General features: G+C 31.9%; 48 protein-coding genes and 2 pseudogenes (1 of these 50 running past the window's edge). 29 read left to right on the forward strand and 21 right to left on the reverse strand.

Annotated elements, in window-relative coordinates:
* Window positions 1-126 precede the first annotated feature (126 nt).
* Window positions 127-426 (forward strand): hypothetical protein, encoded by a 300-nt coding sequence (locus NYQ10_RS11740; protein ID WP_223705319.1) that lies wholly within the window; start codon window positions 127-129, stop codon window positions 424-426.
* Window positions 427-512: 86 nt separating this feature from the next.
* Here the strand turns inward: NYQ10_RS11740 and uvrA are convergent, their stop codons facing one another.
* Complete coding sequence (uvrA, locus tag NYQ10_RS11745) at window positions 513-3308, reverse strand: excinuclease ABC subunit UvrA (RefSeq protein WP_289876516.1); 2796 nt, start codon at window positions 3306-3308, stop codon at window positions 513-515.
* Window positions 3309-3732: 424 nt separating this feature from the next.
* On the opposite strand from uvrA, the gene NYQ10_RS11750 reads away from it, so the two are divergent.
* The 3 genes from NYQ10_RS11750 (at window position 3733) to NYQ10_RS11760 (ending at window position 6151) form a co-directional block, all read left to right on the forward strand.
* The gene (locus NYQ10_RS11750) at window positions 3733-4317 is read left to right on the forward strand and encodes an RNA polymerase sigma factor (protein WP_289876518.1); all 585 of its coding nucleotides are present in this window, start codon (window positions 3733-3735) and stop codon (window positions 4315-4317) included.
* Window positions 4318-4367: 50 nt separating this feature from the next.
* Window positions 4368-4511 (forward strand): hypothetical protein, encoded by a 144-nt coding sequence (locus tag NYQ10_RS11755; RefSeq protein ID WP_289876519.1) that lies wholly within the window; start codon window positions 4368-4370, stop codon window positions 4509-4511.
* A 575-nt stretch (window positions 4512-5086) separates the two neighbouring features.
* Window positions 5087-6151: a tetratricopeptide repeat protein gene (locus NYQ10_RS11760; RefSeq protein ID WP_289876520.1), complete on the forward strand. Its 1065-nt coding sequence runs from the start codon at window positions 5087-5089 to the stop codon at window positions 6149-6151.
* Between the two features lie 36 nt (window positions 6152-6187).
* On the opposite strand, the gene NYQ10_RS11765 is transcribed toward NYQ10_RS11760, so the two are convergent.
* On the reverse strand, window positions 6188-6868 hold the full coding sequence (locus NYQ10_RS11765; protein WP_289876521.1) for an endonuclease III domain-containing protein: 681 nt from the start codon (window positions 6866-6868) through the stop codon (window positions 6188-6190).
* 180 nt (window positions 6869-7048) lie between these two features.
* Here NYQ10_RS11765 and bcp point away from each other — a divergent pair, with 180 nt between their 5' ends.
* Window positions 7049-7501, forward strand: coding sequence for a thioredoxin-dependent thiol peroxidase (bcp, locus tag NYQ10_RS11770; RefSeq protein WP_289876522.1), 453 nt, complete (start codon window positions 7049-7051; stop codon window positions 7499-7501).
* Window positions 7502-7809: 308 nt separating this feature from the next.
* On the opposite strand, the gene NYQ10_RS11775 is transcribed toward bcp, so the two are convergent.
* Window positions 7810-9270, reverse strand: coding sequence for a TonB-dependent receptor (locus tag NYQ10_RS11775; RefSeq protein ID WP_289876524.1), 1461 nt, complete (start codon window positions 9268-9270; stop codon window positions 7810-7812).
* Between the two features lie 89 nt (window positions 9271-9359).
* Between NYQ10_RS11775 and NYQ10_RS11780 the strand changes: the two genes are divergently transcribed.
* From NYQ10_RS11780 to NYQ10_RS11790, 3 genes are read left to right on the forward strand one after another with little or no spacing between them, the layout of a single operon-like run.
* A complete protein-coding gene (locus NYQ10_RS11780) occupies window positions 9360-10124 on the forward strand; it encodes an MBL fold metallo-hydrolase (protein ID WP_289876525.1) in 765 nt (254 codons plus the stop codon).
* Window positions 10125-10136: 12 nt separating this feature from the next.
* The gene (locus NYQ10_RS11785; RefSeq protein ID WP_184164321.1) at window positions 10137-10640 is read left to right on the forward strand and encodes a hypothetical protein; all 504 of its coding nucleotides are present in this window, start codon (window positions 10137-10139) and stop codon (window positions 10638-10640) included.
* A gap of 46 nt (window positions 10641-10686) precedes the next feature.
* Entirely contained in the window at window positions 10687-11112 is a 426-nt protein-coding gene (locus NYQ10_RS11790) for a hypothetical protein (RefSeq protein WP_289876526.1), read from the forward strand.
* 107 nt (window positions 11113-11219) lie between these two features.
* On the opposite strand, the gene NYQ10_RS11795 is transcribed toward NYQ10_RS11790, so the two are convergent.
* The 4 genes from NYQ10_RS11795 to NYQ10_RS11810 all read right to left on the reverse strand — a co-directional run bounded on the left by NYQ10_RS11795 (window position 11220) and on the right by NYQ10_RS11810 (window position 15611).
* A complete protein-coding gene (locus tag NYQ10_RS11795) occupies window positions 11220-11864 on the reverse strand; it encodes an alpha/beta hydrolase (RefSeq protein ID WP_289876527.1) in 645 nt (214 codons plus the stop codon).
* Window positions 11865-11944: 80 nt separating this feature from the next.
* Entirely contained in the window at window positions 11945-12271 is a 327-nt protein-coding gene (locus tag NYQ10_RS11800; protein ID WP_289876528.1) for a hypothetical protein, read from the reverse strand.
* Between the two features lie 4 nt (window positions 12272-12275).
* Window positions 12276-13526 (reverse strand): dihydroorotase, encoded by a 1251-nt coding sequence (locus NYQ10_RS11805; protein ID WP_289876529.1) that lies wholly within the window; start codon window positions 13524-13526, stop codon window positions 12276-12278.
* A 156-nt stretch (window positions 13527-13682) separates the two neighbouring features.
* Window positions 13683-15611 carry a vWA domain-containing protein gene (locus NYQ10_RS11810; RefSeq protein ID WP_289876530.1) on the reverse strand — a complete coding sequence of 643 codons (1929 nt, stop codon included), beginning with the start codon at window positions 15609-15611 and terminating at the stop codon, window positions 13683-13685.
* Between the two features lie 232 nt (window positions 15612-15843).
* On the opposite strand from NYQ10_RS11810, the gene NYQ10_RS11815 reads away from it, so the two are divergent.
* On the forward strand, window positions 15844-16956 hold the full coding sequence (locus NYQ10_RS11815) for a lactonase family protein (protein WP_289876531.1): 1113 nt from the start codon (window positions 15844-15846) through the stop codon (window positions 16954-16956).
* A gap of 120 nt (window positions 16957-17076) precedes the next feature.
* On the opposite strand, the gene NYQ10_RS11820 is transcribed toward NYQ10_RS11815, so the two are convergent.
* From NYQ10_RS11820 to NYQ10_RS11835, 4 genes and pseudogenes are all read right to left on the reverse strand, one after another.
* On the reverse strand, window positions 17077-18429 hold the full coding sequence (locus tag NYQ10_RS11820; RefSeq protein WP_289876532.1) for a DEAD/DEAH box helicase: 1353 nt from the start codon (window positions 18427-18429) through the stop codon (window positions 17077-17079).
* Between the two features lie 201 nt (window positions 18430-18630).
* Window positions 18631-19395: a TIGR02757 family protein gene (locus NYQ10_RS11825; protein WP_289876533.1), complete on the reverse strand. Its 765-nt coding sequence runs from the start codon at window positions 19393-19395 to the stop codon at window positions 18631-18633.
* Window positions 19396-19513: 118 nt separating this feature from the next.
* A pseudogene (locus tag NYQ10_RS11830) lies at window positions 19514-19963 on the reverse strand (ABC transporter ATP-binding protein); the annotation flags it as partial.
* A 210-nt stretch (window positions 19964-20173) separates the two neighbouring features.
* Window positions 20174-20392, reverse strand: a pseudogene (locus tag NYQ10_RS11835) (ATP-binding cassette domain-containing protein); the annotation flags it as partial.
* 286 nt (window positions 20393-20678) lie between these two features.
* Here NYQ10_RS11835 and NYQ10_RS11840 point away from each other — a divergent pair.
* Window positions 20679-20966, forward strand: coding sequence for a hypothetical protein (locus NYQ10_RS11840; RefSeq protein WP_276174372.1), 288 nt, complete (start codon window positions 20679-20681; stop codon window positions 20964-20966).
* A 47-nt stretch (window positions 20967-21013) separates the two neighbouring features.
* Here the strand turns inward: NYQ10_RS11840 and NYQ10_RS11845 are convergent, their stop codons facing one another.
* The 7 genes from NYQ10_RS11845 to NYQ10_RS11875 all read right to left on the reverse strand — a co-directional run bounded on the left by NYQ10_RS11845 (window position 21014) and on the right by NYQ10_RS11875 (window position 29094).
* Window positions 21014-23794 carry a T9SS type A sorting domain-containing protein gene (locus NYQ10_RS11845; protein ID WP_289876534.1) on the reverse strand — a complete coding sequence of 927 codons (2781 nt, stop codon included), beginning with the start codon at window positions 23792-23794 and terminating at the stop codon, window positions 21014-21016.
* Between the two features lie 386 nt (window positions 23795-24180).
* On the reverse strand, window positions 24181-24486 hold the full coding sequence (locus NYQ10_RS11850; RefSeq protein ID WP_289876535.1) for a DUF6787 family protein: 306 nt from the start codon (window positions 24484-24486) through the stop codon (window positions 24181-24183).
* A gap of 33 nt (window positions 24487-24519) precedes the next feature.
* On the reverse strand, window positions 24520-24960 hold the full coding sequence (locus NYQ10_RS11855) for a DUF6146 family protein (protein ID WP_289876536.1): 441 nt from the start codon (window positions 24958-24960) through the stop codon (window positions 24520-24522).
* A 181-nt stretch (window positions 24961-25141) separates the two neighbouring features.
* Window positions 25142-25705, reverse strand: coding sequence for a DUF937 domain-containing protein (locus NYQ10_RS11860; RefSeq protein WP_289876537.1), 564 nt, complete (start codon window positions 25703-25705; stop codon window positions 25142-25144).
* A gap of 102 nt (window positions 25706-25807) precedes the next feature.
* Window positions 25808-26758, reverse strand: a complete 951-nt coding sequence (locus tag NYQ10_RS11865) for a D-2-hydroxyacid dehydrogenase (protein ID WP_289876538.1) — start codon at window positions 26756-26758, stop codon at window positions 25808-25810.
* A gap of 104 nt (window positions 26759-26862) precedes the next feature.
* Window positions 26863-27933 (reverse strand): 3-phosphoserine/phosphohydroxythreonine transaminase, encoded by a 1071-nt coding sequence (serC, locus tag NYQ10_RS11870; RefSeq protein WP_289876539.1) that lies wholly within the window; start codon window positions 27931-27933, stop codon window positions 26863-26865.
* A 93-nt stretch (window positions 27934-28026) separates the two neighbouring features.
* On the reverse strand, window positions 28027-29094 hold the full coding sequence (locus tag NYQ10_RS11875) for an acyl-CoA reductase (protein WP_289876540.1): 1068 nt from the start codon (window positions 29092-29094) through the stop codon (window positions 28027-28029).
* Window positions 29095-29290: 196 nt separating this feature from the next.
* On the opposite strand from NYQ10_RS11875, the gene NYQ10_RS11880 reads away from it, so the two are divergent.
* Both NYQ10_RS11880 and NYQ10_RS11885 read left to right on the forward strand, forming a co-directional pair.
* On the forward strand, window positions 29291-29641 hold the full coding sequence (locus tag NYQ10_RS11880; protein WP_223705346.1) for a 4Fe-4S dicluster domain-containing protein: 351 nt from the start codon (window positions 29291-29293) through the stop codon (window positions 29639-29641).
* A 167-nt stretch (window positions 29642-29808) separates the two neighbouring features.
* Complete coding sequence (locus tag NYQ10_RS11885; RefSeq protein ID WP_289876541.1) at window positions 29809-30963, forward strand: hypothetical protein; 1155 nt, start codon at window positions 29809-29811, stop codon at window positions 30961-30963.
* Between the two features lie 84 nt (window positions 30964-31047).
* Here the strand turns inward: NYQ10_RS11885 and NYQ10_RS11890 are convergent, their stop codons facing one another.
* A complete protein-coding gene (locus NYQ10_RS11890; protein ID WP_289876542.1) occupies window positions 31048-33681 on the reverse strand; it encodes a TonB-dependent receptor in 2634 nt (877 codons plus the stop codon).
* 295 nt (window positions 33682-33976) lie between these two features.
* Here NYQ10_RS11890 and ychF point away from each other — a divergent pair, with 295 nt between their 5' ends.
* The 9 genes from ychF (at window position 33977) to NYQ10_RS11935 (ending at window position 45815) form a co-directional block, all read left to right on the forward strand.
* Complete coding sequence (gene ychF / locus NYQ10_RS11895) at window positions 33977-35071, forward strand: redox-regulated ATPase YchF (RefSeq protein WP_289657940.1); 1095 nt, start codon at window positions 33977-33979, stop codon at window positions 35069-35071.
* A gap of 385 nt (window positions 35072-35456) precedes the next feature.
* Complete coding sequence (locus tag NYQ10_RS11900; RefSeq protein WP_289876543.1) at window positions 35457-36134, forward strand: TIGR02117 family protein; 678 nt, start codon at window positions 35457-35459, stop codon at window positions 36132-36134.
* A gap of 104 nt (window positions 36135-36238) precedes the next feature.
* Entirely contained in the window at window positions 36239-37198 is a 960-nt protein-coding gene (locus tag NYQ10_RS11905; protein WP_289876544.1) for a YihY/virulence factor BrkB family protein, read from the forward strand.
* Window positions 37195-37719, forward strand: a complete 525-nt coding sequence (locus tag NYQ10_RS11910) for an NADPH-dependent FMN reductase (RefSeq protein WP_289876546.1) — start codon at window positions 37195-37197, stop codon at window positions 37717-37719. The genes NYQ10_RS11905 and NYQ10_RS11910 overlap by 4 nt, the downstream gene beginning before the upstream one ends.
* Entirely contained in the window at window positions 37720-38694 is a 975-nt protein-coding gene (locus NYQ10_RS11915; protein ID WP_289876547.1) for a transglutaminase domain-containing protein, read from the forward strand.
* Between the two features lie 82 nt (window positions 38695-38776).
* A complete protein-coding gene (pncB, locus tag NYQ10_RS11920) occupies window positions 38777-39952 on the forward strand; it encodes a nicotinate phosphoribosyltransferase (RefSeq protein WP_289876548.1) in 1176 nt (391 codons plus the stop codon).
* Window positions 39953-40114: 162 nt separating this feature from the next.
* A complete protein-coding gene (locus tag NYQ10_RS11925; RefSeq protein WP_289876549.1) occupies window positions 40115-41983 on the forward strand; it encodes a DNA topoisomerase IV subunit B in 1869 nt (622 codons plus the stop codon).
* Window positions 41984-42004: 21 nt separating this feature from the next.
* Window positions 42005-43072, forward strand: a complete 1068-nt coding sequence (locus NYQ10_RS11930) for a PDDEXK nuclease domain-containing protein (protein ID WP_289876550.1) — start codon at window positions 42005-42007, stop codon at window positions 43070-43072.
* A 22-nt stretch (window positions 43073-43094) separates the two neighbouring features.
* Entirely contained in the window at window positions 43095-45815 is a 2721-nt protein-coding gene (locus tag NYQ10_RS11935) for a DNA gyrase/topoisomerase IV subunit A (RefSeq protein WP_289876551.1), read from the forward strand.
* A gap of 51 nt (window positions 45816-45866) precedes the next feature.
* Here the strand turns inward: NYQ10_RS11935 and NYQ10_RS11940 are convergent, their stop codons facing one another.
* Both NYQ10_RS11940 and NYQ10_RS11945 read right to left on the reverse strand, forming a co-directional pair.
* The gene (locus NYQ10_RS11940) at window positions 45867-48332 is read right to left on the reverse strand and encodes an AAA family ATPase (protein WP_289876552.1); all 2466 of its coding nucleotides are present in this window, start codon (window positions 48330-48332) and stop codon (window positions 45867-45869) included.
* Window positions 48333-48337: 5 nt separating this feature from the next.
* Entirely contained in the window at window positions 48338-49390 is a 1053-nt protein-coding gene (locus tag NYQ10_RS11945) for a PKD domain-containing protein (protein WP_289876553.1), read from the reverse strand.
* 263 nt (window positions 49391-49653) lie between these two features.
* Between NYQ10_RS11945 and NYQ10_RS11950 the strand changes: the two genes are divergently transcribed.
* The 8 genes in view from NYQ10_RS11950 to NYQ10_RS11985 are tightly spaced (at most 52 nt apart) and all read left to right on the forward strand, a layout consistent with a single transcriptional unit that may run on beyond the window.
* Entirely contained in the window at window positions 49654-50274 is a 621-nt protein-coding gene (locus NYQ10_RS11950; protein WP_289881033.1) for a C40 family peptidase, read from the forward strand.
* Window positions 50252-51202 (forward strand): hypothetical protein, encoded by a 951-nt coding sequence (locus NYQ10_RS11955; RefSeq protein WP_289876554.1) that lies wholly within the window; start codon window positions 50252-50254, stop codon window positions 51200-51202. The genes NYQ10_RS11950 and NYQ10_RS11955 overlap by 23 nt, the downstream gene beginning before the upstream one ends.
* Window positions 51203-51204: 2 nt before the next feature.
* Entirely contained in the window at window positions 51205-52167 is a 963-nt protein-coding gene (locus NYQ10_RS11960; RefSeq protein ID WP_289876555.1) for a TssN family type VI secretion system protein, read from the forward strand.
* A gap of 28 nt (window positions 52168-52195) precedes the next feature.
* A complete protein-coding gene (locus NYQ10_RS11965; RefSeq protein WP_289876557.1) occupies window positions 52196-53275 on the forward strand; it encodes a LysM peptidoglycan-binding domain-containing protein in 1080 nt (359 codons plus the stop codon).
* A 52-nt stretch (window positions 53276-53327) separates the two neighbouring features.
* The gene (locus tag NYQ10_RS11970) at window positions 53328-53819 is read left to right on the forward strand and encodes a DUF4280 domain-containing protein (protein WP_289876558.1); all 492 of its coding nucleotides are present in this window, start codon (window positions 53328-53330) and stop codon (window positions 53817-53819) included.
* 10 nt (window positions 53820-53829) lie between these two features.
* On the forward strand, window positions 53830-56580 hold the full coding sequence (locus tag NYQ10_RS11975; RefSeq protein ID WP_289876559.1) for a hypothetical protein: 2751 nt from the start codon (window positions 53830-53832) through the stop codon (window positions 56578-56580).
* On the forward strand, window positions 56577-57500 hold the full coding sequence (locus NYQ10_RS11980) for a hypothetical protein (RefSeq protein WP_289876560.1): 924 nt from the start codon (window positions 56577-56579) through the stop codon (window positions 57498-57500). Before NYQ10_RS11975 ends, NYQ10_RS11980 begins: the two co-directional genes overlap by 4 nt.
* Window positions 57501-57671: the 5' portion of a hypothetical protein gene (locus tag NYQ10_RS11985; protein WP_289876561.1), read on the forward strand. 411 nt of this gene lie beyond the right edge of the window; only the first 171 of its 582 coding nucleotides appear in the window; it begins with the start codon at window positions 57501-57503; the stop codon falls past the right edge of the window.

The following is a 57671-nucleotide window of genomic DNA, read 5'->3' on the forward strand; positions in this document are numbered from 1 at the left end:
GTAATAGCCTGTTTTTTTCTAACAAAATCTATAATTGTAGGTATTTTTTTATTATTTAGAAATGGGTATTTTTGCAAGAAATTACAAATGAAAGTGTAATTTAGAATTAATTGTAGAGTAATAATTATGAAGGACAATCATCTTAGCCATGAACAAAGCATGCAGGTATTTTCCAATATGATCTCAAACAAAGTTCATAAGGGGTTTACGCTGGAAGAAAGAAATGATAAGTTGCTTTTTGCAGTTTTATCTAAAGGAGGGAAAGTGGTTAACCACAGTTTAAATTTCATGATTTTTTGTTTAACTCTCGGTTTGTGGTCGTTCGCATGGCTATATTTAACTTTTGAGGCTTCAAAACAGAAAAAGATTTTAGTAGCTATTGATGAAGACGGTTTTCCATTTGAAGAAAGATGTCTCGTAGCTTAAATAATGAAGAATAAAATAATAAAAGCCATAAATACAAACTAATCAATTGTATTTATGGCTTAATTATTTTTAGAAAGAAAGAAAATTTATAATTTATCCTTTAAATAAATTCCAGTTACTGAGTCTTTTACTTTTACAATATCTTCTGGAGTTCCAGAAGCCAGTAAATAACCCCCATTTTCACCACCTTCAGGTCCAAGATCCAGAATCCAATCGGCACATTTTATTAAATCAAGATTATGCTCGATAACAATAATAGAATGCCCTTTTTCGATTAAAGCGTCAAAAGAAGCTAAAAGCTTTTTAATATCATGAAAATGAAGTCCCGTTGTTGGTTCGTCGAATACAAATAAAGCTTTTTCTTTTGTTGCGCCTTTTACTAGAAAAGAAGCCAATTTAATACGTTGTGCTTCGCCTCCAGAAAGGGTAGAAGAAGATTGACCTAATTGCACATAACCAAGACCAACATCTTGAAGAGGCTGTAATTTTTGTGTAATTTTTGATTGTTTGTTTTTTTCGAAAAAAGCAATCGAATCATCAATTGTCATTGTTAGAATGTCGTTGATGTTTTTATTATCAAAAGTAACTTCTAAAATTTCTTTTTTAAATCGTTTTCCTCCACAAGTTTCACAAGGTAATGAAACATCTGCCATAAAGACCATTTCGACGTTTATAGAGCCTTCTCCTTTACAAGTTTCACATCTGCCTCCGTCGACATTAAAAGAGAAATGTTTGGCTTGATAGCCTCTTATTTTCGATAATTTTTCTTTGGCATATAAATCACGAATGTCATCGTAAGCTTTTATGTAAGTTACAGGATTCGATCTAGAACTTCTTCCAATCGGATTTTGGTCTACATACTCGATATGTTTGATTTGAGAAAACGAACCTTTTAGCTCTGTAAACTGTCCCGCTTTTTCAGAGGCACTTTCCAGCTTTTTCTGCATTGCAGGAAATAAAATTTTCTTAATTAAGGTACTTTTTCCACTTCCTGATACACCTGTAACAACGGTTAAAACATCTAAAGGAAAAGTAACATCAATATTTTTTAAGTTGTTTTCGCGTGCGCCAACAATATCAATATGATTTTTGAATTTTCTTCTTTTCTTCGGGACAGTAATTTCTAAATCACCATTTAAATATTTAGCTGTTAATGAATCAGATTTTAAAATTTCATCATAAGTTCCCTGAGCGACTAGTTTTCCTCCAAAAGTTCCAGCTTCAGGACCGATATCAATAATCATATCAGCAGCTTTCATGATGTCTTCATCGTGTTCAACTACAATAACGGTATTTCCTAAATCGCGAAGAGAAAGCAAAACTTTGATCAATCTTTCAGAATCTTTCGGATGCAAACCAATACTTGGCTCATCTAAAATGTACATAGAGCCAACCAAACTGCTTCCTAAAGAAGTTGCAAGATTAATACGCTGCGATTCTCCTCCGGAAAGTGTAGCAGAATTTCTATTCAAAGTAAGATAATCTAGGCCAACTTCGGTTAAAAATGACAAACGATTATTAATTTCAACCATTAAACGTTTTGCGATTTGCTTTTCGTAAACGTTCAATTCAATATTTTTAAAGAATGTAACTAAATGTTTAATCGGTAAATCGACTAAATCTGAAACAGTTTTTCCGTTGATTTTTACGTATGAAGCCTCTTCGCGAAGACGTTTGCCTTTACAGACGTGACATTTAGTTTTTCCGCGATAGCGCGATAACATTACACGATTTTGAATCTTATAATTTTTTTCTTCTAATTCTCTAAAGAAATCATTTAAACCCTGAAAATATTGATTTCCAGTCCAAATTAAATCTTTTTGTTCTTCAGTTAATTGAAAATATGGTTTGTGAATTGGAAAATCAAACTTATAAGCATGTTTAACAAATTCATCTTTATACCAACTCATACTCTCGCCACGCCAAGGATAAATAGCGCTTTCGAAAATAGATAATGAAGTATTCGGAACCACGAGATCTGCATCAATTCCGATTATATTTCCGTAACCTTCGCAAACAGGGCAAGCTCCGTAAGGATTATTGAAGCTGAATAAATGGACATTTGGTTCTAAAAAGGTGATTCCGTCGAGTTCAAATTTATTAGAATACGAAAATCTTTTTTCGCCATTCAGTTCTTGTAAAAAAGCAATTCCTTTTCCTTCAAAAAAAGCAGTTTGAACAGCGTCGGCAAGACGATTGTAGAATTCTTCTTCCTCTTTTACAACAATACGATCTATAATCAATAAAATATCTTTATTATCAAATTGATGTAAATCTGAAGCATTAAATTCATCTAAACGAACCATTTCGTTATCGACCAAAATACGCGCAAATCCTTGTTGCAATAGTACTTTCAGTTTGTCTTCTAGCTGTCTTCCTTCTTCTAAATGAATAGGAGCAAGCAGCAACCATTTGCTGTCTATTTCTAGAGTTTTTACATCAGAAATAACATCTGTTACCGTATTTTTTTTAACCTCTTGTCCAGAAATTGGCGAGTAAGTGCGCCCAATTCTAGCGAATAAAAGTTTAATGTAATCGTAAATTTCGGTAGAAGTTCCAACAGTTGAACGTGCATTTGTTGTATTAACTTTTTGCTCAATTGCAATTGCCGGAGCAATACCCTTTATGTATTCTACTTTTGGTTTGTCTAAACGACCTAAAAACTGACGAGCATAAGAAGACAAACTCTCTACATAACGTCGTTGCCCTTCGGCATATAAAGTATCAAAAGCTAAACTCGATTTTCCAGATCCCGAAAGACCTGTTATAACAACAAGTTTGTTTCGAGGAATAACCACATCTACATTTTTTAAATTATGTACTTGTGCTCCTTTTATTATAATATTTGATTTTGGGTCTATTTTAGAAAGATCAATTTGCATAAAAAAGTCAATTTTTACAAAAGTAATCAATTTCAAGGAGGATTTTGTTATGGATTTAGTTCCAAATAATAACTATTTTATTCTGGAAAATAATTATATAGACTTAATCAAATGCCGAAATTAAAGGAAAAAACGCCACTATTTTATGATTTAATTTTATTAGAATAAATTTAATAACAGAGTTAATTTTAAGAATTTTATGAATGTTTTTGGGGCTTTTGTATGTAAAGTTTAAGTTTATTTTAGATTATTAAATATTTTTAGCACAATTATTACTGAATTAATTTGGTTTTTAAAATAAATATTTGTTAAATTTGGCCAGAACATTATTATAACTCATAAAAAAGAAAAGCCTATTTAAGAAAACTACTTTTTAGAAAATTTACTCCAAATTTTTAAACACAAACTAAAAAAAGTAGTTATTATGGCTGATCTGCATACTCCAGACGCTCTATTGGTTAAAAATTATGTTGAAGGCAATGAGGCGGCCCTTGCAACATTAATAAAAAGGCATGAATCTAAGATATATGGTTTTATATATTCTAAGATTGCCGATAGAGATATTTCAAATGATATTTTTCAAGATACTTTTATTAAAGTAATCAAAACTTTAAAAAGCAATTCTTATAACGAAGAAGGTAAATTTTTGCCTTGGGTTATGCGTATTTCTCATAACTTAATCGTAGATCATTTTAGAAAAACTAAAAAAATGCCTATGTATAGAGAAACAGAAGAATTTTCTATTTTCTCTATAATGTCTGACGATTCACTAACAATTGAAGGCAAAATGATTGTAGATCAAGTAGAAGTTGATTTGAAAAAGTTAGTAGAAGAGCTTCCAGAAGATCAAAAAGAGGTTTTAGTAATGCGTATGTATCAAGATATGAGCTTTAAAGAAATCTCTGAAATTACAGGCGTAAGTATCAATACTGCATTGGGAAGAATGCGTTACGCTCTTATGAATTTGAGAAAAATAATTGATAAACATCAAATTATTTTAACCAACTAATACTATTTTGATAATAAGCTCGTTATACTAATATAAATCATTTTGAAAGTATGGCGAAAATTTACTCAAAAAAAGCATTAGCTTCTAAAGATCTTAAACCTAAAAAAGAAGTTGTTTCTTTTATTTTAAACTATTCTCAAGCTTTAACTGTAGTTAAGGTTGAAGATAAAAGTTTCGAGATCATAGCTAATTAAACCACTCACTATTTAAGTCGGAGGTTTATTAAAAATATAGCCAAATGGTCGTTTTGGCTGACATACTCACTATTTGTATTCGTACTAATAGTGAGTTTTTTTGTTTATAATTTTAGAATTGTCTTTTTACATTTTTCAGCTAAAAAAAATGTTTTTCTCTAGATAATTTTTTTATAAGTTTTTTATGCTATTTTTTCTAAGTTTTGTTAAAATTTAATAATTAGATTCGATTTTGTGTGTTTATTTAGTTTTTAATTTTATTTTAGTTAAAAACTAATCTATTATTCATTAAAAAAGCTATTAAATCCTTTTTTCTTTAATTAGCTATTTTTTAAAGAGTATGATTTGAATAACCAATGAATTAATAATTAAATACTTAACCAAAACCAGATTATTTATGATGAAAAATTACCCTCCGCTGTTAAGTTGATCTTTATTTGATTTTACGCAGAAAATATTTAAACCAGCAGATATTTATGTGTCTATTAATTTCAGTATAATTTAAAGTTACTATCTGGAATTGATGCCTCAAAAACAAAAAGAAATCATTTAATCAACCAAAACTTAACCGCAAAATGAAAGAGAACATTAGAATGCTATCATGCTTGTTTATGATTAGTATGGGTGCTTTTGCCCAAAAAGAACAAATCAAGGAAGCACAATCTTTGTATGATAAAGGAAAAAGCCAGGAATCTTTGGCGATTTTAAAGAAAGCAGAATATCTAATCCTTAATGCTTCCGATGAAGACAAATCAGACTATTATTTCTTAAAAGGAAATGTTTATAAAGATCTTGCTACAAAAGATATAGATGCTGTCAATAATTTTACATTAGCATCTCAGGCTTATCAAGATGTTTTTTTATATGAAAATGAGTCTGGAAAATACAAATCTACCGTAAAAGCAAATATGGCTTTAAAAGACATGAAAGGTAGTTTGGTAAACGGTGCGATGGCAGATTTTAAAGCAGGTCGATTTAAAGAAAGTGCTGAGAAAAGTTATAAAGTGTATTTATTTGACAAAAAAGACACTTTAAATTTATACAACGCTGCGTCTTCATCTATTAATGCAAAAGATTACAATTCCGCAGTTATGTATTACGAACTTTTAAAGAAAATTAATTATTCAGGAAAAGGAGTTTTATATTTCGCAAGCAACAAAAAAACTAAAGAAGAAGATAGATTTACTTCTCCAAAAGCTAGAGAATCGGCTATTCAGCAAGGACTTTATGATAAACCAAGAACAGAAACGGTTCCTTCAAAAAAGATTGAAGTTATAAGTAATTTAGCTTATTCTTATATGGAGAAAAAAGATTATCTAAAAGCAGAGTCAACTTATAATTCGGTTTTAGAGTTAAATCCTAATTACATCGATGCTTATATTAATTTAGCTTATCTTAAATTGCAGATAAAGAGAGATATAGCAGATGAAATTTCAACTTTAGGAACGACTCCTTCAGAAATGAAAAAGTACGATAAATTGAATGCTCAAAAAGACGATGTAACAAGAAGTGCGATTCCGTATCTTAAAAAAGTTTTGACACTTGAACCTAAAAACGAAGATGCAACAAAAACATTATTAGGTGTTTATAGATCTTTAGATATGACTACTGAATATAATGCGTTAAAAGCATCAAGATAATTTTCAAAATATAAATCAAAAAAAATAAGGCGCAAATTACTTTTGCGCCTTATTTTTTGAAATCACAGAAGCTTTTTCCATTTCTTCAATAATTGATTTTTTTCCAATTGTTTTGGTAATAATATCTTTTTCAAGACTCCAACCGCGAGCAGGCGAATATTCTCTTCCGTACCAAATAATCTGGAGATGCAAATCATTCCATAAATCTCTAGGAAATAATCTCTTAGCATCTTTTTCGGTTTGAGCAACATTTTTGCCATTCGATAAATTCCATCTATACATTAATCTGTGAATATGCGTGTCAACGGGAAAAGCAGGAACTCCAAAAGCTTGCGACATTACAACGCTTGCTGTTTTATGTCCAACGGCAGGTAAAGCTTCGAGCGCTTCAAAACTCTGCGGAACTTCTCCATTATATTTTTCAATCAAAATTTCAGATAAACCATAAATTCCTTTCGATTTCATTGGCGATAAACCGCAAGGACGAATAATTTCTTTAATTTCTTCCACAGACATTTTCACCATGTCGTACGGATTATCGGCTTTTGCAAACAGCAAAGGAGTGATTTGGTTCACGCGAACATCAGTACATTGAGCAGAAAGTAAAACGGCAATTAATAAAGTATAAGGATCTTTATGATCTAATGGAACAGGTATAGTAGGGTAGAGTTCTTTTAAAGTATCAATAACAAATTGTACACGAGCTTCTTTATTCATTTTTGTTTTTTTAATCCCGTAAAAATAGTATAATTTTGATGATGTGCCTAATCCAGCTTTCCGTTTTAACTCCTCATTATGCTAGTAACATTTTTAAATACAAAAAATGTAAACTATCATAATTCCGGGGTTTTCACTGCAATCTGGGGCAAAAAATAATAATTAACAATTTATAGAGATATGACAACATTAAAAGTAGGAGATAAAGCGCCAAATTTTTCAGGAACAGATCAAGACGGAAAAACACATAAACTAGCAGATTACGCAGGAAAAAAGCTAGTTGTTTTCTTTTATCCAAAAGCAAGCACGCCAGGTTGTACAGCCGAAGCATGTGATTTAAGAGATAATTTCGAACGTTTTAAAGCCAATAATTACGAACTTTTAGGAGTAAGTGCAGACAGTGCAAAAGCACAATCTAAATTTAAAGACAAATACGAATTTCCTTTTCCGTTACTTGCCGACGAAGATAAGTCAGTTATCAATGCGTTTGGAGTTTGGGGACCAAAAAAGTTTATGGGAAAAGAATACGACGGAATCCATAGAACAACTTTCGTAATCGACGAAAAAGGAATTATCGAAGAGGTAATCGAAAAAGTAAAAACAAAAGAACACGCTTCGCAGATTTTGAAATAGCTTGTTTTTGTTTCAAGTTTCCTGTTGGGACTTAGTTTTAACGCAAAGTTCGCTAAGTTTTTTCGCAAAGCTCGCAAAGTTTTACAATTTCAATTAAAGTTTTTTTAAGTTCTCAAAGTTTATAAGTATTGATTATACTACTTTGAGGACTTAAAAAAACTTTTAACAAAGCTTTATGTAATTTCTCTGCGAGCTTTGCGAAAAAACTTAGCGAACTTTGCGTTAAAAAAACACTCAGTTCAAAACCTGAAACCTGAAACTAGGAAAACTTGAAACAAAAAAAAAGTCCCAATAAAGGGACTTTTTTATTACGTATTTTGTTCTAATTCTTTCTGCGGATGATATCCAAAAAGATGATGTTCTTTTATAATTTCTGGAATTCCAGGAGGAAGCATTGGTTCCCATCCTGTTTTACCTTGATTAATCATTTTTAAAACTTCTCTAGAGAATACTTCTAGAATATTTGGATCATAGTCTTCAATATCGACTACTTTTCCGTTGAATTTAAAGAATTTGTACAATTCTTTCATTCTAGGATGAACCTTCAAATTGTTAGAATTCATCAAACTTCCATCTTCATCTAACATCGGATACAAGAAAACCTTCATGTCGCGATAGAATAATTTTCCGAAAGCTTCCAGAATTCCACCACTTAAATGACGGTAATATTTCTCGTCAAAAATATCAACAAGGTTGTTTACACCCATTGCTAATCCCATGCGGGCTTTGGTATAATTGGCGAAATATTCAACTACTTTATAATATTCTTGGAAATTAGAAATCATAACAGTTTGGCCAAGAGAACAAAGTAATTCGGCTCTGTCCATAAAATCGCGTTCATCGATTTCTCCATCAGAGCGTAAATTCGAAAGAGTGATTTCGAAAATAACTAATGTGTTGCTTTTTTCAACCTTATTTTCATTGAGAAACATTTTTAGTGATTTCTCATACATATCCATATTTACTTTTGTAACTGGGCGAAAACTTCCTCTTAATGCTAAAAGGTTCTTTTTGTATAAAATCGCAGCAGGTAAAATATTTTTTCCTTCTGGATTAAACATTACGGCATCAGTCATTCCGTTTTTAACCAATTGTAAACTCATCAAACGGTTGTCAACGTCAGCAAAACGAGGTCCCGAAAAGTTAATGGTGTCGATCTCTAATTGATCTTTGTCTAAGTGATCGTATAAATAACGAAGTAATCGTTTTGGATCGTTGTATTTGTAAAAAGCACCGTAAATTAAGTTTACACCTAAAATTCCAAGTGTTTCTTGTTGTAATCTTGCGTCGGTTTCTTTAAAACGAATGTGAAGGATAATTTCGTTGTAAGCTTCGTCTGGTTCAATTTGGTATCTAATTCCAACCCAACCGTGACCTTTAAATTGTTTTGCAAAATCTATCGTGGCGACAGTATTGGCATAACTAAAGAAAAGTTTTGTAGGGTGTTTTTCACGACTTAAACGCTCCTCGATAATTTGCCCTTCGTGGGTAAGCATTTTTTTTAATCGCTCTTCGGTAACATATCTTCCGTCATTTTCAGAACCGTAAACGGCATCGCTAAAATCTTTATCGTAAGCAGACATTGCTTTAGCTATTGTTCCCGATGAACCTCCGGATCTGAAAAAGTGTCTAACAGTCTCTTGTCCAGCACCAATTTCAGCAAATGTTCCGTAAATATTCTCGTTTAAATTAATGCGTAACGCTTTGTCTTTTATAGAAGGAATCTGTTCGATGACCTTGTCACCTTTGAGTTTTATTTCTGTACCCATTTTGTTTTAAATAGATTTGTTACAAAGTTAGTAAATTAGCAGTCTAATGAAAGAGAAATAATCTATTTTTGTAAAAAAATTAAGTTCAATTGAAGGTTTATTTTTTAGGTACAGGTACTTCACAAGGCATTCCGATAATCGGAATCGATCATCCAGTTTGTAAAAGCACTGATGCTAAGGACAAAAGGCTTCGCGTTTCGATCTGGATTACGTGGGAAGATCATTCATTTGTAATCGATTGCGGTCCCGATTTTAGGCAGCAAATGCTTTCCTGCGGATGCCGAAAATTAGATGCAATTCTGTTTACGCATGAACACGCAGATCATACAGCAGGATTAGACGATATTCGCCCTTTTAATTTTAGGCAAGGTGAAATTCCAATTTACGGACATCAACGAGTTTTAGATAATCTAAGGCGTCGTTTTGACTATGTTTTTGAAACGGTAAATAAATATCCTGGTGCACCAAGTGTTAAGACAATAGAAGTGCAAAATAATATATCTTTTGCTGTTGGAGATAAAACCGCAATTCCAATAAATGTTATGCATGGTGAATTACAGGTTTTTGGCTACCGCATAGACGATTTTGCTTATTTGACAGATGTAAAAACAATTGATCCGATTGAAACTGAGAAACTGAAAGGTTTAAAAGTTTTGGTTGTAAATGCTTTGCGCGTAGAACCACACGATACCCATTTTAATCTGCAAGAAGCACTTGATTTTATAAATCTTGTTAAACCTGAGAAAGCTTATTTAACTCATATCAGCCATGTTTTAGGTTTTCATGAAGAAGTACAAAAGCAACTTCCAGAAAATGTTTTTTTGGCTTACGATAATTTAGAAATTACCATTTAATTATACCACACAATGAAAAAATCCTTAATGCTTTATCTTTTTATTTTAGCAATTTTAATGAACGTGTTTACGTACGCATTTTATAGCGGAGAAGTAAAATTTGCTCAGAATAGATACGATAAAACAACTAAGAAGCTGAGAGATAGCATTAATCTAGTAAAAACACAATTAGCCGAAGCTGATTATTTTTCTCTAGAACATAATGAAAACGCGCAAAATTACTTTGATAATAGCGCTTCTGGAGGAAAAGTTATTTTATATGAAAAACTGATTCCGGTTGTAACAGAAAAGTTGCTAGATTTTAATTCAGATCCAAAAGGAAATCCGTACACAGGTCAAGATCAAATCGGACCGACAAAATTTGTTATTAATAAAGTGAAAATTTTAAACCATAGATGGATTATTGCAGATTACAGCAATGGAGAATTGTGGGGAGAAGTCTTGTTAAAATACTTTGTTGATAACGATGATAATATTACCTTTGAAGTAAATCAAACTTGGTTATATCAAAAATAGGATTTTTTAAATCCTATTTTTTTTGACCTTTAAATAAATTAGGATTATGAAAAAGATGTTTTTGTTGTTAATGCTTGTTAGTGTGTTTTCTTGTGCTAAAAAGGTTTCTCAGGAAAAAGTTGTTGCAAAAGAGCCACAGAAAGAAAAAGTTGTAGTAGGAGCAGATGCTGATTCTCATGGATGTAAAGCTTCTGCAGGATATACTTGGTCAATTTTAAAAAAGGAATGTATTAGAATTTTCGAAAATAGTACAAAACTAAATCATGCTGAAGACGGAAAAACATATACAACAGTCTCGTATGTTATTTTTGACGGAAATAAAGCAGAACTTTTTCTAGACACTCAAAAAGAATCCATTATTTTAGAAAGAAAATCAGAAGGCGATTCTTGGGTTAATGGCGATTGGCAATTAATTCCTTGGAAAGGTTATGTTTTGAAGAAAAACGGAAAGATTATTTATACAGGAGAATAAAGTTTTCAGTTGCGGTGACAGTTTATAGTTTAGAACTTTGTCAAAGTTTGAAACTTTGACAAAGTTTTTTTTCGTTCGAGACTGAAAACTGAAACTGTGACTGAAAACTACAAAGCTAGCCAATTCTTAAAATCAAAGAAATTCTGCGGAGCAACTCCGTGTCCAACAGGATATTCTTTGTAAGTAACTGGAATATTTAGTTTTTCTAAAATGGCAGGAGTTTTTCTAGCCCATTTAATTGGAATAACTTGATCTACAGTTCCGTGAGAAGCGAAGAATTTTAAGTTTTTAAAATCATTATTTTCAAAACCTTCTTTGATAATTTCTTCGTTGAAATAGCCGCTCATTGCCACAACTCTTTGAATTTTTTCTGGATATGAAAGTGCAGTTGCATAACTCAAAATAGATCCTTGACTGAATCCGATTAAAGTGACATTATTTGCGTCAATTGGGTATTTTGCAACTAATTCGTCAATAAAATTGGCAATCATATCTCTAGATGTTTTTGCCTGTTCGTTATCAGAAAACTTATTTTGATCTGCATCAAAATTAATCGCGTACCAAGCGTAAGCGCCATATTGCAAATCATAAGGAGCTCTTGCAGAGATGATATAATAATTATCAGGAAGTTCTGAGGCAAAAGAGAATAAATCTTCTTCATTGCTTCCGTATCCGTGCAGTAAAAGCAATAACGGATTTTTATCTAAAATTACTTTTGGTTCTCTTATTTTATATTCTAATGATAGATTCATTTTTTGATTGTTAATTGTAAGTTGTGAATTGTAAATTTTCAACTTTGTCAAAGTTATTGGGATTTCAAAATTGAATTTTCCTAACCTATAGATTTAAACCATTTCTGAAATAATTCTCCAACTAAAGGAATTGGTTTCATTTGACCTTGAATAGCATTAAAAATACCGAAAGTCCAAAGAATTGAAATACAAATCCACATTGGGAAAGTAATAAAAAAGCTGTCGAAATTGCTTATAATGGCTCCCAAAGAAATAAAAGTTAACGATAAACCTAAAGCCTGACGGATATGAAAAGAAGCAAAACTATTCTTGTTCTCCGAATTCATAGACATTGCAATCAAAACACCAATAATTAAAATGTAACTGGTTATTGCAATTGGTTTTCCTTCTTCAATTGTATTCTTCATTTTATTATTTTGTAACAAGTTGATTTTGATTGTAAATTCCGTAAACTGAACCTTTAAGATCAGTTCCTAAAAATGCAGAATTTTTAGATTTTGAAAGAATATTTTCTTTCTCAAAAGTTGATTTATGCTCAGTTGTAAAAAGTGTCAAATTAGCTTTTGCGCCTTCTTCGATTGTAGAATTTTCAAGACCGAAAATAGTTCTTGCTGCAGTTAATTTTGCTACAATAGTTTCTACTGGTAAAACCGTCATTAATGCTCCAAAAGCACTTTCTAAACCAATAGTTCCGTTTTTGGCTGTATCAAATTCCATTTTTTTGAATTCGATGTCAATCGGATTATGATCTGAAGTAATCATATCGATTGTGCCGTCAGCAACTCCGTTTAAAAGAGCTTGCCTGTCAACTTCTGTGCGTAATGGCGGCGTAACTTTAAAACGAGTATCAAATCCGTCTAGTTTTTCATCTGTTAAAACCAAATGATGAACAGATGCGCTACAAGTTACGTGTAAGCCTTTTAATTTTGCTTCTCTAATTAATTCAACTGATTTTGCTGTAGAGATTGTCGGAATATGAAGTTTTCCGCCTGTATATTCTAATAAAAACAAGTTTCTTGAAATTTGAAGTTCTTCAGCTAAATTTGGAATTCCTTTCAAACCTAATCTTGTAGAAACAATTCCTTCGTTAGCAACTCCATTTCCTTTTATGTTTGGATCTTGAGAATATGCAATTACCAAACCATCAAAATCTTGTACATATTGTAAAGCGATTTTTAAAATATTCGCGTTGTCTATGCTTTTATTATAATCTCCAAAAGCTACTGCACCAGAATTTTTCATATCAAAAAGTTCTGCCATATCTTTTCCTTCGCTGGCTTTTGTTAAAGCTCCAATTGGGAAAATTTCTGTTGCAAAACCATTGGCTTTATTTTTTACAAAGTTTACTTGAGACTGATTGTCAATAATTGGTAGTGAATTTGGTTGTAAAGCAATTGCTGTAAAACCGCTTTTTGCTGCAACATTTAATCCGTTTGCAATGGTTTCTCTGTCTTCATAACCTGGCTCTCCAAGAGAAACGCTGCTGTCAAACCAACCTTGAGAAACGTGAAGATCATCGAATCTTACAACTTCTGCATCGTCGTTTGGAAGAGAAACGCCTATTTTTTCTATTAAACCATCTGCAATTAAAAGATCAACGGTCTGATTGTGAAACGGACTTTTTGAGTCGATAATTTTGGCGCTTTTGATGATTATTTTCATATTTTGGATATTTATTTTATTAAAACATTAAATGTTTTTATTTTCTACGATTAAGAAATTAAGTTAATAAAGTGAAGAACTTAATTTTCTAAACATTAAAAAATTAAGTTCACAAAGCAAAAACTTAATAATCTTAATGTCTTAATGGTAAAAAAATCATTTCACAAATTTTATAATTGCCATTTCTAATGCTAAAAATAACAGTGCAAAGATAACAAACCATTTCCAAATTTGGCTGTCAGTTCGCTCAGTTTGTAGCGTATTAAAAATGGTCGAAATCGTATCGGCAGTTTTGAAATCTGAAACTACATTGGTGTTTACTTGACTCAAATCGCTTTCGGTTCTTTTGTAATTAAAACTGATATTTTCTACCCATTCTTTTTTATCGAAAATACCGTAATTGCCAGCCGTTTCCGGAAAATCGTTAAAGGTTAATTTGACTTTATTGTTTAAAATCTGTTGAATCGGAATAAACGAATCTTCATTTCCTTTTACTTCTAAAATTGCATCTTTTGTCAATAAAACATCTACAAAATAGGGCTGGTTATTTCCAATTGTTAATGCATTTACGCCAGTTTTTTGATTGTATTGTCCGATTTTGTAAAACAACGGAACAATTAAAGGAGATTGTTGAAAATTAGAATTTGAACTGTTTATCGGCGCCGTAAAAAGTGTAATTCCAGAAATCTGATTTTGAATCGCAGTAACAAAAGAAGTTTGATCTTCAAACGAAAGTACTGCAGGATAAGAGCTAGAAACAGCAAATGAACTATTTACTTTTGGATACTGAAAATTCGTGATTTTGTTTTCAAAAACTCCCGAAAATAGTGGATGATCGAAATTAATTTTGGTAATTAATTTACCGGTATTTTCTAGATTTCCGAATTGAATTTTTCCAAAATTGCTTAATAAAGCATTTAGGTTTGAAACGGAACTTTTTTCAGAAGGAATTACAACCAAATTTCCGCCTTTAGAAACAAAAGCTTTCAAAGTCGTTTGCAGCGCTTGCGGAATTTCAATTAATTCGTTTAAAATAATCGTGTTTTGTTTTTCTAAACTATTGTAATCTAAAGAGCTGATGGAATAATTATGATAATTAAATTCGCCAGAAGTATAAATTCGAGACAAGAAATTGCTCTTTTCGGGTTCGCCAATACTAATTACGTTAGTTTTTTTGTTTTTAGAAATACTGAAAAACAATTTGTTGTCATAAGTCAAACCATTGTCTTCAATTGTTACATATCCATGAAAAGCTTCTTTCGGAATCGTAAAATTGATTTTCTTTTTCTTCGCGTCAAAATTCACAATTGTTTTGGCAATCAGTTTGTTTTGATTGTATAAAGCTGTCGAAACTGGTTTGAAATCTTCGCTATAAGCAGATAAATTGATTCCGATTTCATAAAAATTTTCCAAAGTTTGATTGATGTAAACGCTGTCAATAGAAACGTTGTTTTTTTGTTCAGCTTCTGGAATGATGAAATATGGTTTTTCTTCAAAATCTATATTTGCAATATCTTTTTGTTTTAAACCAACAGCATCTGTAATAATTACAATATCTTTTTTATGTGCCGATTTATGCGCTTTGATTTTGGCTGAAATAGCTGAAAGATCGAATGAAGTGGCGCTGTATTTTAAATTCTGTAAAGCGCTTTTGGAAGATTTAATATCGGTATTCCAAAAATTTTCTGTGTTTGTTAATAAAGAAAATTGAGTGTTTTCTGGAGTGTTTTCAAGCAATTCCTGAACTGCTCTTTTTAATAATTCACCTTTTTTTCCTTTTGCTTGCATGCTAAACGAATTGTCTAAAACAATATACATTTCATTTGACGCATTTTTGCTGTCTTTTGCCTCAAAAAAAGGTTGCGCAAAGGCTAAAATTATAAAAGTTAGGAGTAATAAACGAGTCGCTAACAAAAGTCTTTTTTTGATTTTGGAGCTTTTACGAGTCTGAATGGCAAGTTCTTTTAAGAAACGAACATTGGTAAAATAGGAAGTTTTAAAACGTCTTAATTGAAATAAGTGAACCAAAATTGGAACGATCAATAAAAACAGAAAGTATAGAATTTCGGGATGTTTAAAATGCATTCTGGCTTCGATTTACTTCACTACGTTTTGTTTTTCGCGAAGATGCTCGTCAAAAATACGAATTTTTAGTTGAACCATATAAGTTCAACTAAGAGATTATAAGCGAAAAATCTAAAAAGAACTTATATGACTTATATATTGATAAACTCTTTTTTAAATGTAATTTTTCTTGTTTTAATTGTAATCTGCAAAAGATATTATTCCTTATTTTAGCTGATTCAAAAAACAAACTATGAAAAAAATATATGTCGTATTATTTTCAGCTTTATCATTGACCGCGGTAAAAGCTCAAAATAAATTCAATTTATTAGTCGGAACCTATACAAATACTTGTCAAAGCAACGGAATTTACGTTTACGAATTTGATGCTTCTTCGGGAGATTTTAAGTTGAAGAATTCTTCAGAAAATGTAGTTAGTCCGAGTTATTTGTCGGTTTCTGCAGATAATAAATTTGTTTATGCTGTAAATGAAAACGGAAATCAAAGTGCTGTAAGTGCTTTTGGATACGATTCGGCTTCAGGAAAATTAAAGTTTTTAAACACAAATGATGCGTTAGGAGCAGATCCTTGTCATTTAATTAATGACGATAAAAATGTAATAGTTGCTAATTATTCAGGAGGAAATATTGTCGTTTTTAAGAAAAAAGCAGACGGAAGTATTACAGAAGTTCAGCAATTAATTCAGCACGAAGGAAAAGGGCCGAATGCAGCGCGTCAGGAAAAAGCGCACGTACATATGGTTGTTTTTTCTCCAGATAAAAAATTCGTTTTGTCTAATGATTTAGGTTTGGATAAAATATTTATTTATAAATATAATCCAGATTCTAAAAATGAAATCCTGACATTAAAAGGAACTGTCGATGTGAAATCGGCGAGTGGACCAAGACATTTGACTTTTAGTAAAGATGGTAAATTTGTGTATTTAGTTCAAGAACTAGATGGAACTTTGACCACTTTAAGTTACGATAAAACAGGAAACTTAAAAGTAATTGCAGAAACAAGTATTTTACCAAAAGGTTTTACAGGCGGAACAGGCGCAGCAGCAATTAAAATTTCGCCAGACGGAAACTTTTTATACGTTTCTGACCGTGTAGATGCCAATGCAATATCAGTTTATAAAATTCTTAAAGATGGAAAAATCGAATTGGTAGAACAGCAAAGCACTTTAGGAAAAGGTCCAAGAGATTTTGCCATTGATCCAACTGGAAATTACCTTTTAGTAGGTCATCAATATACTAATGATATAGTTATTTTTAAAAGAAATAAAACAACAGGAAAAATCGAAGATACTGGAAAAAGAATCGAATTGTGTTCGCCAGTTGGATTGGTTTTTACGAAAATATAGTTTTTAAGGTTAAAAGTAACAAAGGCTCAAAGGTGCAGAGGTTTAGAATTCTGTACTTTTGAGCCTTTTTTATTCTCTGTCGCTTTGTTCCTTTGAACCTTTGTTCCTTAAAAAAAAGACCTATTTATTCCCGTCTTTTCTCTTCTTATCTCTGGTCTTCAACATATTTCTGTTAACAGAACCATGTGTTTTCTTTTTTGTTTTTGAAGGTCCACCTAAATTGACTTTCTGGTTCTTTTTAGATTTCTCATGAAAAGCTCCATCACCATCAAGTTTTACTTTTTTCATTAAAAACTTTCTTGGTAATTTGTCTTTCTCAGGTTCGATTAATTTTTCTGAAATTTCAACTTCTTCAGGGAAATCAGCAATTTTTAGTTCCTGATTCATTAAAACTTCAGTTTCGATTTTGAATTCTTCTTCACGAGGAGTCACAAAACTAATTGCAGTTCCTGTTGCATCTGCACGACCTGTACGACCAATTCTGTGCATATAAAGTTCTGGCATTTCTGGAAGTTCAAAGTTGATGACGTGAGAAATATTCGAAATATCCAAACCTCTCGCCATAACGTCTGTAGTAATCAAACCTCGAAGATTTCCTTCTTGAAATTCAGCCATCGTAGTCAAACGATAATTTTGAGATTTATTCGAGTGAATAACTCCAAACTGACCTTCAAATAATTCTTCAATACGCGTATGAAGCATATCTGAAATCTTTTTATTATTCACAAAAATCAAAACACGTTCGATGCTTTCGTCAGTTTCTAATAAATGTTTTAAAAGATTTACTTTAGTATTAAAGTTGGGAACATTATATGTAATCTGAGTGATTTTTTCTAACGGAGTTCCAGAAGCTGCCAAAGTTACTTCTTCAGGAAAATCAAAATAATCATTTAAGATAGTATCTACTTCATCAGTCATTGTTGCTGAGAATAGAATATTTTGACGTTTTGGTTTCATCATTGCCAAAAGCGCTGTCAATTGCGGTCGGAAACCTAAATTCAGCATTTCATCAAACTCGTCGATAACTAATTTTTGAGTTTCATCAAAACGAACAACAGCATCCAAAGCCAAATCCATTGTTCTTCCAGGAGTTCCAACCAAAATATCAACACCTTCGTAAACAGCTTTTTTCTGTGTATTGATGTTTACACCACCGTAAATTCCTAAAGTTTTAACCGACATATATTTAGTCAATTTTTCAACTTCGTCTACAACTTGAACAACTAATTCGCGGGTTGGAACCAGAATTACGATTTTTGGTGTATTAGTATTTGTAAATTTATATAATTTAAGAAGTGGCAATAAATAAGCAAATGTTTTACCAGTTCCTGTTTGAGCAATTCCCATCATATCACGTCCAGAAGTAATCACAGAAAATGATTTTTCCTGAATTGGAGTTGGTGTAGTAAATCCTAAATCGTCGATTGCTTTTTGTACCGATTTTGGAAGATTAAATTTTTCGAAAGTGCTCATTTGCTTTAAATTTTGTGCAAATGTACGTTAAATTCGTGGTTTTTTTGTTGATTTTATAATTTAAGATGCCCATTTGTCACTCTGAGCGATCCGAAACTTCGGGAGAAGAGCACTTGCCAATTGGGGCGTGGGCTTCTCCCGAAGTTTCGGATCGCTCAGCCTGACAGCATAAAATGCAAATAAAATCTATAATTTAAAAATTTAAAACCCTTCAAAAACACCTAATCCAAACAAAGCAAAATCATATTTTACAGGATCTTTCGGATCCATTTCTCTTAATTTTGTATCTAATTCTAGCAAAGCTTTTGCATCGTTTTGCTTTCGCGAAAGGATTTCAAGTTTTCGAGCAACATTTCCAGAATGAACATCAAGCGGACATGAAAGAACAGAAGGTGAAATGCTTTTCCAAATTCCTAAATCGACTCCTTTTGCATCTTGTCGAACCATCCATCGCAGGTACATGTTGATTCTTTTTGCCGCAGAATTATTTAAAGGATCTGAAATATGTTTTTGAGTTCTAGCTAAATGATCTGTTTCAAAAAATATTTTTTTGAATTCGCTAATGCTTTTCTGCAAACTGTCTTTTTCTTGATTTTTAGCAAAGACATTTTCTAATCCGTTGTGTTTTTGGTAGATATTTTTTAAGCCTTTAATAAAGCCTGCAAAATCATGTCCGTTGAAAGTTCTATGAACAAACGTTTCCAGTCTGGCTAAATCTTCGTCAGAATGTGACATGACAAAATCGTATGGCGCATTGCCCATTAATTCCATCATTCTGTGCGAATTCTTAATAATCATTTTACGGTTTCCCCAAGCAATAGAAGCACTTAGAAAACCAGCAATTTCGATGTCTTCTTTTTGAGTAAAAAGATGCGGAATCTGAACGGGATCACTTTCTATAAAATCCTGATTGTTATATTGAATGACTTTCTCATCTAGAAAATCTTTAAGTTCTGATTTATTCATATTACAATGAAATGTTCTTATTTATTCAACTTTCCTAGCCCTGATGGGAGCGGCATCCTTTTGTGGCGGGGTTCGCCATAAAAGATATAGCGGACAGCAGGAATAGCTCCTGATTACTCTAATTACTAATCTGTCCGTCAACCATAACCAATTTTCTGTCTGCCATGTTGGCTAATTCTTCATTGTGTGTTACAATAACAAATGTCTGTCCGAATTCGTCACGAAGCTGAAAAAATAATTGGTGCAGATTTTCCGCCGAATGCGTATCTAAATTTCCAGAAGGTTCATCTGCAAAAATAACATCCGGTTTGTTAATTAAAGCCCTTGCGACCGCTACACGCTGTTGTTCTCCACCAGAAAGTTCACTTGGTTTATGATTAATTCTATGAGAAAGTCCAAGATAAGTAAGCAATTTTATGGCTTCTTTTTCTGTTTCAGATGGTTTTTTACCCGCAATATGAGCGGGAATACAAACATTTTCTAAAGCTGTAAACTCAGGTAAAAGCTGGTGAAACTGAAAAATGAACCCTAAATTTAAATTTCTAAAATCGGATAGCACTTTGTCTTGTTTGCTTTTCTTTTTGAAATAACCATTATAGTAAAAAAGCATTGTAAGAATTGGTAAAAAAAGCGATATGCTTGCGACTAATCTAAGCGTTTCATCAAATATTTTTGTTCTAAAAAACACCAAGTAAATGGCTAGTAATATTATATAAAGAGAACCAGTCCAAGTAACAATCTTAAAGATTTTTTCTTGTTTTGAGCTGTTCTTTTGAATGTTTTGCAGTTCAAGAATATTTTTACCATTAATGGTTAAAGAAGAATCTTGATTATGATCTGGTTTGTCTAGAGTTCCTAAAATCTGTAATAAAGTTGTTTTTCCAGCACCCGAAGCACCAACGATAGAAACAATTTCGCCTTTTTTAATATGTAAATCAACTCCTTTTAAAACTTCTAGTTTATCGTAAAACTTATGTATGTTTTTTGCGTGTATCATGTAGTGAAACTGTTTTTACAAAGAAACGAAGATTATAGTCAATATCAAATTACAAAATTTAAATTCCAAATTCCAAGAGAACTTTGTCAAAGGTTTAAACTTTGACAAAGTTGTAGAAAATCTAAAATCTAAAATCTAAAATCTAAAATCTAAAATCTAAAATCTAAAATCTAAAATCAGCAATCGGCATATTTATTGGTATGGGAATTTAGAAATTAAATTGGAAAAATAAATAATTATAATTAGATGATTATTTTTAATTTCGATAAACTAAAATAAATGTAAGATGCAGGATTTGAATATTGTAGAAGATGATGATAAGCTATCAAAACTAATTATAGGATTGGTTTTGGATGGAATTGGAATGATTTCTTTTTCGATTCCGCTTCTTGGTGAGTTTTCAGATGTGATCTGGGCGCCAATTGCAGCTTTTTTAATGACGAGAATGTATAAGGGAAGAGTAGGAAAGGTGGCTAGTGCTTTAACTTTTATTGAAGAAATACTGCCTTTTACAGATATAATTCCGTCATTTACTTTGACGTGGATTTATACTTATTTCTTTCAGAAAAAATAAAATCAGAAAAAATAAAAAAGGACGGTTTTTGAGCCGCCCTTTTGTTTTTATTGTACAATTATTTTTTTGCTGTATTTTGTTTTCTTAGTCTGCGGATCAGTTACTTTAATCAGGAAAACTCCTTTAGAATGCAATTGAATTGTTTCTGCAGTATTTCCTCTAATTTTTTGTCTTAATAATTCTTTTCCAGAGATATCATATATTTTAAGATCAGAGAACTCAGTTTCTTCATTATCAATAAATACGGAAAATGCACCGTTGCTTGGAACTGGCCAAACGCTAAAAGAATTGTTTTTAATTTCTTTGCTAATTTCTGCTGTTGCTAAATTGATATTTTGTCCGCTTACGATGTTTACTTTTCTTTTCATTGTACCGCCTTCAGAATCAGTTACTGTAAATTCAAAAGAACATAATCCGTTTGAAGCTGGTGTAAAAGCTACAGTATTTGTGTTTAGTACAGCGCCACCATTTACAACATTAGAAATAGAATAAGAAACTCCGCTAGTAAATCCTTGCGATAATTTTTGAATATTAACATCTATTTTTTTTCCATCAGCCGATTCGTAATGAGGCAAAGACATCCATTGTAAATATTTGTCTAAGTTCGTGTAACCATCTTGGTCTGTATCAGCATTTGAATCTGAAAAATCGCCAATTGCAGAGTTTAAATTTGTACCAATTATAGTTTCCCACCAATTTGGCAATCCATCTAGATCGCTATCCCAATTTGTGGCCCTATTTACAATCGGATAAATTTCAAAACCGCCAACATCTGCTTCGTTGTCTGGAAATCCAGGTTTTTTAGTTATGCTTCCCACAGAAGAAGTAGTTCCATTTAGGGTTTCATTTATAATTCTTTGATCGTGATCATCAAATATTGGTTGCGTACATCCAACATCTGAAAGCACTATTTTGTAGGCATTTTTAGCAGATTGTGTAGTTACATATGAAGGGAAAAAGGGTGTGTTTACAAAATTTTCAAATGTTATGGCAACTCCAGAAGCTTTTCTTCCAGCAGTTTGGTTGCTTTCGTCGAAATATCCGGGCATTACATTTCCACTAAAATAACATTGTTGTGTTCCTGTTCCTGCACCTTCATTTTGTTGGTTAAACGCAGTAAAAATTTTAGAGCCAGCGCCTGGTTTGTAGTAATTATTTACAAAATTTACTTCTTTCGTACCGCCATCGGTTGTTCGGCCTCCCCAGTTGTAAACCACGTTATTAGTAATATCCATTCTTCCTGCATAAGCACCGCTTCCGTCTAATCCTCCTCCAAGACTCCAATTACGACCATAACAGTGTGCTAATAAATTGTGGTGAAAACTTCCGATATCTCCACCAATTGTTGCCGCATACCCGTGTTCGGTTCCTGCTGGATAATTTTGGTGATTTGCTGCATTTAATGCTTCGGAAATCAATGTTTTCTGTAATGTAATATTCTTACCAGATCTAGAACTAAAAGATTCATCGATAGTCCAGCTGATAGAACAATGATCAATAATACTGTTGTCGGCACCTGTTAATCCCATTCCGTCGAAAGTTGGGCCAGCTCCAATTCTAACTCTTAGATTTTGAACTATGGCATCATTTCCTGTAACGCCAAATGGTGCAGAACGAATGCAGATTCCTTTTCCAGGCGCAGTTTGCCCCGCAACTGTTACGTACGGCTGACTTAAAACAAGACGAGATTGTAATTGGATAATTCCAGAAGTGTTAAATACAATAGTTCTTGGTCCAATATCATTTGTAACGGCTTCGCGGAAACTTCCTGGACCGCTGTCATCTAAATTAGTTACCACAACAACTTTTCCGCCGCGTCCGCCTCTTGCGAAACGTCCGTAACCTTCAGCGTCTGGAAATGCAAGTTGTGCAGGACGAAAACGCCATACATTTCCTTTTTCAATTCCATTTGCTAAAACTTCATCAATACGCCAAAAATAAGTTGCTCCCGTGTATAATCCGTTTACTTGATAAGAAGTGTTGGCTAGAGCTTGGTTTCCTTTGTATTCAGGAGAAGATGTTGTAGCGGCATTTACCGCAGCTTGGTCTGTTCCAAAATAAATATTATGCGAAACAGCATTGGCAGCGGCTGTCCATTGCAATAATTTGCCTCCAGATGTTAATTCAACATGTTCGTCATTTTGTTTTGGATTCGGATTTGTTGCTTGATAGAAAATGTTTGGCGTATTCAATTCAAATCCATTGAACATGATATTTTTAATGTTTTCTGTACCTGAAGTTTCTGCCGCCATTAATATGACAACGTCAGTTCCTGTTGTGGCTTGAAATTTTAGATAAACAGATTTTGCATCGGCAGTTTTAAGCGCTCTAACAGTTGGAATCAAATTATCTACAACCAAATTTCCATTTATAGAAATATCAATCGGACTAAAATTATTTCCCGATGGACTATCTACAGCATTAAAAAATGCTAAAAATGTATGTTCGCCTGTGGTTAAACCGCTAATTTTAAGTTCAATTTGAGCTCCCAAATTGGCAGTTGTTCCTTTTACAGTAAGTCCATCACTTACTAATCTTGCGTAATATGGAGCTTGAATACCAGCTTTATACCAATTTGTTCCTAAAGCATCTCCATTATTTCCAACGCGTGTAACGGTAAAAGTTACTCCGTTTTCTGTATAAGTGCTCGTATTTCCAGAAGCTACAACCCAAGTGCTATAATCAGGATCGTTAACTTCTGCTTTAGGTCTTCCTGACTGGTCAAAGTCAATTTTTACAATCGGATTTTGGGCAAAAATCTTTGTTTTCGGCGCAACGAGACAAATCATTGTCGCCATTACGGAGAGTTTTAAGTAATTTTTCAGCATTTCAAATTGTGGTTTGGTTAGTAAGTAATTTTAGTTAGAAATAAAAACATTCAACTAGTTGATTTTCAATGAATATTTTATCATTAACTATTGTAAAGTTTGGTATTACTTAAAATAAAACTATCCTGCACCATCCTGTTCTGGTTGCTGTTTTATTATAAATTTTGGATTAAAAAAATGTAATATTTATTTTTATTCTAAAATATTTACGATGTCTATATTTGATAAATAAAGGAAATTATTCTAATCAAAAAAATGTAACAAAAGTTTTAAAAGTGGAAATTTCTATATTTTAATAGAATAAAATAAATCAAAAATCATGATTAAGAAATAATCTTAACCAGAACGGATTTTATAATTTTAAAAAAGAGTAGAGTTGGAAGAAATTAATCTTTAAAGAAGAAACCTAATCCCATTCTTTTTAGCATTTTCTTTTCGAAATTCCAAAAGAAACGGAATTGTCCAAAAATAGTTCCAATTGCAACTAATAAGACTTGATAAACAGGAAGAATAATCAATAAACGAATAAGGGTAAACCAAACAACGCCTAAATCTTCTTTGTGAATTCCAACCCAGTCACAGAAAGGTCTAGAAATCCATGCAGATGCCGATCCGGTGATGGCAAAAACAATTAGTATGATTATGGCTTGTAGGTTGGAAGTGATTCCCCAACGTTTTTTTAGTTTGTCCATTATTTATTTATAACCATTACAAATATACTAACATTATCGTAATGGTACATAGCCCGCGAGCTTTTGTTTGTAAGTATTTTGAAAATAAATCATGTAGTTGTAAATTAAGTAATTTACTTCGTAGCCGTAATGAATTTGAGGTTGATAATCAATCGTCATTTCGTATAAATTTGGATTATATCGGTTTGGCTGTAAAACCCTGTTATTCCATTCTGTAACGTATTGATAGTTTTTATTTTCAAGAAAAGCTAAACTGTGATAATTTCTAGGAAAAGCCATAGAGTTTAACCAGTAATTAAATCCGTTGTCAATAATAATAACTTCATATTCTAACGAATCGTTTGCAATTCTTACAGTATCATTTGTTTTTTTACTTGAAGCATTGTTATTTCCATTACTCGCAATATTTTGCGAAGCTGTTGAACAAGAAATGATTGTTGCTAATAGGATTAATATAAAAATGCACTTTTTCATAGTTTAAAGTTACGAATTTTTTTTTGATAAGGTTCAAAGGTGCATAGATGCAAAGGTGCAAAGGTGCAGAGGTTTTGCTTTTTATATAAAATAAAAAAACTGATTACAATTTTGTAATCAGTTTTTTTGACTTTTGATTAAAAGACTTTGTTCCTCTGAACCTCTGTAACTTTGAGCCTTATTATTTACTTCCAAACAGTTTACCGATAAATCCAGCTATACCGCCTTTACTTTTGGTTACAACTAAAACATCTGCAACGTCAACTTTTCCGTCGTTGTTTTGGTCTAATCCGAATTGCATTCCGTATTTAGAAATAGTATCCATAATTCCAGAAGCTTGTCCGCTGTTTCCTGAAATAGAATTGATGATATCTGAGATTTGAAAACTATTATCGTTAGGATCTTTTGCTTTATTAACCAAAGAACTTAAAATTTGAGGAATCAAATTAGAAGCAACTCCGTTTGAGTCTGCGCTGCTTAGTCCAAATTTTTGACCAAGATTACCGCTTAATTGTTGCTGAATTTGCTGCACCACTGGGTTTGAGCTGTCTATAGAAGAGTTTCCGTTAAATAATCCTGCAATTTGATCTGTTCCGCCTTCAGAAACGATTTTTTTTAATCCTTCAAAAATAGAATTGCTAGTTTCGCCAATTACGGCTTCATTATGTTCATTTGGAACAGCAGAATTGTTTGTTACTGCATCGCCTCCATATTGTTGTACTAATTGGGTTAATTGTTCAAACATGATTTTTAGGATTTAGATTAGAACTCAAATTTAAACAAAAAAAGAAAGGGATTTATTAAACTGTGTTAATAAATCCCTTCTAAGTGTTTTAATTATAGTTAATTAGCTTAACAAAGTAATAATTTGTGATGCTAATTCAGTTCCAATTCTATCTTGTGCTTCTCCAGTTGCAGCTCCAATATGTGGAGTCAATGAAATTTTAGAGTGCATTAAAATTGCCATTTCTGGTTTTGGTTCGCTTTCGAAAACGTCTAAACCTGCAAAAGCCACTTTTCCTGAATCTAAAGCTTTTACTAAAGCTACTTCATCAATAACACCACCACGAGCACAGTTTACGATTCCAACTCCGTCTTTTAAGATTTCAAATTCTTTTTCTCCGATGATATAACCATTTTGAGCCGGAACGTGTAATGTAATGAAATCTGCTTCTTTAAATAAAGATTCTAAAGATTGAGAAACAATTTTAGTTGTAATAGATTGTCCGTCAAAAAACTCAACTTTTATATCTACCTCAGGAATAAAGCTATCAGCAGCAATAACTTTCATACCCAAACCAAGCGCCATTTTTGCAGTTGCTTGTCCGATACGTCCGATACCAACAATACCAAGAGTTTTACCTCTTAATTCAGTTCCGTTTGCGTACGCTTTTTTCAAACCGTCAAAGTTTGAATCTCCTTCAAGAGGCATATTTCTGTTTGAATCATGTAAAAAACGAACACCAGAAAATAAGTGTCCAAAAACCAATTCAGCAACAGATTCTGAAGATGAAGCAGGAGTATTGATTACATGGATTCCTTTGCTTTTAGCATAATCAACATCGATATTATCCATACCAACACCACCGCGACCGATGATTTTGATTCCAGGACAAGCATCGATAATATCTTTACGAACTTTAGTTGCAGAACGAACTAAAATTACGTCAATATTATTTTCATTAATATAGTTAGCTACTTGTTCTTGAGCTACTTTTGTAGTTATAACTTCAAAACCGCCTTTTTCTAAGGCTAGAATTCCGCTTTTAGAAATTCCGTCATTTGCTAATACTTTCATTGTGTGTTTATTGTTTATTTGGTGAATCGTTTATTTGTTTAATCGATAAACCAACTATTTGATTTTTCTTTTTTTGAATTGTAAACTGAGACTGAGACGGAAAACTAAACTTTACTTTCCAATGCTTTCATTACATCAACTAAAACCTGAACGCTTTCAATTGGCATTGCGTTGTAGATAGAAGCTCTGTAACCACCAACAGAACGGTGTCCTGGCAATCCTGAGATATTAGCCTCTTTCCATAAAGCATCAAAAGTTGCTGTATGGTCAGGGTTGTTTAGTAAAAAAGTAACGTTCATGTTAGAACGATCTTCTACTGCAGCAGCACCTTTAAATAATGGGTTTCTGTCGATTTCAGCATAAAGTAATTCAGCTTTTGCGTTGTTTAATTTTTCAACAGCAGCGATTCCACCTTTTTCTTTAATCCATTGTAAAGTTAAAAGAGAAACGTAAACAGAGAAAACTGGTGGCGTATTATACATACTTTCAGCTTTAATGTGTTTAGCGTAATCTAACATACTTGGAATTGTTCTTCCGTTTTTGCCTAAGATTTCTTCTTTCACTACAACAAGAGTTGTTCCAGCAGGTCCCATATTTTTTTGAGCTCCAGCATAGATTAAGTCGAATTTAGAGAAATCTAATTCACGAGAAAAAATATCAGAACTCATATCGCAAACAACAGGAATGTTAGTTGCTGGGAATTCTTTCATTTGAGTTCCAAAAATAGTGTTGTTACTAGTGCAGTGGAAATAATCAGCATCAGCTGGAATTTCATAGCCTTTTGGAATATGAGTATAATTGTCTTCTTTTGAAGAAGCTACCACGATAGTTTCTCCGAAAAGTTTAGCTTCTTTGATTGCCGCAGTTGCCCACGTTCCTGAATCTAAATAAGCTGCTTTTCCGTTTTCTTTTAATAAATTGTATGGCGCCATTAAGAATGCTGTACTTGCACCACCTTGTAAAAATAAAGCCTGATAACCTTTTCCTTGAAGTCCTAATAATTCTAAAGCAAGGGAACGAGCTTCCTCCATAACTGCAACGAAATCTTTGCTTCGGTGCGAGATTTCAAGGATAGATAGCCCTGAATCATTAAAATTTAAAATTGCTTTTGATGCCTTCTCAAAAACTTCCTGAGGTAAAATACTTGGTCCTGCGCTGTAGTTGTGTTTTTTCATGGTTGTTGTTAATAGTCGAAAATTTTAAAGACGCAAATTTCGGCAATAAGAGCCGAAAAAGCGTTAAAATATTCGAAATAATTAAACAATTTATTACTTTGTTGTTAACAAAAACGTTATAGTATCGACATTATCTGCGTAATCCCACAATTGCGGTTTTTGCGTTTCTCCAAATGCAATGCTATTTGATGTCAAATTACTGCTTACAATGCATTGAATTTGTTCTGAATCGTTTTGCAAACGTTTTTTAAGTTCATCAAGGTTTTCGTAGTATTCATAAAAAACGCTTGAGATAGGCGAGGCGTAGCTTGAATCTTCTTTTATGGTTAAAAAACCGTTGTCTAATAATTTGAAATTACTCATCAAAAATACGGCTTTATTATAGTCATAATTGTTAGCGTATTTTTCATAATGAATGACATCCTGATATTTGAACATTGCTTGAAAAAAAGCATCAAAAGAGTAGTCTTTAGGAACAAAAAGTTTAGAAACGTTACGACATCCTAAACCAAAATATCTAAAAATATCTTCGCCTAAATTTTCTAATTCTTCAGTAGTTTCTTTTCCCGTTAAAACCGCAGCTGAATTTCTGTTTTTTCGAATAATGGAAGATTTGTCTTTAAAATAATATTCAAAATAACGAGCTGTATTATTACTTCCTGTTGCAATTACGGCATCGAAATTTTCCAATTTTCCTTCCACGAAAGTGATTTTATCTTTAAAATTTTCATCAACAGCAATTAAGTATTTTGCTAAAAAAGGCAATAAATGCTGGTCGTTTGATGAAGTTTTAATTAAAGCTTTATAACCGGTTATTAAAACGGATAAAAAATCATGGAAGCCAACTAGCGGAATATTTCCTGCTAAAATTAAAGCAACAGTCTTTGAATTATCGTTATTTTCATCAATTTTATAAGCCGAGAGCCACTTGTCAATATTTTCTTTTGTTAAAGCTTCAGCCCAAGATTGTACTGAAAAATATACTTGTTCGGGCGTATACCAACCGTTATGTGATTGCGATAAATGTATCAGATTTTCGAAATCATCAAAAAAGATATCATTATATAAGACGTCAGATTTTCTCGCAGAAGCGCCTTCTGAAAACTGACTTAAAAATTTTCCTAATTCAACAAAAACACTTTTTTTTGTTTCTAATGTCATAATGTTTGTTTATGAATTGTTTTGATTGTAATTTTGCACAAAAATAAGCATAATTAAGTCGAAAGACAAAAGTCGAAAGTCGAAAGTCGAAAGTCGAAAGTCCAAAGTTGAAAATACTTTAAATACTTTTACTTTAATACTTTTAAACTTTATGACTTTTAAACTTTATGACTTTTAAACTTTAAGACTAAAAACGATGGCAATTATTATAACTGACGAATGCATCAACTGTGGGGCTTGCGAACCAGAGTGCCCAAATACAGCAATATATGAAGGAGCAGATGATTGGAGATATAAAGACGGAACAAGTCTTTCTGGAAAAATAGTTTTACCTGACGGAACTGAAGTGGATGCAGATGATGCACAAACTCCAATTTCTGATGAAATCTATTATATTGTACCAGGAAAATGTACCGAATGTAAAGGTTTCCACGATGAACCACAATGTGCTGCCGTTTGTCCAGTTGACTGCTGTGTGCCAGACGATAATCACGTTGAAGACGAAGAAACATTATTAGAAAGACAATCTTTCCTACACGGAGAGTAAGTATTTCTTGTATTTTAAATATAATCCTGAGTGTGAACTCAGGATTTTTTTTTTGCATTAAATAAAAAAATAATCAAAGTTAGTTTGTTGATATCTAATGAATTATTATTTTAGTGTTAGTTTATTGATAAAAAAGTAATACTTTAGTTGAAAAATTGACAACGCCTATGAGGAAATTGCTACTTTTATTTGTCGTATTATCTGGAATGAACGTTTTTTCTCAAGAAACGGAGTATTCTATTTTGGTAAAAGATATCGAAACTTTGCAACCGATCGAAAATGCAACAGTAGTTATTTTAAAAACCAAACAAGTTTTATTGACTAATGAAGATGGTAAAGTCACTTTTGTTTTAACCGGAGGATCAAATGTAGAAGTTTCTGAAATGGATTATGAAGAACTGACAGTTCGATGGAATACTTTAAAAGAGAACGAATTTGTAGTTTATATTAAAAACAAAAAAGAAAATCTAGACGAAGTTGTTGTTTCGAAACAGAATTCTCAAAAAATACTTCAAAAATTAGTTTCAAATTCTAAACAAAAACTAAGTTTCTCTTATCGGTTAAAAGTTTACGTTCGTGAGTTTTTTATGCTCGATAATCAATATTCATATTATAATGACGGATTGGTTAATTTTCAATTCAATAAAAACAATACAACTACTTTGCTGGTAGAACAAAATCGTTCTTACGGATTACTAGAAACTGATATCAGTTCAGATTTAAGAGGTTATAATTTGAATAATATTATGGAGAATTATTCGAATTTTAAATACTTTGAACCTTTATTAGATACAAAGGCAAAGAAACAATACGATTTTACTACAAAAGGACATCCGAGCAATAAGGAACTCTATATAATGTCTGTTACTCCGTTTGATAAAGCCAAAGAAGCGATTGATAATTTTGAAATTATTTATGATCCAGAAAAAAAGCTGATTCTGGAATTCACTGTTTCTGTAACTCCTGCAAATCTCGATAAAGTAGATGATAAGACAAAAATTGGCGACAAAAATATCACGAAGTCTTTTGTAAAAGTAACGTACCGATGCGACGGAAAAGATTATTATGTTTTGAGTTCTAATGAAGAAATTGGATATAATCTTATTTTGAAAGACAAAACGAAAAACATTCAAGTAAGAAATAGTTTTGTGACTACAGGATTTAATAGACAGAACTTTACCTATAAAGAAAGTGATGTTTTTAAAGAAAAATCGCTTTTCAATAAAAAGAATAAAATCCTGACTAATTATTGGGACACTTCTGGTTTTACTGCTACAGATGAAGAAAAAGCCATTATTGCTTCTTTAGAATATAAATTGTAATTAAATAAATAGAAAAAAAATCCTGAACTTAATTGTTCAGGATTTTTTTTGTTTTATAATTTTTGCCAGGCTGAAAGTTAAAGTCTAAAAATTAAATCCAAGTCTTGCATAGTAATAAGCTCCGCTGAATCCCATTTGTACGGCATCCCAATAACCTCCAGCTTCTGTGTTTCCTTGTTCGTCTTGTTTGGTTGGATATACATTAAATAAGTTATTACTTCCAAGCGTTAATTTTAAGCTTTTTGTAAATTGATATCCAACAGTTAAATCGGTAATCAATCTCGGATTGTAAACATCATCTTCGTCTGCGTAATCAACCAAAACCACTTTGCTGAAACGTGTAAAAGCTAATCCCGCATCAAATTTGTTTTTTGCATAAGTTAGATTTAAACCAAATTTATTGTCTGGAGCTGAAGCTAGCAGGAACGCTTTTTCTCGTTTTCCAAAGAAAATTGATTCGTCAAGGTTGCCGTTTTTTACCTTATCAATTTTCATATCGTTAATGTTTCCAACCAAAGTTGCGCCAAATTGACCAAAATCATATTTTTTCTTCCAAGAAAAAACAATATCCAAACCATGTGTACTTGTATCAACTCCGTTGGCAAAAAATTGAGCTTCAGAAACGCCAAGGTTTAATGCACTTGCATCAAAATAACCTGTTAAAACAATACGGTCTTTTACCTGAATATAATAACCATCAATTGTTGCGGTGAAATCTCCAAACGAAGCTGTAAAACCTAAAGATGCATTTACGGCTTTTTCTTCGTTTAATTTCTGAATTCCGAAAGCTCTTGTAACTGGACTATCATTTGGAGCCAATAATACTTCTGTTGCGCCGCTTGCATTAAAGTTTGTAAAGCGCAAATTATAATAAATTTGTGCTAACGAAGGAGCACGAAAACCTGTACTAATAGATCCTCTTGCGTTAATATGGTCTGTAATTTTAAGTCTCGAAGCTAATTTTCCGTTTACAGTACTTCCGAAATCACTGTAATTTTCAAAACGAACAGCACCGCTAAACATTAAAGCTTCTGTAACGTCTAATTCGGCATCAGCATAAAGAGAAAAGTTGGTACGATCTTTATTGACTTCATTGGCTCGACTATATCCTGGAAAACCTTGCGAACTTCCAGGTCTAGGTTCTCCAGAAATAGGATCAATTGGAGCGCTTTGCGTTGTTGGGTCTGTAATTGGTTGTCCGTTGGTGTCGTAAGTTGTATATGAACCTTCTTCACCAGCAAAAATTTCAAATTTTTCTACTCTAAATTCTGTACCAAAAGCAATATTTAAGCCGCTTAAAACATCTCCATAATTTTTAGAAACATCAAAATTAGTGGTGTTTTGAAGTAAACTGTGACCTCCAGCATCGAATTCATGTGGTGAATTTTCTTCAAGGGAAGCATTTATCGTTCCTTTAATGTCATATTTGAACTTATTTTTGCCAAATGTATTACTCAAGTCAAATTTCCATCCGCCAGAAGTTTCTGTTCTAATTCCCGCAGCAACCGAATTATCATTTATTTTAGAAGTAATTCTTGGTGTATAACCTCCCGGATAAACAGATTCTACAACTCTTTCACCGTCATTTCTAGTAAAAGCGTAAGCATCTGTATCTCTGAAATTACTTCCTCCAAAAGCATAAAATTCAGTTTTATCAGCAATTGGAATTGCAAGATTTGCAAACAGATTTACGCCCTGCATTTCGGCATCGCCAAAACCTTTTCTAAAATCGTAAGCAGGTCTTAAGGTTTTGTTTTTGTTTAAAAATTCTCCTGTAATGTTTACGTAACCACCTTTAGTTCCAATTTTAGTTCCGTAGTTTGCGGCAACTCTTACAGAACCTCCATCAAAATCTTGATCTTTTCCGTATGAATTTCCATTTCCGTTTTTATCTAATCTATAACCTTTTGTGTTTGGAGTTCCAGGCAGAAAATCGCCTTTTGCATGCGTATTAAAAGCACCGTAAGTAATAGAACTAGTAAGTTCGTCTACATTGTCATTTGTCACAATATTAATGACTCCCGCAATAGCATCTGAACCGTATTGAGCAGAAGCGCCATCACGTAAAATTTCAATTCTTTTAATAGATGCGGCAGGAATTGCATTTAAATCGGTTCCTGTATTTCCGCGTCCGCGCGTTCCGAATAAATTGATTAATGAAGATTGATGTCTTCTTTTTCCGTTAATTAAAACTAAAGTCTGATCTGGCCCCATACCTCTTAAAGAAGCAGGATCAACGTGATCGGCACCGTCAGAACCAGATTGTTTGTTGGCATTAAAAGATGGGGCAACATATTGTAAAAGTTGATTAATTTCTATTTTTCCACTTTGCGTTGTAACATCTTTCACATTAATAACATCGATTGGAACAGCAGAATTTACAACTGTTCTCTTAGCATTTCTGGAACCAACGACCACAACATCATTTAAAACCTGACCCTCTCCATCAGCTAAAGTAACGTCTATTTTATCTCCAGAAACTACTTTTTCTAATGTTGAAAAACCAACGTAGCTAAAAATTAATGTTGCGCCTTCTTTTACTTTTATTCTGTAACTGCCCTCAAAATCAGTAGAAACGCCATTGTTGGTTCCTTTTTCTAAAATATTAACACCAGGAAGCGGCGCACCAGTTTTGTCTTTTACAAAACCCGAAACTTCTTTCTGTGCAAAAAGAAATGCTGAATTCAGCAGAAATAGTAATAATGCAATCTTTTTCATGGTAATTGGTTTTTTTGGTTTGTTTTTTGTTGATTAGTTTTATAAAAGTAATGTTTTTTAACAAAAAATTAATAAAATGTTTAAAAATTTTCCAGAATAGCTTTAAAATTATATTAATGAACATTTTTACTTCGCTTAAGAGCTATTAAATCTTATATTTGCAAAATTTTAAAGCCAAAAAATATCATTTTGGCAGAAAGAAGAGAAACGCGTAAAATCATAATGCATTAAATTACAACATTTAATGATTTAGGTCTGAAAACAAAAGACCAATAAAATAAATAGAAACAAACAGATGAAAGCAGGAATTGTAGGATTACCAAATGTTGGAAAATCAACATTATTTAATTGTTTATCTAATGCAAAAGCGCAAAGTGCAAACTTTCCTTTTTGTACAATCGAACCAAATATTGGTGTTGTAAACGTTCCAGATCCAAGAATCAATAAATTGGAAGAATTGGTAAAACCAGAGCGCGTTCAAATGGCAACTGTAGATATCGTAGATATTGCAGGTTTAGTAAAAGGAGCTAGTAAAGGTGAAGGTCTTGGAAACCAGTTCTTAGGAAACATTAGAGAGTGTAATGCTATTATTCACGTTTTGCGTTGTTTTGATAATGATAATATTGTACACGTAGACGGAAACGTTAATCCAATTCGTGATAAAGAAACGATTGATATCGAATTGCAGTTAAAAGATTTAGAAACAATCGAAAAGCGTTTAGAAAAAGTAAAACGTGCTGCAAAAACTGGAAATAAAGAAGCTCAAACTGAAGAAGCTTTATTAAACAGAATTAGAGAAGCTCTTTTGCAAGCAAAATCTGCAAGAACAATTATTCCTCAAAGCAACGATGAAGAAGTTTTGATGGAAGGTTTCCAATTAATTACTGCAAAACCAGTTTTATACGTTTGTAATGTTGACGAAAGTTCTGCTGTAAACGGAAACAAATATGTTGATCAAGTTCGTGAATTAGTAAAAGACGAAGATGCTGAAGTAATTATTCTTTCAGTAGGGGCTGAAGCTGATATTACAGAATTAGAAAGCTATGAAGAGCGTCAAGTTTTCCTTGAAGATATGGGATTAACTGAGCCAGGAGCTTCTGTTTTAATTCGTGCAGCTTACAAATTATTAAAACAACAAACTTACTTTACAGCTGGTGTAAAAGAAGTTCGCGCTTGGACAATCAATATTGGAGCAACTGCACCACAAGCGGCAGGAGTTATCCATACTGATTTTGAAAAAGGATTTATTCGTGCAGAGGTAATTTCATACGAAGATTACGTTCAATACGGTTCTGAAGCAAAAGCAAAAGAGGCTGGAAAATTTAAAGTTGAAGGAAAAGAATATGTTGTAAAAGATGGTGATGTAATGCACTTCCGTTTCAACGTTTAGTCTTTTTTAGAGAAAAGAAGAAAGAACAAAGAGAATAGACTAAAACTGCTGGAGAGATTCAGCAGTTTTTTTTTATCCGAAAAGTTAATATTCATATAGTTTGTCATTTCGAGGAACGAGAAATCTTCGCAAGAAACTCTACAAAGATTGATGATTTTGGCTGAGGAGCTACTTACGAAGATTTCTCGTTCCTCGAAATGACAAACTATACGATTGGATTGTGATTTTTCTTCAAAATAAATACATAAAAATCCGTTTAAATCCGCGCTTTCGCGAAAGCGAATCTGCAAAATCCGCGTATCATTTTCAGCATTTAAAAATTTTTTGGCTTAAAAATTGGTTACAGAAAAATAACCAATTACTAATCTAAAATCAACCAATCAAAATGCTAAAAAAATCTTTCAAATTTCTGGGCTGGACACTGTTCGGAATTTTCAGTTTTATTGCTTTGTATGTTTCTTCTGTTTTAATTATTTCTAAAATTACAGTTAACTCAGATATTGAAAAAGTCGAGGAACAAAATGCAATTCCTATTTATATTTTATCCAATGGAGTTCATACCGATATTGTAGTTCCGATAAAAAATGAAATCAAAGATTGGCGAAATGAAATTCAATTCAATCAAACTCAATCAAAAGATTCGTTAATGAATTACATTGCTTTTGGTTGGGGCGATAAAGGATTTTATTTAGACACACCAGAATGGTCAGACTTAAAAGCAAGTACAGCATTAAAAGCGGCTTTTGGAGTCAGTTCATCGGCTATGCATACTACATTTTTTAAACAATTGAGAGAAGGAGAAGATTGCAAACGCATTTTGGTTTCTAAAGATAACTATCAAAAATTAGTCAATTATATTTCAAATAGTTTTCGTGATCCAATTCATCCAGAATGGATTGAAGGTCACAGTTATGGAAAAAAAGATGCTTTTTATGAAGCAAAAGGAAGTTATAGCCTTTTTTATACTTGCAATACTTGGGCAAATAGTGCGTTGAAAGCTGCAAATCAAAAAGCAAGTTTGTGGACCGTTTATGATAAAGGCATTTTTTATCATTATAAATAAATTCTAAAGATGAACATGGAAAAAATATAAAATTCCATTAAAAATCAAGAATTCAGAAGTTTTCATTATTGCGTAAATTTGAGTAAATCTCAAAAAATCAGCAGATGAAAATCAAAAATATATTCTCCAAAACTTGGTTTCTCTTAAAGAATACCTTTTTAGAATTTAATGATGATAATGCGATTAAACTTAGTGCTGCATTAGCGTACTATACCATATTTGCATTACCGCCTTTATTGATTATTATTATCACAATTTGTGGTTTCTTTTTTGGAGAAGAAGCTGTAACGGGCGAGTTGTACGGACAAATTAATGGTTTGGTAGGAAATGGCGCCGCAACTCAAATTCAAGAAGCTATTAAAAATGTGCAATTGTCTGGAGATAATGTATTTGCAACCGTATTTGGCGTTGTGATGCTATTAATTGGAGCATCGGGAGTTTTTGCCGAAATACAAAGTTCGATTAATTTTATTTGGGGACTTCGAGCAAAACCTGATAAAGGAATTAAGAAATTTATTCAAAACCGCTTAATGTCATTTTCGATGATTGCTTCGGTTGGGTTTTTAATGTTAGTCAGTTTATTTATAAGTACCACTTTAGATTTACTTAGCGCACGCTTAAAAGTGTATTTTCCAGAGAGTACAGTTTACTTATTTTACATAGTGAATGTCGTAATAGTTCTAGCCAGTATTACACTTCTTTTTGCTATTATTTTTAGAACATTGCCAGACGGAAAAATAAAATGGAAAGATGCTTTTATAGGATCTGGAGTTACTGCAATCCTTTTTATGATTGGTAAATTTGCAATTGGTTTTTATTTAGGAAGTTCAACAGTTGCTTCAGTTTACGGTGCGGCAGGCTCTGTTATTATTATTTTGGTTTGGGTTTATTATTCGGCAATTATTCTGTATTTTGGAGCAGAATTTACGAAGGTCTATGCGAAATCTTACGGAGGAAAAATCTATCCTAACGAATATTCAGTAGAAATTGCAAAAGAGATTTACGAAATTGATACACCAAAAAAAGAACCAATAGAAGAAAAATTATTAAACGAAAAACCATGAAAATAGTAGCCTTTGGAGGAAGTAACAGCAAGCAGTCTATCAATAAACATTTAGCAACTTACGCGTCTAGTTTGTTCGAAAATGCTGAAGTTGAAGTTTTAGATCTTAACGATTTTGCAATGCCTGTATTTAGTGTCGATCTTGAAAAAGAAGTCGGACAGCATGAAATTGCAAAAGCTTTTTTAGGTAAACTTAAAGAAGCAGATATTTTAGTGGTTTCAATGGCAGAAAACAATGGAAATTATTCTGTGGCTTTCAAAAATGTTTTCGATTGGAGTTCTCGAATCGAAAAAGACGTTTTTCAGCATAAACCAATGTTATTATTGGCGACTTCTCCCGGAGGAAGAGGAGGTTCTTCTGTTTTAGGAATTGCACAAAATCTTTTTCCTCGATATGGTGCAGAAATTAAGGGAAGTTTCTCATTACCAGCATTTGGCTCGAATTTTGATTTACAAGAAAATAAAATCTCTAATCCTGAATTAGATCAAGAACTGAAAGATATTATTAAATCAAATTTTTAAATGCCACAAAAAAAGATTGCCCTTATTATCCTTTTATTAAATATTATTTTCATCAATTTTACCTTTGCTCAAAAGATTAGCGATGTAGATAAAATTGTTGCCAAATATCCTAAAAGCTTTAATTCAACCGAAAAACTGGCGGAAAGAATCGAAAAAGATTTTGATTCAGATGCTGAGCGCGCTCGTGCCATTTACAGTTGGATTGCCTTCAATGTAAAGTACGATTATAATGCCTATCTTAATCCGCCTAGAACACAAGGTTTTAGTTATTCTTCTGAAGCTGAAAAACAAAGAAAACTAAAACAGATAAACGATAATTTAATTCAAAAAGCATTTAAATCTCAAAAAGCAGTTTGCGAAGGATTTACGGCATTGTATCAAGATTTAGCGCAACAAGTCGGATTAAAATGCGAAATAATTCGAGGTGATTCTAAAGTTTCCGTAAGAGATATTGGTCGAAAAACTACTTCCTCGAATCATGCTTGGAATATGGTATTGATTGATAAAAAATGGCGCTTAATTGATGTAACTTGGGGACAAGGATATTATGACAGTAGTAAAGGAAGAATGGTCAGCGATTTTAATCCAATTTATTTTGATACAGATCCGGATTACTTTTTTGCAAAACACTTCCCAGATTCTGGAACTTTTTTAGGTAATAGATTAAGTAAAAGTGATTTTCTAAATGGTCCTTTAATCTACAATACAACAATCGAAAAAGATTATAAAATTAAATCGCCAGATTCTGGAATAATAGAAGCCAGAAATGGAGATAAAATTACTGTTGAAATCAAAAATGTTTCAAAATCGAATCAGGTTTTTTATTTAAATAAAAGAAATCAACCTGTTAAAGTTCAAAATCCAAAAGAAAAACGAGGAGGTTTAGAATTTCAGATTTTTATAGATAGTAATATAGGTGATTACATTACGGTTTTTGTAGATGGAAATAGTGTTGTTTCTTTTAAAATAGTTTAAAAATAAAGGATTAAGAATCCAGCAATTTTCATCTTTTCTGAAATTGCCGTATCTTAGCAAGAATGATCCGAATTTGAACACTATGGAAGCGACTTTTCTGAAATCGATACTAGATAATGATTTCTATAAATTTACAATGCAGCATGCTGTAATCAAGCTTTTTCCGAAAGCAAAAGTTCGTTACGGATTTATAAATCGTGGTAAACATGTTTTTCCAGAAGGTTTTGCCGATTTACTTCGAAATTCGGTAGATGCATTGGCTGATCTTCGTTTAACAAAAGAAGAAAAAAATTATCTAGCGCATTATTGTCCTTATTTAGATCCGACATATCTAGATTTTTTGCAAGGATATAGTTTTGATCCGTCTGAAGTTCAGATTAGTCAAGAAGGTTCAGAAATTAAAGTAACAGTTGAAGGTTTTTGGTACAGAACCATTTTATGGGAAGTTCCATTAATGGCACTTATTTCAGAGCTTTTTTATAAATCAAATCATTTAATTCGTTTAAATGATGAAGCCATAAAAGAACTGACAAAAGAAAAAATCGATAATTACAATAAACTCGGAGTTTCAATTTTAGAATTTGGAACTAGAAGACGCCATTCTTACGAAGTTCATAATCTAATAAACGAAACTTTAAGATCCTATGGCGGAAACAGTTTTATTGGAACCAGTAATGTGCATTTTGCAATGGTTAATAACAGAAGGCCTTTGGGAACTCACGCTCACGAATGGTTTATGTTTCATGCCGCTCAATATGGTTTTCAAGTTGCAAATTTTATAAGTCTCGAAAACTGGACAAAAGTTTATGGCGGAGATCTCGGAATCGCGTTAACTGATACTTACACTACAGAAATATTCTTCAATCAATTTGATAAAAAATATTCTAAGCTTTTTGATGGCGTTCGACATGACAGCGGCGATCCGATTGAGTTTGCCCAAAAAGTAATTGCTCATTATAATAAAATGGGAATTGATCCAAAATCTAAAGCCATCGTTTTTTCGGATTCTTTGAATTACGATAAAGTAAAAAAGATTGCAGATTTCTGTCAAGACAAAATAAAAATGTCATTCGGAATTGGAACAAATTTTACCAACGATGTAGGCCTTCCTGCTATGAATATGGTAATAAAACTAACCGACACAAAGCCCGATAATATACATTGGCAAGGTGTTGTAAAACTTTCTGATGAAAAAAATAAAAATACAGGAACGCCCGAAATGATTGCTTTGGCAAAACAAGTGCTAGGAATCAAATAGAATTTTTTTGACGAAAAAGCAGTTTTTCATAATTTTAGCGCCCATTTTATTTTAAAATCAATTTAAATAGATTTTAAACTGTTATTATTCATAACAAAAAGAAAATACGCTTTCATTTTTTGTTAAGAAATGGTACATTAGCAAAAAATCCTAAATTCATATATGCTAGAGCAAAATCAATATACCGAAGATAATATTCGTTCACTTGATTGGAAAGAACATATCCGTATGCGTCCGGGAATGTATATCGGAAAACTAGGAGACGGTTCTTCTCCAGATGATGGTATTTATATTCTATTAAAAGAGGTTTTAGATAACTGTATCGATGAGTTCGTAATGGGCTCTGGAAAAACTATCGAGGTAACGATAAAAGATAGAACGGTTTCGGTTCGTGATTACGGGCGTGGAATTCCGTTAGGGAAAGTGGTCGATGTAGTTTCGAAAATGAACACGGGAGGAAAGTATGATTCTAAAGCGTTCCAGAAATCAGTTGGTTTGAACGGTGTCGGAACGAAAGCTGTAAATGCACTTTCCAATTATTTCCGTGTAGAATCTGTTCGTGAAGACAAACAAAAAGCTGCCGAGTTTTCTGCTGGAAATTTGGTTTTAGAAGAAGATGTTGTTGAGACCACAAAACGTAAAGGAACAAAAGTAACTTTTACGCCAGACGAAACGATTTTCAAAAACTATAAATTCCGTTTAGAATATGTGATTAAAATGGTTAAAAACTATTGTTATTTGAACAATGGTTTGACTATTATTTTCAATGGAGAAAAATATTATTCAGAGAACGGACTTCGTGATTTATTAGAAGAAACTATCAGCGAAGAAGATTTAGAATACCCGATTATCCATTTAAAAGAGCATGATATCGAGGTTGCGCTTACACACAGTAAAACGCAGTACAGCGAAGAATATCATTCTTTTGTGAACGGTCAGAATACTACGCAGGGAGGAACGCACTTAGCGGCCTATCGTGAAGCCGTTGTAAAAACGATTCGTGAGTTTTACAATAAAAATTTCGAAGCATCAGATGTTCGTAAATCAATTGTGAGTGCGATTAGTATTAAAGTGATGGAACCTGTTTTTGAGTCTCAGACCAAAACAAAATTAGGTTCTACCGATATGGGTTCTGATGATGGAACACCAGCAGTTTCTGTTCGTACTTTCGTTAATGATTTTATCAAAACGAAACTGGATAATTATTTGCATAAAAATCCAACAACTGCTGAGGCTTTATTACGTAAAATTCTTCAGGCAGAACGTGAGCGTAAAGAATTATCAGGAATTAGAAAACTGGCGACAGATCGTGCTAAAAAAGCCAATCTTCACAATAAAAAATTAAGAGATTGCCGTGCGCATCTTCCAGATACCAAAAACCCAAGAAACTTAGAAAGCACGCTTTTTATTACCGAGGGAGATTCGGCTTCTGGATCGATTACAAAGTCGCGTGACGTAAACACACAAGCCGTTTTCAGTTTACGTGGTAAGCCTTTGAATTCATACGGAATGACTAAAAAGATTGTGTATGAAAACGAAGAATTCAATTTACTGCAAGCGGCATTGGATATTGAAGACGGATTAGAGAAATTACGTTACAATAATATTGTAATCGCAACCGATGCCGATGTCGACGGAATGCACATTCGTTTGCTTTTGATTACTTTCTTTTTACAGTTTTTCCCAGAATTAATCAAAGAAGGACATTTATATATTTTACAAACACCGCTTTTTAGGGTTCGTAACAAAAAAGAAACAATTTATTGTTATTCTGAAGAAGAAAGAAAAGACGCGATTGAAAAACTAAAACCAAAACCAGAAATCACGCGATTTAAAGGTTTGGGAGAGATTTCTCCAGATGAGTTTAAAAACTTTATTGGAGACACGATTCGTCTTGATCCGGTTATGATGGATAAACACACTTCGATTGAGCAGTTGTTATCTTTCTATATGGGGAAAAACACGCCGGATAGACAAGAGTTTATTATCAAGAATTTGAAGGTTGAGATTGATGAGTTGGAGGAGGTTTAAGAATTTTTAGGATAATAAATAGTGTCAGACGGTCTTCAAAATAAAGTTATTTTCCAGCAGGTTGCCGAGCTATTGCAAAATGCCCGACAACAGGTTTTGCGTACCGTAAATTCAACAATGACAATTACTTATTTTGAAATAGGAAGAATAATTGTTGAAGAAGAACAAAATGGAAAAGATAGAGCTGAATATGGAAAACAGCTTCTAAAAGGTTTATCTCAACAGCTGACAAAAGAGTTTGGTAAAGGCTTTTCTATTAGGAATTTAGAACAAATTAGACAATTCTATATTATTTTTTCAAAATCCGAGTCACTGACTAGGATTTTGAAAATTCAAAAAACGCAGTCACTGACTGCGGAATTAAATAAAGTAGATTATCAAACTTTGGCTTCCTTTTTTAAATTGACATTTACCCATTATGTCTTTTTAATGCGAATTGAAGATGAAAAAGAAAGACGTTTTTATAAAATAGAATCTGAAAGGAATAATTGGAGTGTTCGGGAATTAAAACGTCAATACGATACAGCACTTTACACAAGATTAGCTTTAAGCAGAGATAAAGAAGGAATCTTAAAACTTTCAGAGAAAGGTCAGATTATTGAGAAACCGAAAGACATCATTAAAGATCCTTATATTCTTGAATTTTTAGGATTACCAGAATTGCATCAATATTCAGAATCTCAGTTAGAAGAAGAAATCATTAGTAAACTAGAACATTTCTTATTAGAATTAGGTCATGGTTTTACATTTGTTGGCAGACAGCAGAGAATTACCTTTGATGATAAACATTTTAGAATTGATTTGGTTTTTTATAACAGGATATTGAAATGTTTTGTTCTTGTTGATTTGAAGATTGGTGAATTAAAACATCAAGATTTAGGACAAATGCAGATGTATGTTAATTATTATGATAGAGAAATGCGTTTGGAAGATGAAAACAAGACTATCGGGATTGTTCTCTGTCAAAATAAAAGTGAGGCTGTAGTTAGATATACACTGCCAGAAAATAATGAACAGATTTTTGCAAGTAAATACAAGACCGTTTTACCAAGTGTTGAAGTTTTAAAAGAACTTCTTGAAAACAAATAAAATTATAATTAGATATAATTAAATGAAAGACGAAGAAGACGATAACATAATTCCAAACGACGACGAGAATAATCAAGATGAAAACCTGATGGATGATAATCAGGATGGAAATGACGATGAGATTATCGACGTAGATGCCAAACATTTTGAAGGAGCACATTTTTACGAAAATCAGGAAGAAGAAGGCGAAGACGTTATTACCAAAGTAACGGGAATGTATAAAGACTGGTTTTTGGATTATGCTTCGTATGTAATTCTGGAACGTGCAGTTCCTGCTATCGAGGACGGATTTAAACCTGTTCAGCGTCGTATTATGCACTCTTTAAAAGAGCTGGATGATGGTCGTTATAATAAAGTTGCTAATGTTGTTGGTCACACGATGCAGTATCACCCACATGGAGATGCGAGTATTGGTGATGCAATGGTACAAATTGGTCAAAAAGATTTATTGATTGACTGTCAAGGAAACTGGGGAAATATTTTAACTGGAGATGGAGCTGCTGCTTCGCGTTATATTGAAGCACGTTTATCTAAATTTGCTTTGGAAGTTTTATATTCTCCTAAAATTACAGATTGGGGAGTTTCGTACGATGGTCGTCGTGCAGAACCAAACAATCTTCCTGTAAAATTCCCATTGCTTTTGGCTCAGGGAGCAGAAGGTATTGCAGTTGGACTTTCGACTAAAGTTTTGCCTCATAACTTCAATGAATTAATAGATGCTTCGATAAAGATTTTAAAAGGAAAAGCTTTTACACTTTATCCTGATTTCATGACTGCAGGTATCGCGGACGTTTCAAATTATAACGACGGAATGCGTGGTGGGCGTGTTCGTGTACGTGCTAAAATTTCGCAATTAGACAAAAATACATTGGTGATTACGCAGATTCCGTTTTCGACCAATACATCGAGTTTAATTGACAGTATTTTGAAAGCCAATGAAAAAGGTAAAATCAAAATCAAGAAAATTGAAGACAATACCGCTGCCGATGTTGAGATTTTAATTCATCTTTTCCCTGGAGTTTCTCCAGATAAAACAATCGATGCTTTGTTTGCTTTTACAGCCTGCGAAACTTCTGTTGCGCCTTTAGGATGTGTTATTGAAGACAATAAACCATTATTTATTGGAGTTTCTGAAATGTTGAAAATTTCAACACACAGAACGGTTGATTTACTTCGTCAGGAATTAGAAATTCAGTTAGAAGAATTAAAGAATAAATGGCATTTCTCTACTTTAGAAAAAATCTTCATTCGTGAAGAAATGTATATTGATTTCAAATTATATGGAGATAGAGAATCACTTTACAAATATTTGTATGATCGTTTTGAGCCTTTCAAAAAATCATTCGTAAGAGAAATCAATGATGATGATTTACAGCGTTTGACTCAAATTCCGATGATTCGTATTACCCGTTTCGATTCTGATAAAGCAGATGATTTAATTGCTAAGTTAGAAGATGAAATGAAAGAAGTTGAGCATAATCTAGAACATTTAACAGATTTTGCAATTGCATATTTTACCAAATTAAAAGAGAAATACGGAAAAGGACGAGAACGCCAGACTGAACTTCGTGTTTTTGATAACGTAGAAGCTACAAAAGTAGTTTTACGTAACACAAAACTATATGTAAACCGTGAAGAAGGTTTCGTTGGAACGAGTTTAAAGAAAGACGAATATGTAGGCGATTGTTCTGATATAGATGATGTTATCGTGTTTTTACGAGACGGAACCTTAATGATTACAAAAGTCGATGCCAAAACTTTTATCGGAAAAGACATTATACACGTCGCAGTTTTCGATAAAAATGATAAACGTACTATTTATAATATGATGTATCGTGATGGAAAATCAGGACCTTCTTATATAAAACGTTTTAATGTTACAGGAGTTACGCGTGATAAAGCTTACGATTTAACAAATGGAACAAATGGTTCTCAGGTTGTTTATTTCTCGCATAATCCAAATGGAGAAGCTGAGGTTGTGACTATTTTGTTGCGCCAGGTTGGAACTATCAAAAAGTTGAAATTCGACATTGATTTTGCCAAATTAGCAATCAAAGGACGTGGTTCTAAAGGAAACTTGGTAACCAAATATCCAATCAAAAAAATCGAATTAAAAGAGAAAGGAATTTCGACTTTACTACCAAGAAAAGTTTGGTTTGATGATACGGTAAAACGTTTAAATGTTGATGCAAGAGGAGAGTTGTTAGGAGAATTTAAACCAACAGATAAAATCTTAATAATAAGTCAGTCAGGAAAGTTAAAAGTCATAATTCCAGAGTTGTCTACTCATTTTGAGGAAGATATGATTGTTTTGGAAAAATGGAAGCCTAAAAAACCAATTTCTGCGATTTATTATGACGGAGAAAAAGAACGTTATTTCTTAAAACGTTTTCTGGTAGAAAACGAAGGAAAAGAAGAGAGCTTTATTACAGACCATCCAAATTCGCAGTTGGAAATCGTTTCGACAGATTATCGTCCTGTAGCGCAATTGGTTTTTGCGAAAGTAAAAGGAGTTCAAAAAGACGATTTGCATATAGATGTTGAGGACTTTATAGCTGTAAAAGGTTTCAAGGCTTTAGGAAATCAATTGACTACCGATAAATTAAAACAAGTGAATCTTTTAGATCCACTTCCTTATGAAGAACCTGTTGAAGAGGTTCCTGAAAGACCAGAAATTTCAGAAGATGATCCTGTGGAGACAGAATTAGATGACGATGGCCAAATAGGTTTGGTTTTAGAATAAAAATAAAAACCGCTAAGATTAATTTCTTAGCGGTTTTTTATGTTTACGAATTTAATTTTCAAGAGGAGAAAAAGTTTCTTCTTTAATCCATTTCACTTCATTATTTTCAATACTAACGAAAATAGTATCTCCGTTTTGTACTTCTCCAGAAATTATCTTTTTTGCTAATGGTCTTCTCAAATGACTTCTAATAATGCTTTTGATAGGTCTTGCTCCATATTTAGCATTATATCCGTTTTCAGCTAGATAAAGTTTAGCTTCCGTTTGAATTTCAACTTTAATATTAATGTTTTTTAATAAATCTGTAAACTCTTTTTTAAGATGGATTTCGAAGATTTTCAATGCGTTTTCTTTGCTGATAGGAGCAAAAGGTACAATCTCCGTTAAACGCCCCAAAAACTCAGGTCTGAAATAATTTGTCATTATTTCCATTAAAGAATTTGAAGTTGGAATTTCCCCATTATTAAAAGTTTTGACAATATAATCTGCTCCAATATTAGAAGTAAAAAGAATGATAGCATTCGAGAAATCGCCTTCTTTTCCTAAACGATCATGCAGTTTTCCTTCATCCATAATCTGTAAAAAAATATCAAAAACAGAAGGATGTGCTTTTTCAATTTCATCAAATAAAACAATAGAATATGGCTTCTGCCTGATTTTGTTTATTAATAGTCCTCCAGCGTCATACCCAACGTATCCTGCGGGTGCTCCAAGGAGAGTTGCGGCTGAATGTTCTTCTTTAAATTCAGACATGTCAAAACGGATAATAGCATTTTCATCCTGAAAAAGAAATTCAGCTAAAGATTTAGCTAGTTCAGTTTTTCCAGTTCCAGTAGGTCCTAGGAAAAAGAAAGAAGCAATTGGTTGATCAGCTTTGCTGAGTCCCGAACGTGATTCTAAAATAGATCCTGCAACAGTTGCTATACAATGATCTTGGCCAATTACTCTTTGTCCTAAAACATCTTCAATACTATTTAGTTTTTGTTTCTCTTCTTCTTTAAGTTTTCCTGCAGGAATTCCTGTTTTTTTAGCAATAATTAAAGATAGATCAAATGCTTCAATATGCGATCGTTTATCAAGTGCTTTTTCTTCAAGAATTTTAATCACATTTTCAATATAAGTAAGGAATGATTTTGATGATTGGAAAGTTCTTTTTTCATTTTGATAATCAATATCCATTAAAAATGTTGTTTTGTTTATCAAATCAGTTAAGAACCAATTATATTCTTTTATCAATTGATCTTCTGATAAATTAGTTTCGTTGTCCTTTAAAACATCTAATTTATTGATGAGAGATTGTTTTTCGTTAAGAAAAGTTTCTCCAGATGTTTTTAAAACCGACATCGTGTGATCAATCAAATTAATTGCTGATTCTGGAAGACTTTTTTCTTTTAAATATCTTCTCGATAAGCGTATTGATTCTGAAATGGTTTCGTCATCAATTTGAATTTTATGATGTTCCTGATAGGTTTTAATAGATTCACGAATCATTCTAAAAACAGTTTCATCGTTTGCTTCTTCTAATTTCACGATTTCAAACATTCCTGAAAGCCCTTGTTCTTTTTCAATTTTTTTTGAAAATTCGTCAATTGTTGAGGTGGCAATAATGTTTAAACCTTTTGCTAATTCAGTTTTCAGGATATTTGAGACACCTGAGTCACTACTATTTTTATCTAATAAAGTATGAATTTCTTCAATAATTAAAATAGCTTTAGGGAGCTGTTGTAATTCCTGAATACAGTTTTTAAGACGGTCTTCAATTTCTCCTTTGTATGATGCGCCTGCAATTAATGAAGATAAATCTAATTCGAACAACTGAACTTTATTTAAAACATCAGGAATTTTATTTTCAATAACATTTTGAATTAGTGTGTCAATTAAAATTGTTTTTCCAATTCCTCGATCGCCAATTAACAATACATTAGGTTTTGAGAAACGGCAAAGAATTTCTTTTATTGAATTTAGTTCAGCTTCACGACCAACTGCAGTCAGTTTATTTTGTTTTTTTTCAGCATTTTTATGAATGCAATATTTGCTTAAAAAGCCTTTTTTAATTTCTTTTTTATCAAGTTGAAGTTTCGAAGAAGGTATTGTAGCTTTTTCCTCCAATAACTCATTTCTGGAAATAGGATAGCTTTTCATCTGATCAAAATTAAATCCAACTCCAGGCGAACTTAAAGCAATAATAATTGCATAAATACTGATTTCATCTTCATTAAGAACATTTTTTATAAAATGTGCTTCTTTAATAATCTGGTCAATTATATCATGAGGTTCAGCATCTAAAACGTGAGTAGTTTTTGGTTCTTCTTCAATCCGTACTTTAGCCCATTCATCTAGATAATAAACATCTTTTCCCATCGATTCTAAAAGTTTTAAAAGAGATAAATCTCTATTCAAAATCGCTTTAAGTAAATGTGATGCAGTATAATATTTATTCGAATTATTTTTTGCAATTTTTTTTGCAATTTCAAAGGCAGTCAGTAATTCGGTACTGAAAATATTTTCTTCTTTCATAGCAATTAATCTTTTACCCAGATCATGTATTTTTTTACTTTATAATTAATTGATAATCCTTTTATACAATTATCAGTTTTGTCTTTATTTAATCGTATAGATTCTATTTTTATTTTTTTTCCTTTAATGCTAGCACATAGTTGAGCAAAAGTCAATAAATCTTTATCGTTTTTTACGACAGGAATATCCAAATCGTCACATAAAAATTCAGCAAAATCATCTTTTACTTTACTGCCTTCAGTTACTTTATTTAACAAAATTTCAAACTGATCTTCAGATATTTTAGGTGCTTTTTTTACAGATGCAATGCTATCTTTTTGTGTTTTGTTTTTAGGCGCAACCGGAACATATTGAAGCATGTCTTCAAGTGGATCTTTTTTTACTGTTCCTCTTGGCAAAGCGAAAGATTCTGCATTTTTTTCGTAAACATAAGATGTGACATCAAGAGGATTTGTTTTTTTTACAACTTTTGGATGCACGTAAATCACCTTTTTAGCTACTCTGCTAAAATCACCATTTATAACAAGTGTAATGGTTTTTTCGCCCGGAGTTAAAAAAGTATAGATAGGATTGGAAGAAGTTTCGATAATTCCTTTTCCTTCACCAAAAGACCATTCCCAAGTTTTTGCGTTTTGTGAAATCGAATTAAAATAAGTTGGCTGTCCAACAGTAATAATCTTTGAAGTAATAATTTGTGGAGTTCCTAGTTTGTCAAGAATATATTTGTCTTTTAAAATGAGTTCACGTGTATGAATACATTCTCCGTTAATAGTTAGAGTAACCATATATTTTCCTGGATTTTTGTAGGTATGAAATGTATGTTTTCTATTATCTGACATTGAACCGTCACCAAAATCCCATTTCCATGATTTAGCGTTGTGTGTTCTGTCATAAAATTCAATTGGCTCTTCGCTCTGTGAATGATCAGACAAAATATAATATTGAACATCTTCACAATTAACATGTTTAAAGAATTGAATTAGAAAAGAAATTATTCCAATCAATAATAAAAGGACAAAAACAAAAACGACTCTTACATCAATATTTCTTTTATTCATTATTTAGATTATTATATTTAAAATAAGAAATTAGTTACAAATATAGATTCTAATATTTTAAAAATGTAAAATAATTGCTACAAAAATTATGATTTAATAAAAATATTTTCTTTATGTTTGTAGATATATGCTTACAAAATTGTTTATTGGATTTAAATGCTTCAGAAAAAGGTTTTATGAAATTTAAAAGATTTTTTTACTTGATAACTCATTCATTTTTCGCGAAAAACAGAGAATTGGTCTTTGCAAAATATCAAATTTTAATGTTTGGAGTTTTAGTATGCGGTTCATGTAACAGCAAAAAATACATTTCTCAAATTCCTTTTCGATATGATTATTCTTTAGAACTATTAAAGAAGCAGTCACAAATGGAAGAAATAGGTTTAAAGAACAAAACGGTAATAAATGATAATTCTGAAAATCTAACTGATGAAATTTTGTATCTAAAAGAGAAATATTCCATTGTGTTAGCTGTAATGCCTAATAAAATTACCAATTATAAACTCTATTCTTATTTTGATCCATGGATTAATACACCTTATAAAGAAAAGAGTTTTTCAAAAAAAGGGATTGACTGCTCCTATCTTTTGCAATCATTATATAGCGATGTGTATAAAGTTACACTTCCAAAAGATCCAGCCGGTATGTGGAAATCAAAATCGATTCAGATTTTTACGGGTCGTACTTTTCTTGCCGAAGGAGATTTGGTTTTTTTTAGATATGACAAAGATCACCCAATTTCTGATGTGGCATTATATCTTCATAATGATAGAATTTTAGCCTGTACAGATAAAGGTTTGGGGATTTACAATTTTAATGATGAATATTTTCAGTTGCGATATATAGGAGCAGGTCGAATAAATGAGGACACAAAGAAAAAATAAAAGAAGTCTTGAAAGTTTGGTTGAGGAAATTGAAAGTATTTCCTATGATATTCGGGCAGAAATTATTGCAAATGAACTTATCGAGAATAATCAAATTTCTGTTGATGAACTTACGATTTCTAATCAGGGACAATTTACAAGAGCTTTTAGAAGTGATGTTTTGGGGGCTGTAATTCAGGATGATAATTATATCAGGCAAGATTACATTGCGTTGCTTTTGTCGAGAGATAGCATGTATGATTCTCTACCGGAAGGATTTGTTCATAGCTTAATTGAAAACAATGCTGACAAGTCTGTTGGACAAATGATTAGAGAGCATAAGCATCAGAAAAAGCAGGAAAATGATGCAAGAAATTTTTTTAGTCCATTTGAAAATGAAATTTTTCATTACCGAACCAAAATAGAAAGTGTTGAGAGTAACTTTTTATACAAACTAAACGGAAGTAAACCGCTCGATTTCTTTTACGATTTTTGGGGTTTATCACAAAATTACCCGGCAGTTTTGGTTTCAAAATTTATTCAGCTTTTGCCTTATGCATATAAAATTGTGGGAGATGTTGATTTGGCGTGTCGCTGTCTGGCTAGTATTATTGAAGAAAAAGTAAGCTACAAAACAACAACTTCTAAAGAATATAGTGAAGAAAGTGAGCAGATTAATTTAGGAGAAAATAGATTGGGAGTAGATTTTATCTGTGGAAATAAATACATGGACTATTCTATGAATCTGACAATTGAAATTGGACCAATCATCAATAATTCATTTGAGAATTATATTCATAATGGGAGAATAAAACGATTTATAGATTGTTTTTATGAGCATTTTTTTCCAATGGAAGTTGAGCCAAAAACAATCCTGATAATGAACGAGGAAACAGAAGAATTTAATTTTAATAAACAGCCCGTCTTAGGGTATACAACACGAATTTAAGAATGGTTAAAAAACATTTATTAGCACTTATTGATGTAAAACTTATTGTATTTATAGTTGTAATTATTGCTCTCTGTGGAATATTGACTTTGTTGTTTAGCGATAAAGTAAAAGAGTTTGCAGCTTTAAAAAAGACATTTTATATCTATGTTTTTTCATTTGCGCTTATTTATGCTTTAGTGGCATTTTTAGGATATAATAAGCTGTTTAATGAACTGTCAGATGAATTTAAATTTTATCAAATAGCTTCTTTATTGTTCGGAATATTACATGTCTGGCTTTATCGCTGGCATTTTGAAGAATTTAAAGTTAAAAGTATAGGTATTGAATTGCTGTTTGCGCTTTTGGTTGTACTCTATTCGAGTGTTTTGTTTACCATAATTTATACCGCACTGAACGGATTAAACTTAACTTTTATAATGTGCTCGCACTTTATTGTATTTATTATTCCTACAGGAGTTTATGCCGTTTTTGAATATATGATGCAGATACCGCCAAAAGAATATGTAACATGGAAAATTCCTGAAGGGGAAAATCCATTTCCGGAAATTGAAGCAGTAGAAATGAAAGATCTTCTTTTGATAACATTATTGATTCAGAGACATGAAAATAGTAAAGGATTTATAACCATTCGATCTAAAGGACCTGTTAGAATTGATTTTGGACCTCTATTTTATAATACAATTACAGGTTATAATACTCAATATCCAGAAAACAAAATTGATTTAGACCATAACGGAGAAAATTACAATTGGGTATTTTTTCTACAAACAAATTGGTATGAAAGCACAAAATATGTAGATGCAGATTATACTCTTGGAATGAATGGTATAACCGAAAATTCAGTAATTATCTGTAAAAGACAGAAACAAGAAGTAATTAAGTCAGATAAAGATAAAAATTCAGAAGATGAAGCTTTTACTTATCAGCCTGCTATAAAAAATACAGCTACAAACGAGCAGTAAGATTAAAAGAAATTAAAATTATTCAAAAATGTATTATACAGATGAATCTGAGTTGTCATTTTATGACAAGTTTCGTACTTACAAAATAGAAAAAGGGGAGACACTACAAAGTGTTGCTCAAAAGTTTGGTATTGAAGCAAGAGAACTGAGAAGATATCATAATGCATATTGTTTGATTTCTGATTTAATTGAAGACGATTTTAAACGATATTCAAAGTTTTTGATTTTAGCTCCAGAAAAAATTGATAGAGAAGTAAATGAAATAATTGAAAAAAAGGAGAAGAGAGTAGTCTTAGGAAAAGAGAACAAATTGTCTTTTCTACCTAGAGGAATTTCTAGAGATTATAGTGTTGAATATACTTTTGAAGATGGCGGAAAAATTGACAAAATGGGAATGGCCATCAGAGTTAAGTGGATCGCTACAGATGAAAATAAATATACTTTATTTGAAATTACCAGATCGCTTAATCTTTTTATAGATGACATTGAACCTGATAGAATAATGGATGAATTAGGTTCGAAAATAGTAGAAGTTTTATATCCGTTAAAAATTGTAGTTGATGAGTCTGGAAAATGGATTGATATCTATAATTATGATGAAATAGTATCTAGATGGGAAAATAAAAAAAATGAAATTTTTGATTATTATAAAAAAGACGCAGAGGTAACGCAAGGACTTATAAAATTTTCAGAATACGCTTTGATGAGTAAACACAATTTATTTGAGAAGATTAGGTCAGATTATTTTTTAAGATCTTTTTTCAACGGAATTCATACTACGTATGCATCTGATTATTTGCTTCAAAAAGAAGTTTCATTTCCATTAGAAAAAATTGAAGAATCTGTTTTTAAGATTCAGCAAAAAATTAATCCTTTTTTAAATGATGATAATTGGGTTGAAATAGAACAAGAAGGAGAGTATCTGAATTCAGTAGAAGGAATAAATTTTAATGGTAAAATATGGATTGGTAGCTATAGGGCGTTATATTGTTTAAATTCTAATTCTGGATTTATAGAAAAAATGAATTTTGAATGCAGTATTGATTATATAGAACCTATTAAAATCAGTTTAAAAATTGAATCTTTAAAAAAAGTCGAAACAAAGTAAGTACTGATATTCTAACAAAATATTGATTTAATCACTTTAAAAAGAAAAAATCATGAGCGGAAAACACGTCGTTGTTCAAGGAGCAACTCTCAAATGTAAGTTTAGCGAAAAACCACAAACCGATATATTAAAAGTAAAATCTCAAAGTAAACACTTTGCAAATGATAATAGTGCAAAGAAAAAACTTATAGCCACGACAAAGGAAACAGGTCAGACTTTAGAAAAAAACACTTTCGGGAACTGTAAACTACAGCCAACAGGAAGCAGTTACAAACCTTGCCAAGCTGTAATAAGTAAATGGAGTGCTTTTTATGAAAAAGTAACATTGAGTAATCAAGGACAAATATTATTAGAAGACAGTAAAGGGGCTTGTCCAATTGGTGGACCAGATTGTATTTTAGTAACAAAACATGGTCAGGAAGCAGAACCAAGCAAACAAAACGTAAAAAATGCCAGAGAACTTTTAAGTAATCAGATCAATCCTTTAGTAGACATGGCTGAATTTAAAGAGAGTTTAGAAGATCAAGATTCAATTTGTAAGTAAATAAAATACGATGTCAGATTTTAAAATAGTAGGAAATCCAAATCCAGTAGTTGGTGTTCTTGAGGTATATAGTGTAAGTGATTTTTTTGAGAAAGTTCCAAGTAATCCTTTTAGTAATGAAAACAGTTTTTCTTATAATCCTGTTTATTGGGAAGTGTATGTTTTAGAATTGGGTAAATGGCGCAAAACAAAAGAAAACGATAAAACGGGAAATAAGATTTCATATACTTTTTTTGAAAAAAGCTTAACCAGAAAAGGTATTAGAATTTTAGCAAAAAAAGGAGATAAAATTGCGCGTTTGGATATTAAGTCTCTTCCGTCGCAACCCAAAATAGATCATATAGAATTATTAGATAAAAATGGAGCCAAAATAAACGGACGTTTATCATACGGACAAACAGTCAAAGCCAGAGTATTTTGTTTAAATATGGAAAAACAGAGAGTATCTGTAACGATGTGGGAGGATGATGTAAAAGGTGCAGGACATGATAAAGCTAATGAAAAAAACTTTATTGAAATAAAATCAGGAATTGTAAAATTCGGAAAAGCTGATATTGATTTTCTATTAAAGCCAAGTTTTGCAAAAGTCGCAGAAAAAGGAGGTCATGAAAAAGACAAAATCCACGAGTTTTATGTAACAGCTGAAACAGGAAATGGAAAAATAGCCAGTAATAATATAAATGTAAACGCGCCTGAAGTGCCAATAGCACCTTACAAAGCTAAGACAACTCCCAAAAAAGAGCCTATTAAAAGTAATGTGCCTGTACAGCAGCCCAAAACAAAAACCTCTGAAACTCCTAAAGCTGTAATAAGCAAAATTAATTCAGTAAATCTGACTGATACGGCTGGGCATAAAATAAAAGGCATATCTAGAGAAAAACAGATTAAAGTCTGGATAAATTCAACCGGATTAATTGGTAGAGAAGTCCGTCTTAAATTGTATGACGAAGATTTGGTTAGTAATGATCTGCTTTTTACTCATAACGTTACTATACAGTCAGATCTTCATGCAATAGTTGTATCATTAGATTCAATATCTAGAAGTTTAGGCGGAGATAATTGGGCAGAAGGAAACGAGCAGGAATTATTTGCTGAAGTCGAAGTTCTGCAGACTCATGATTTTATAAAAAGCGCTGTTGTTGATGTTGATGCTACGGTTTTTAAACAGGATCCTGTGGAAAAAACTGATAAGGTTTTGAAGAAGGGTGAGAGTAATAAGAATAGTGCAAAAGGTAAAGGAGAATGTTTCTGTTATAAAGATTTTGAAGAAAAAGATGTTAGGAAATTAGTCAAGTTATTGAAAGGATCAGAAACTATTTGGGAGGGACAGGCTTTAAGAGGAGGTAAAAGAGTAGATTGTCGTATTAATGATAAATCTTTTGCAACACTAACTAAAGAATTAAATGTTGCTTTAAAAAAATATGAAATAAATTCATGTATCCAAAAAATACATTTTCTTGCGCAAGCTTGTGAAGAGACAGGAACGTTTACATTGTCTGAAGAAACAAAGAGTGATTTTATATCTAGTCAAAGTATTTACAAAGGCCGAGGGCTTTTACAATTAACAGGTGTAAGGAGTGATCCTACCGATTCTAAATCTCGTTTTGATAAACCAGGACCATATCACGATTATGCAGATTATGTAGGAGATCAAAACATTACTAAGAAACCTGAAATTATTGCTAATAATGTGAAATATTGTATAGATAGTGGTGCATGGGAGTGGAGTATAAGTAAAAAAATGCCATCAAACAAAAATTCTCAAGCAGTGAAAAAATGGGGAGCAGAAACAGCAGGGAAATCACTTAATGAGTTAGCACTCTATGCTGATAAATATTTAGAATTGATTTCTGTATTGCTTAATGGTAGGAATAGTAATACTCAAATGCCAAATGGTTGGAATAAAAGAAAAAGCAATTATATTTTACTAAAAAACAATTTTTTCTTTTACAATAAGTATCATACGAATGATTCTAAGCCAGTAAATCCATTAGATTTAGTAACATATCATATATATGCAGAAGGTAAAATAGAGAAAGTTATACCTAAAATTATAAAAAAAGGATATGAAAATAAGTATAACTATGTATATCACGATAAAAATAAAGAGGAACATTCAATATGCGTTTTAGATTGGTTTAAGACAAAAGGAAAGGAGGTTGGAATAGTATACAAATCGAAACCAACTCATGCAGAAATATTGACAGATGAAAATGTATCAGATGGAAGTACAACACGAAGAGTGAAGTATAAAAATGATGATATTGCTGAATATGGTAAACATCCTACAAAGGGTTTAATTTGGCGCCTTTATAAATCTACAGGTAAAGATATTGAATTGATAAAAATGCCTGATAGTTTGGAATATTCTGTAGGTGAAGTAGTAATTAAATATAGTTTTTCTTCCACAAAAAGAAAATATACTGGCCCAAATGTTTTTGCGGGTTTTATAGGAGCTTTAGCTGAATGTAGTAACCCTGATGGAATTGTTACAACTGGAAGTTGTTTCAAAGAGGGGTCATGTTTTCCTAGTGCTGAACATGTGAATGGTAGAAGTGTTGATACTCTATATTATTATAATCTAAAAAAGGATCAGGAATTTATTGATGCAGTTGTCAAATTTAAATTTACTGAAGTTTTAGTTGGTAATAATGATTACTTTAAAAAATTAAAAAATGCAGAAGATGGTGGAGATTTACATGATTCTCATTTACACTCAGGAAACTTTAATAATAATAGTATAATAAAAATAAATAAATGAAAAAAATAATTTTTTCTTTAATAATTCTATTGCTGATTTCTTGTAAAAAAGAAAATGAATTTGAATCAATTCAAAGTTCAAAAAGTGATACAATAACTAAAAATGAAATTAATTTACTTCCATTTGGAGATGAATTAATATCTAAAAATGATTTTGTTAATCAAATTGTAAACGGAGAAAGTGTAAAAGCAAAAAGAAAGAAATTATCAGAGATTAATTTTGACTATAATGCCTTTAATAAGTGGAGACCTGATGCCGTTGAGAAAAAGAATATAGGAGATATTATTTTACAGTTTAAAAGAGAAAATAATGCTGATTCGAAAGCCGATATTTATACTTACATCTCCCTAACAACTTTTAAAAATGATAAAAAAATTGACAAAATAATTGTTTATAAAAATGAAAATTATTCAGAAGCATTAGTTGCTGTGAGTCAGCTTTTTTATATAGATCTTAATCTGAATTTATGGGTTTTGGGAATCAATGAAGACGAAGGAGGAATTAATTTAGGTTCTTGGAATCAATATAAAATTAACAAAAAAAGTGGAAGAATTGATTTAGTAAAACGTAATATAATTAGTTATCCCATTAACAAATACAATATCGGAAATACTAATTTATGGAAAGGAAAATATTTCTTTGAAAAAGAAGATTTAAATGATTTGAAAACCAGTTTTGATATTACTATTAATAGTTTAGATGATATATCAATAATCTATGTTAGTAAAGAAGGAATACCTAAAACATATAAAAATCTTGTTGCTAAAATGGAATCGAATGATAAAATAAAAATAGTTTTCAATGACGAAAATCTCGGAAGTATATATATTCAAAGTAATGAAGGAGAATATACAATTTTAGGTAATGTAATTTCGAATTTGAATCCAGGTAATGATGAATATTATTTAAAGAAAAAATAGATGAATAAAAACAAATATATTTTACTAGTCATTTTAATTTTCTTTTTTTTCCAAAAGATAGAATCCCAAAATATTACTAAAGACAATATCTTTTTAGGTGATCTAAGAATAGGTTCAGGAGAAGGAAAATATTTCAAATCAATTGCGAACAGTAAAGGCTCTGTAATACTC

The sequence above is a fragment of the Flavobacterium johnsoniae genome, assembly GCF_030388325.1.
Classification (GTDB): Bacteria; Bacteroidota; Bacteroidia; order Flavobacteriales; family Flavobacteriaceae; genus Flavobacterium; species Flavobacterium johnsoniae_C.

Bases quoted from the DNA above. Each gene is read 5' to 3' on its own strand.
- NYQ10_RS11740 (WP_223705319.1), top strand. From the start codon at position 127: ATGAAGGACAATCATCTTAGCCATGAACAAAGCATGCAGGTATTTTCC.
- uvrA (WP_289876516.1), bottom strand. From the start codon at position 3,308: ATGCAAATTGATCTTTCTAAAATAGACCCAAAATCAAATATTATAATA.
- NYQ10_RS11750 (WP_289876518.1), top strand. From the start codon at position 3,733: ATGGCTGATCTGCATACTCCAGACGCTCTATTGGTTAAAAATTATGTT.
- NYQ10_RS11755 (WP_289876519.1), top strand. From the start codon at position 4,368: ATGGCGAAAATTTACTCAAAAAAAGCATTAGCTTCTAAAGATCTTAAA.
- NYQ10_RS11760 (WP_289876520.1), top strand. From the start codon at position 5,087: ATGAAAGAGAACATTAGAATGCTATCATGCTTGTTTATGATTAGTATG.
- NYQ10_RS11765 (WP_289876521.1), bottom strand. From the start codon at position 6,868: ATGAATAAAGAAGCTCGTGTACAATTTGTTATTGATACTTTAAAAGAA.
- bcp (WP_289876522.1), top strand. From the start codon at position 7,049: ATGACAACATTAAAAGTAGGAGATAAAGCGCCAAATTTTTCAGGAACA.
- NYQ10_RS11775 (WP_289876524.1), bottom strand. From the start codon at position 9,270: ATGGGTACAGAAATAAAACTCAAAGGTGACAAGGTCATCGAACAGATT.
- NYQ10_RS11785 (WP_184164321.1), top strand. From the start codon at position 10,137: ATGAAAAAATCCTTAATGCTTTATCTTTTTATTTTAGCAATTTTAATG.
- NYQ10_RS11790 (WP_289876526.1), top strand. From the start codon at position 10,687: ATGAAAAAGATGTTTTTGTTGTTAATGCTTGTTAGTGTGTTTTCTTGT.
- NYQ10_RS11795 (WP_289876527.1), bottom strand. From the start codon at position 11,864: ATGAATCTATCATTAGAATATAAAATAAGAGAACCAAAAGTAATTTTA.
- NYQ10_RS11800 (WP_289876528.1), bottom strand. From the start codon at position 12,271: ATGAAGAATACAATTGAAGAAGGAAAACCAATTGCAATAACCAGTTAC.
- NYQ10_RS11805 (WP_289876529.1), bottom strand. From the start codon at position 13,526: ATGAAAATAATCATCAAAAGCGCCAAAATTATCGACTCAAAAAGTCCG.
- NYQ10_RS11810 (WP_289876530.1), bottom strand. From the start codon at position 15,611: ATGCATTTTAAACATCCCGAAATTCTATACTTTCTGTTTTTATTGATC.
- NYQ10_RS11815 (WP_289876531.1), top strand. From the start codon at position 15,844: ATGAAAAAAATATATGTCGTATTATTTTCAGCTTTATCATTGACCGCG.
- NYQ10_RS11820 (WP_289876532.1), bottom strand. From the start codon at position 18,429: ATGAGCACTTTCGAAAAATTTAATCTTCCAAAATCGGTACAAAAAGCA.
- NYQ10_RS11825 (WP_289876533.1), bottom strand. From the start codon at position 19,395: ATGAATAAATCAGAACTTAAAGATTTTCTAGATGAGAAAGTCATTCAA.
- NYQ10_RS11840 (WP_276174372.1), top strand. From the start codon at position 20,679: ATGCAGGATTTGAATATTGTAGAAGATGATGATAAGCTATCAAAACTA.
- NYQ10_RS11845 (WP_289876534.1), bottom strand. From the start codon at position 23,794: ATGCTGAAAAATTACTTAAAACTCTCCGTAATGGCGACAATGATTTGT.
- NYQ10_RS11850 (WP_289876535.1), bottom strand. From the start codon at position 24,486: ATGGACAAACTAAAAAAACGTTGGGGAATCACTTCCAACCTACAAGCC.
- NYQ10_RS11855 (WP_289876536.1), bottom strand. From the start codon at position 24,960: ATGAAAAAGTGCATTTTTATATTAATCCTATTAGCAACAATCATTTCT.
- NYQ10_RS11860 (WP_289876537.1), bottom strand. From the start codon at position 25,705: ATGTTTGAACAATTAACCCAATTAGTACAACAATATGGAGGCGATGCA.
- NYQ10_RS11865 (WP_289876538.1), bottom strand. From the start codon at position 26,758: ATGAAAGTATTAGCAAATGACGGAATTTCTAAAAGCGGAATTCTAGCC.
- serC (WP_289876539.1), bottom strand. From the start codon at position 27,933: ATGAAAAAACACAACTACAGCGCAGGACCAAGTATTTTACCTCAGGAA.
- NYQ10_RS11875 (WP_289876540.1), bottom strand. From the start codon at position 29,094: ATGACATTAGAAACAAAAAAAAGTGTTTTTGTTGAATTAGGAAAATTT.
- NYQ10_RS11880 (WP_223705346.1), top strand. From the start codon at position 29,291: ATGGCAATTATTATAACTGACGAATGCATCAACTGTGGGGCTTGCGAA.
- NYQ10_RS11885 (WP_289876541.1), top strand. From the start codon at position 29,809: ATGAGGAAATTGCTACTTTTATTTGTCGTATTATCTGGAATGAACGTT.
- NYQ10_RS11890 (WP_289876542.1), bottom strand. From the start codon at position 33,681: ATGAAAAAGATTGCATTATTACTATTTCTGCTGAATTCAGCATTTCTT.
- ychF (WP_289657940.1), top strand. From the start codon at position 33,977: ATGAAAGCAGGAATTGTAGGATTACCAAATGTTGGAAAATCAACATTA.
- NYQ10_RS11900 (WP_289876543.1), top strand. From the start codon at position 35,457: ATGCTAAAAAAATCTTTCAAATTTCTGGGCTGGACACTGTTCGGAATT.
- NYQ10_RS11905 (WP_289876544.1), top strand. From the start codon at position 36,239: ATGAAAATCAAAAATATATTCTCCAAAACTTGGTTTCTCTTAAAGAAT.
- NYQ10_RS11910 (WP_289876546.1), top strand. From the start codon at position 37,195: ATGAAAATAGTAGCCTTTGGAGGAAGTAACAGCAAGCAGTCTATCAAT.
- NYQ10_RS11915 (WP_289876547.1), top strand. From the start codon at position 37,720: ATGCCACAAAAAAAGATTGCCCTTATTATCCTTTTATTAAATATTATT.
- pncB (WP_289876548.1), top strand. From the start codon at position 38,777: ATGGAAGCGACTTTTCTGAAATCGATACTAGATAATGATTTCTATAAA.
- NYQ10_RS11925 (WP_289876549.1), top strand. From the start codon at position 40,115: ATGCTAGAGCAAAATCAATATACCGAAGATAATATTCGTTCACTTGAT.
- NYQ10_RS11935 (WP_289876551.1), top strand. From the start codon at position 43,095: ATGAAAGACGAAGAAGACGATAACATAATTCCAAACGACGACGAGAAT.
- NYQ10_RS11940 (WP_289876552.1), bottom strand. From the start codon at position 48,332: ATGAAAGAAGAAAATATTTTCAGTACCGAATTACTGACTGCCTTTGAA.
- NYQ10_RS11945 (WP_289876553.1), bottom strand. From the start codon at position 49,390: ATGAATAAAAGAAATATTGATGTAAGAGTCGTTTTTGTTTTTGTCCTT.
- NYQ10_RS11950 (WP_289881033.1), top strand. From the start codon at position 49,654: ATGTTTGGAGTTTTAGTATGCGGTTCATGTAACAGCAAAAAATACATT.
- NYQ10_RS11955 (WP_289876554.1), top strand. From the start codon at position 50,252: ATGAGGACACAAAGAAAAAATAAAAGAAGTCTTGAAAGTTTGGTTGAG.
- NYQ10_RS11960 (WP_289876555.1), top strand. From the start codon at position 51,205: ATGGTTAAAAAACATTTATTAGCACTTATTGATGTAAAACTTATTGTA.
- NYQ10_RS11965 (WP_289876557.1), top strand. From the start codon at position 52,196: ATGTATTATACAGATGAATCTGAGTTGTCATTTTATGACAAGTTTCGT.
- NYQ10_RS11970 (WP_289876558.1), top strand. From the start codon at position 53,328: ATGAGCGGAAAACACGTCGTTGTTCAAGGAGCAACTCTCAAATGTAAG.
- NYQ10_RS11975 (WP_289876559.1), top strand. From the start codon at position 53,830: ATGTCAGATTTTAAAATAGTAGGAAATCCAAATCCAGTAGTTGGTGTT.
- NYQ10_RS11980 (WP_289876560.1), top strand. From the start codon at position 56,577: ATGAAAAAAATAATTTTTTCTTTAATAATTCTATTGCTGATTTCTTGT.